The 43,266-nt window shown below is 40.9% G+C and carries 47 protein-coding genes and 1 pseudogene; 1 reads left to right on the top strand and 47 read right to left on the bottom strand.

From position 1 onward, the window contains the following. Positions 1-957: 957 nt before the first annotated feature. The 11 genes from KQI87_RS07880 to KQI87_RS07830 form a co-directional block, all read right to left on the bottom strand. Complete coding sequence (locus KQI87_RS07880) at positions 958-1,617, bottom strand: hypothetical protein (RefSeq protein ID WP_216459654.1); 660 nt, start codon at positions 1,615-1,617, stop codon at positions 958-960. A 196-nt stretch (positions 1,618-1,813) separates the two neighbouring features. Then, on the bottom strand, positions 1,814-3,790 hold the full coding sequence (locus KQI87_RS07875) for a diguanylate cyclase (protein ID WP_216459653.1): 1,977 nt from the start codon (positions 3,788-3,790) through the stop codon (positions 1,814-1,816). 133 nt (positions 3,791-3,923) lie between these two features. Continuing rightward, positions 3,924-4,067, bottom strand: coding sequence for a type II toxin-antitoxin system YoeB family toxin (locus KQI87_RS16985; protein WP_291803951.1), 144 nt, complete (start codon positions 4,065-4,067; stop codon positions 3,924-3,926). A gap of 215 nt (positions 4,068-4,282) precedes the next feature. Beyond that, entirely contained in the window at positions 4,283-5,404 is a 1,122-nt protein-coding gene (locus KQI87_RS07865; RefSeq protein ID WP_216459652.1) for an iron-containing alcohol dehydrogenase, read from the bottom strand. Positions 5,405-5,457: 53 nt separating this feature from the next. Further along, positions 5,458-5,856, bottom strand: coding sequence for a cytidylate kinase-like family protein (locus tag KQI87_RS07860; protein ID WP_216459651.1), 399 nt, complete (start codon positions 5,854-5,856; stop codon positions 5,458-5,460). 142 nt (positions 5,857-5,998) lie between these two features. Continuing rightward, the gene (locus KQI87_RS07855) at positions 5,999-7,372 is read right to left on the bottom strand and encodes an aspartate aminotransferase family protein (protein WP_216459650.1); all 1,374 of its coding nucleotides are present in this window, start codon (positions 7,370-7,372) and stop codon (positions 5,999-6,001) included. Positions 7,373-7,694: 322 nt separating this feature from the next. Next, entirely contained in the window at positions 7,695-8,894 is a 1,200-nt protein-coding gene (locus KQI87_RS07850; RefSeq protein ID WP_216459649.1) for a PucR family transcriptional regulator, read from the bottom strand. A gap of 115 nt (positions 8,895-9,009) precedes the next feature. Further along, positions 9,010-9,222, bottom strand: coding sequence for a response regulator (locus tag KQI87_RS07845; RefSeq protein ID WP_216459648.1), 213 nt, complete (start codon positions 9,220-9,222; stop codon positions 9,010-9,012). 82 nt (positions 9,223-9,304) lie between these two features. Further along, positions 9,305-9,520 (bottom strand): hypothetical protein, encoded by a 216-nt coding sequence (locus KQI87_RS07840; protein ID WP_216459647.1) that lies wholly within the window; start codon positions 9,518-9,520, stop codon positions 9,305-9,307. A gap of 127 nt (positions 9,521-9,647) precedes the next feature. Beyond that, positions 9,648-10,040 carry a prenylated flavin chaperone LpdD gene (locus KQI87_RS07835; RefSeq protein WP_216459646.1) on the bottom strand — a complete coding sequence of 131 codons (393 nt, stop codon included), beginning with the start codon at positions 10,038-10,040 and terminating at the stop codon, positions 9,648-9,650. A gap of 48 nt (positions 10,041-10,088) precedes the next feature. Continuing rightward, positions 10,089-10,658, bottom strand: a complete 570-nt coding sequence (locus tag KQI87_RS07830) for a UbiX family flavin prenyltransferase (protein ID WP_216459645.1) — start codon at positions 10,656-10,658, stop codon at positions 10,089-10,091. 354 nt (positions 10,659-11,012) lie between these two features. Here KQI87_RS07830 and KQI87_RS07825 point away from each other — a divergent pair, with 354 nt between their 5' ends. Continuing rightward, positions 11,013-11,897 carry a LysR family transcriptional regulator gene (locus KQI87_RS07825; protein ID WP_216459644.1) on the top strand — a complete coding sequence of 295 codons (885 nt, stop codon included), beginning with the start codon at positions 11,013-11,015 and terminating at the stop codon, positions 11,895-11,897. Between the two features lie 26 nt (positions 11,898-11,923). Here the strand turns inward: KQI87_RS07825 and KQI87_RS07820 are convergent, their stop codons facing one another. The 36 genes and pseudogenes from KQI87_RS07820 to dinB form a co-directional block, all read right to left on the bottom strand. Continuing rightward, positions 11,924-12,655, bottom strand: a complete 732-nt coding sequence (locus tag KQI87_RS07820; RefSeq protein WP_216459643.1) for a DUF554 domain-containing protein — start codon at positions 12,653-12,655, stop codon at positions 11,924-11,926. A gap of 281 nt (positions 12,656-12,936) precedes the next feature. Beyond that, complete coding sequence (locus tag KQI87_RS07815; RefSeq protein ID WP_216459642.1) at positions 12,937-14,415, bottom strand: UbiD family decarboxylase; 1,479 nt, start codon at positions 14,413-14,415, stop codon at positions 12,937-12,939. A 329-nt stretch (positions 14,416-14,744) separates the two neighbouring features. Then, a complete protein-coding gene (locus KQI87_RS07810) occupies positions 14,745-14,945 on the bottom strand; it encodes a hypothetical protein (RefSeq protein WP_216459641.1) in 201 nt (66 codons plus the stop codon). Positions 14,946-14,998: 53 nt separating this feature from the next. After that, positions 14,999-16,471 carry a sensor domain-containing diguanylate cyclase gene (locus KQI87_RS07805; protein ID WP_216459640.1) on the bottom strand — a complete coding sequence of 491 codons (1,473 nt, stop codon included), beginning with the start codon at positions 16,469-16,471 and terminating at the stop codon, positions 14,999-15,001. A gap of 367 nt (positions 16,472-16,838) precedes the next feature. After that, positions 16,839-18,134, bottom strand: coding sequence for an RIP metalloprotease RseP (gene rseP / locus KQI87_RS07800; protein WP_216459639.1), 1,296 nt, complete (start codon positions 18,132-18,134; stop codon positions 16,839-16,841). A gap of 1 nt (position 18,135) precedes the next feature. Continuing rightward, positions 18,136-19,278, bottom strand: coding sequence for a 1-deoxy-D-xylulose-5-phosphate reductoisomerase (gene dxr, locus KQI87_RS07795; protein ID WP_216459638.1), 1,143 nt, complete (start codon positions 19,276-19,278; stop codon positions 18,136-18,138). A 187-nt stretch (positions 19,279-19,465) separates the two neighbouring features. Further along, positions 19,466-20,260 carry a phosphatidate cytidylyltransferase gene (locus tag KQI87_RS07790; RefSeq protein ID WP_216459637.1) on the bottom strand — a complete coding sequence of 265 codons (795 nt, stop codon included), beginning with the start codon at positions 20,258-20,260 and terminating at the stop codon, positions 19,466-19,468. Positions 20,261-20,263: 3 nt separating this feature from the next. Next, positions 20,264-20,971, bottom strand: coding sequence for an isoprenyl transferase (locus KQI87_RS07785; protein ID WP_216459636.1), 708 nt, complete (start codon positions 20,969-20,971; stop codon positions 20,264-20,266). A gap of 211 nt (positions 20,972-21,182) precedes the next feature. Then, positions 21,183-21,734 (bottom strand): ribosome recycling factor, encoded by a 552-nt coding sequence (frr, locus tag KQI87_RS07780; protein WP_216459635.1) that lies wholly within the window; start codon positions 21,732-21,734, stop codon positions 21,183-21,185. Between the two features lie 112 nt (positions 21,735-21,846). Then, positions 21,847-22,542 carry a UMP kinase gene (pyrH, locus tag KQI87_RS07775; RefSeq protein ID WP_216459634.1) on the bottom strand — a complete coding sequence of 232 codons (696 nt, stop codon included), beginning with the start codon at positions 22,540-22,542 and terminating at the stop codon, positions 21,847-21,849. Positions 22,543-22,652: 110 nt separating this feature from the next. After that, positions 22,653-23,744, bottom strand: a complete 1,092-nt coding sequence (locus KQI87_RS07770; RefSeq protein WP_216459633.1) for a hypothetical protein — start codon at positions 23,742-23,744, stop codon at positions 22,653-22,655. A 130-nt stretch (positions 23,745-23,874) separates the two neighbouring features. Beyond that, entirely contained in the window at positions 23,875-24,072 is a 198-nt protein-coding gene (locus tag KQI87_RS07765; RefSeq protein WP_216459632.1) for an AraC family transcriptional regulator, read from the bottom strand. 190 nt (positions 24,073-24,262) lie between these two features. Continuing rightward, entirely contained in the window at positions 24,263-24,733 is a 471-nt protein-coding gene (locus tag KQI87_RS07760; protein WP_330655739.1) for a hypothetical protein, read from the bottom strand. Further along, positions 24,687-24,869, bottom strand: a complete 183-nt coding sequence (locus KQI87_RS07755; RefSeq protein ID WP_216459656.1) for a hypothetical protein — start codon at positions 24,867-24,869, stop codon at positions 24,687-24,689. Before KQI87_RS07755 ends, KQI87_RS07760 begins: the two co-directional genes overlap by 47 nt. 5 nt (positions 24,870-24,874) lie before the next feature. Then, positions 24,875-25,249: a hypothetical protein gene (locus tag KQI87_RS07750; RefSeq protein ID WP_216459631.1), complete on the bottom strand. Its 375-nt coding sequence runs from the start codon at positions 25,247-25,249 to the stop codon at positions 24,875-24,877. 100 nt (positions 25,250-25,349) lie between these two features. Continuing rightward, a complete protein-coding gene (locus tag KQI87_RS07745; RefSeq protein ID WP_216459630.1) occupies positions 25,350-25,940 on the bottom strand; it encodes a cytidylate kinase-like family protein in 591 nt (196 codons plus the stop codon). Between the two features lie 174 nt (positions 25,941-26,114). Next, positions 26,115-26,585 (bottom strand): SsrA-binding protein SmpB, encoded by a 471-nt coding sequence (gene smpB / locus KQI87_RS07740; protein WP_025580321.1) that lies wholly within the window; start codon positions 26,583-26,585, stop codon positions 26,115-26,117. A 127-nt stretch (positions 26,586-26,712) separates the two neighbouring features. Continuing rightward, a complete protein-coding gene (gene rnr / locus KQI87_RS07735) occupies positions 26,713-29,061 on the bottom strand; it encodes a ribonuclease R (protein WP_216459629.1) in 2,349 nt (782 codons plus the stop codon). Positions 29,062-29,361: 300 nt separating this feature from the next. Further along, a complete protein-coding gene (gene secG, locus KQI87_RS07730; protein WP_216459628.1) occupies positions 29,362-29,598 on the bottom strand; it encodes a preprotein translocase subunit SecG in 237 nt (78 codons plus the stop codon). A 75-nt stretch (positions 29,599-29,673) separates the two neighbouring features. Further along, positions 29,674-30,549: pseudogene (gene eno, locus KQI87_RS07725) on the bottom strand (phosphopyruvate hydratase); the annotation flags it as partial. A 31-nt stretch (positions 30,550-30,580) separates the two neighbouring features. Further along, on the bottom strand, positions 30,581-32,188 hold the full coding sequence (locus KQI87_RS07720) for a recombinase family protein (protein ID WP_118142744.1): 1,608 nt from the start codon (positions 32,186-32,188) through the stop codon (positions 30,581-30,583). Continuing rightward, a complete protein-coding gene (locus KQI87_RS07715) occupies positions 32,167-33,897 on the bottom strand; it encodes a recombinase family protein (RefSeq protein WP_216459626.1) in 1,731 nt (576 codons plus the stop codon). Before KQI87_RS07715 ends, KQI87_RS07720 begins: the two co-directional genes overlap by 22 nt. Further along, on the bottom strand, positions 33,897-35,534 hold the full coding sequence (locus tag KQI87_RS07710) for a recombinase family protein (RefSeq protein WP_119221743.1): 1,638 nt from the start codon (positions 35,532-35,534) through the stop codon (positions 33,897-33,899). Before KQI87_RS07710 ends, KQI87_RS07715 begins: the two co-directional genes overlap by 1 nt. A 138-nt stretch (positions 35,535-35,672) precedes the next feature. After that, positions 35,673-35,939 carry a DUF6870 family protein gene (locus tag KQI87_RS07705; RefSeq protein WP_119221745.1) on the bottom strand — a complete coding sequence of 89 codons (267 nt, stop codon included), beginning with the start codon at positions 35,937-35,939 and terminating at the stop codon, positions 35,673-35,675. Positions 35,940-35,995: 56 nt separating this feature from the next. Further along, entirely contained in the window at positions 35,996-36,361 is a 366-nt protein-coding gene (locus KQI87_RS07700) for a type II toxin-antitoxin system PemK/MazF family toxin (protein ID WP_216459625.1), read from the bottom strand. A gap of 153 nt (positions 36,362-36,514) precedes the next feature. Beyond that, entirely contained in the window at positions 36,515-36,697 is a 183-nt protein-coding gene (locus KQI87_RS07695) for a hypothetical protein (protein WP_055057332.1), read from the bottom strand. A gap of 244 nt (positions 36,698-36,941) precedes the next feature. Next, complete coding sequence (locus tag KQI87_RS07690) at positions 36,942-37,415, bottom strand: sigma factor-like helix-turn-helix DNA-binding protein (RefSeq protein WP_216459624.1); 474 nt, start codon at positions 37,413-37,415, stop codon at positions 36,942-36,944. 326 nt (positions 37,416-37,741) lie between these two features. Next, a complete protein-coding gene (locus tag KQI87_RS07685; protein ID WP_216459623.1) occupies positions 37,742-38,173 on the bottom strand; it encodes a hypothetical protein in 432 nt (143 codons plus the stop codon). Positions 38,174-38,180: 7 nt separating this feature from the next. Continuing rightward, positions 38,181-38,393, bottom strand: coding sequence for a sporulation initiation factor Spo0A C-terminal domain-containing protein (locus KQI87_RS07680; RefSeq protein WP_117649047.1), 213 nt, complete (start codon positions 38,391-38,393; stop codon positions 38,181-38,183). A gap of 155 nt (positions 38,394-38,548) precedes the next feature. Beyond that, positions 38,549-38,863, bottom strand: coding sequence for a helix-turn-helix domain-containing protein (locus tag KQI87_RS07675; RefSeq protein ID WP_216459622.1), 315 nt, complete (start codon positions 38,861-38,863; stop codon positions 38,549-38,551). A 189-nt stretch (positions 38,864-39,052) separates the two neighbouring features. After that, positions 39,053-39,892 (bottom strand): PD-(D/E)XK nuclease family transposase, encoded by an 840-nt coding sequence (locus KQI87_RS07670; protein ID WP_216459621.1) that lies wholly within the window; start codon positions 39,890-39,892, stop codon positions 39,053-39,055. A gap of 103 nt (positions 39,893-39,995) precedes the next feature. Continuing rightward, on the bottom strand, positions 39,996-40,367 hold the full coding sequence (locus tag KQI87_RS07665; RefSeq protein WP_216459620.1) for a hypothetical protein: 372 nt from the start codon (positions 40,365-40,367) through the stop codon (positions 39,996-39,998). 9 nt (positions 40,368-40,376) lie between these two features. Further along, the gene (locus tag KQI87_RS07660; RefSeq protein WP_216459619.1) at positions 40,377-40,949 is read right to left on the bottom strand and encodes a hypothetical protein; all 573 of its coding nucleotides are present in this window, start codon (positions 40,947-40,949) and stop codon (positions 40,377-40,379) included. Between the two features lie 250 nt (positions 40,950-41,199). Beyond that, positions 41,200-41,439 (bottom strand): hypothetical protein, encoded by a 240-nt coding sequence (locus KQI87_RS07655; RefSeq protein ID WP_005344271.1) that lies wholly within the window; start codon positions 41,437-41,439, stop codon positions 41,200-41,202. Between the two features lie 12 nt (positions 41,440-41,451). After that, positions 41,452-41,664, bottom strand: coding sequence for a DNA-binding protein (locus tag KQI87_RS07650; RefSeq protein ID WP_024720752.1), 213 nt, complete (start codon positions 41,662-41,664; stop codon positions 41,452-41,454). 14 nt (positions 41,665-41,678) lie between these two features. Continuing rightward, entirely contained in the window at positions 41,679-42,926 is a 1,248-nt protein-coding gene (gene dinB / locus KQI87_RS07645; protein WP_216459618.1) for a DNA polymerase IV, read from the bottom strand. Positions 42,927-43,266: the final 340 nt, after the last annotated feature.

Here is a 43,266-nt window from a genome sequence, read left to right as displayed (position 1 = left end):
AAAAAGCTTCTTTTTAAAATAGAGCCAGCATTCATCAATAGGCTTATTTAAGTGCGGCAATTTTTATGAATCTTCTGGTTTCCAACAAAACAGCAACTGTTTTCTGTCATAAACCGATTAATTTTGTAGTTTGCATTAGAGGATATTCACTAATATGCCCCTAAGTTGACGCTAGGTTGACCACATTGGGGTGCGACCCCAACCGACGACCCCGCCAGACCTGTTCAGTATTAATACCAGTCCCGGCAGAGGGTTCTCCCTTAACTGCCTCTATCAGTTAACTCATGCCAGGTTTTACTATTCCAATTTGTTCTAAAACATGTTATACTTAAAAAGCTGTCGAACCTCCAGCAGAAAGGAGGTGGACTCCATGGAAGAAATTCTCACCACATTTCTTGTCTCTGTTATAGCAGGCGTAGTTAGCTACTACATATGCAAATGGCTGGACAGCAGACGATAGACAGCAACAGTCTAAACGGAATAGCTCACCGTAACGAGCAAGAAAGCCCCCAGAGCTGGCACTCTGAGGGCTTTTGTTTTGCTTCAAGGAATCTCACCACATTCCTTAGCTACTGTTAGTATATGCGCAATGTGCCAAAAAGTCAACTCAAAAATAGTGGGTGAAAAAGCCGCAGGCTGGATGGGTGCCAGTCTGTGACTTAGTTGAATTTTATACTTTCTTTAGAAAACTTTTTAAACAAATTTCGTTTCTTTATTTTCCCGACAGAGGGTGCGACCCCAACCGGTCCATATCCTGCAAGATTGTTTCAAGAATCAACTTGTCGGCACAATAGAGCGTGTCTCTTCAGATATGTAATTTCAGTGTAACAAATGGCAAGTGGGATGTCAACGGAAGAATGGTATGCAAAAAGCCATCTGATATGATCCTTTCCGGCTGTCTGCCAGTTTCGCTATCAGATGGCTTACATTATTTATTCTGCAAAGTATCTATTCTTATTATTTAAACACAATTTCTACTGCTTCTGCTGCTTTTGTTTTTTTGTTTGTGAATACGGCTTTCAGAATATAATTACCCTTTCCGCCAGCAGCCTGAAAACTCTTGAGCACATCATAACCAATCTGATTTCCGGCTTTATCATAGGCCATTATACCATCATAAGTCCAGCCTTTTTTTGCCACAACCTTGATTGCATTACTTTTCTGAGAATATTTATTATAGCTTAAAGAAATACGATCCGTCTTGTTAAACTTGCTTCCGGAAATTTTAGTACTTCCGATTTTTATGGAAGAAACAGGATTCTGATACTTCAAGATAGTAAATGCATGTTTTGCAGTCTCAGTTTGTGAATTGGATGTTTTATCTTTTGATTTAATTGTAACAATTGTTTTTCCAGGCTTTGAAGGATAAAAATAATACCAGTCATAACCATCAGAACGTCTTGTTTTCTTAACTTTCCCAAGGTTCTTTGACATTGTACATTTTACTGTTGTCTTTGTTGGATGGTATGAACCAAGGATATATCCCTTCTGGGCATGGATCTGTGCATAAACATTTCTGCTGGAATTTACTCCTTCCTCTGCAAATGTCGGAACAGCTGCCAGAACCATTATCAGCACTGTGACTACTGCCAAAAATTGTTTTAAATGCTTTTTCACAAATCTTATCCTCCTTTGAAATACTGTATTGTTTCTGTGTTGCAAAGTGAAAGAGACTGTCGCTGCTATATTTATCTTCCATAGATATAACGTAGTACCTTTCTATTTTCAGTATAGCACTGCCTGGCATAAAATCAACATATTTTTCCAAAAATTCGGCTGAAGTCTTCCATCTCCCATTCGGGGAGGATTTTTATCAGTTTCTCTCTTCCAGATATTCCAGACATTCATTCACACCTTTAATACCAAGTTCCTTGCGTACTTTATCCTGAATTTCCACCAGACATTCCAAAAGAAGAGGATTAAACATTCCGCATTCTCCATTCAGGATCATCTCCATTGCCTTTTCATGAGAATATGCTTTCTTATATACCCTGTCGCTTACCAGGGCATCATACACATCTGCCAGTGAGACCACCTGGGCAGATATAGGGATTTCTTCTCCCTTCAGGCCATCCGGATATCCTTTTCCATCATAACGTTCATGATGCCAGCGGCATATTTCATAGGCATATTTCATCATCTCTTCATCATGATACATTTCCAGACTGTCAAGCATCCGGGCACCTATGATCGTGTGCTGTTTCATAGCTTCAAATTCTTCCTTTGTAAGCCTACCGGGTTTGTTCAGAATTTTTTCATCAATTCCAATCTTACCGATATCATGAAGTGCGGAGGCTGTGGCGATCATATGCTGCTGAGACCAGGAAAAATCGTAATTCTCTGATTTTCGCGTCAGTTTCTCCAGCAAAAGCTGAGTCAGAATATTAATATGCAACACATGAAGTCCGCTTTCACCATTTCGGAACTCTACAATCTGACTGAGAATCCCGGTCATCATACGGTTGTTTTTCTCTTTTTCATAAATCTGATCTGTTACCAGATGGATCAGACGCCTTTGCTTGGCATAAAGCTTGATCATATTGATAACTCTCTGATATACCACCTTGGTATCAAATGGTCTGCTTATATAATCCGAAGCCCCCAGTTCATAGGCACGACGGATATAACTCTCTGATTCTTCACTGGAAATCATGATCACCGGTATATCCTCGATCCATTTATCTCTGTTCATATAGGCGAGTACTTCAAATCCATCCATTTTGGGCATAATAATATCCAACAGGACCAATGAGATTTCAGTTCCATGCTGCTCCAGTATCTTCAGAGCCTCTTCTCCGTCACAGGCCTCCAGTATCCGGTATTCCTTTCCCAGAATTTCCTTAAGTATCTCACGGTTCATTTCAGAATCATCAACGACCAGAAGCTGGGGCAGGTTCCTTTTTTCCATCTTGTCTGTATTTTGCTTCTGCTCCCACCGGGTTACTACTATATTTTTATGTCCCTTGGCCATATACATAAGTCTGTCTGCTTTGGTGATTGCTTCCTCCAATCTGCCATGGGTAAACATAGCTCCACCAATGCTCACTGAAAGCTTCAGACGATTAAAACCCGGAATATGCGTCGCATGGATCTTCTCCTGGATCATACGGAGCTTCTGTGAAAAGATTTCTTTCTCAATTCCGGGCAGGATCAGCAGAAATTCATCTCCTCCATAGCGCACCAGAATATCCGTACGACGGATATAATGCCGAATTACATTCACTACGGTTGTCAGTACCAGGTCTCCTCCATCATGACCATAAGTGTCATTGAACAATTTGAAATCATCCAGATCGATAACTGCAACTCCGGCATTCAAAGACATATTTTTGACTTTTTCCTCAAAATATCTGCGGTTATACGCCCCTGTCAGCACATCCTTATACAGCTTTTCGCTATATACAGTCAGCTTTTCCGTCAGTTTTTCATATCCTTTCTCATCAGTCAGCGTGTTCTCGTCCAGCTTTTTCAGCATTTCCATTACATAGGGCTCATCATCAATCTCCAGATACCTTGCAAACACCTGATACATATCAGAATCGAGAAATTCAATTTTGGATGTCTGTTTCTTTTCCTCCAGTGCTTTAAGGGAAATGCAATTCTCACATCTTTTATCTTTATTCCAGAAAGCATAACACTGGCAAAGATTTATTCTTCCTGCAAGCTTACTTTCCATTTCGTCAGTCTGCAGATCACTCCCTTTCAGGAGACGGACTACATCAAAAATCTCCCGAAGCACCTCCATTTTATTCTCTGCTTCCTGCATCGTCATTTGTTTCCACTCAATCATTATTCCCAGCCTCTCACGGACAACAGCTTTTTTGAAATATAAATTTGTATTATTATACCACTTACTCATCATGCAGTACAACAATAATATTTTTTCTTTATCTTCTGATGTGCGCCCCTATGTGTTGCAGCCCTTATTTATCGCTGTAATGCCCTTTGCATTGGATTACAATAATTGTTTCATCTGTTATTTCGTAAACCAAACGGTCTTTGAGGTTAATTCGTCTACTCCATTTCTGCCATTGCCTCCAACTCTCGTATAATAAGTTTCCCGAAATCTTCGAACTGCAGATTTCTTTTTCATTATAGTCATTCTGACATTTGTTATCAAAAACAATTGAATTTTCACCACTATATATCCTTACACAAAATCATCCCTCAAATGCCCCTTTCAAGCATTTGAGGGATAAACCGCATTTTTTAATATTATAATAATACACCGCCCTTGCATTACGTACTAATTACCGGGTAATGCAACAACCTCTCCATTATTTTAATACGCCGCCTTATAAATCTCCAGCACCTGTTCTTCAGACAGCTGTATGTAATTGTTCTTCAGCAGTCTCTGCTGGGTTTTGATCACATCTCCTGCGAAAACCGGCAGGTCGCTTTCTTTTACACCAAAATTGCGAAGTGGTTCTTTTTTAAGAACCTTATCCATCAATTCATATAATGCTGTCAGTGCCTCACTTTGTGTCACTCCAAGGCACTCTGCAATGATATCTTCCAGATCATTGATCCGGCCTGTCGGCTGGATCTGTTTGTATTTTTCCATTACGTCTTTGAACATCAGCTGATTGGACTGTCCATGTGGAATGTGGTATACGGAACCAAGAGGATAAGCGCATGCATGAACTGCTGCACATCCGGCATAACCGAATCCAAGTCCAGCCCAGTTGGACGCTTTCAGGAAATCTGCCGCACAAGTTTTCCATGCATCGCCGCCACCAGCTTCCACTGATTTCTTCCAACACTGAATAATCGTTTTCAACGCCTCTGTGGAAAAAATCCTTGAGATGCTGCATCCGTTCGGGCTTAAGAAAGATTCCACACTGTGTACCATAGCATCAATGGAAGAAGTTGAAAATATTTTATATGGAAGAGAATCCAGCATGTTTGTGATCATAACCGCCTTATCTGCAAGCATCGCATTGGATGCCAGTCCCATCTTGACTCCTTTGCTCACACGGTTGATCACGGAAATATTGGTAACTTCACTTCCTGTTCCACAGGTTGTCGGAATGATCACTAGAGGATGTACTTTTTTCAGCTTATCTACATTATCATAAAGGTCATCTACCTTATCTTCTTTTCCGGCAACTGCAACAACTTTCGCAATATCTACTACTGTACCGCCACCGATTGCAATGATACGGTTAAATTCTTTCTTCCTCAGTGCATCCAGAATAGCATCTACCATTCCGTCTGTCGGTTCACCTTTTCCATATTTCTCACGGAAAAGTGTCTGCACACTCAGCGAAAGAGGTGCCACATATTTGTCATAAGTATGTTCTCCGCAGAGAACCAGATCCTGCGGTCCCAAATCTGCCTGTGCCGCGTACTGTTCAAATGTATCATATTCTTCTATTTCTGTTTTAATGGTAAATCCTTTCATCAGCTCTTAAGCCCCTTTCTCTAACTTTTCCTCTGTCAGTCCAAATCTGCGTTCTACCAGTTCCTCGATAAACTGAGCCGTTGCATCCCAGCCCAACAGACTGCTGTTAAGCAGGATATCACGGGTATGTCTGTCGCCACATTTCTTGCCTGTAATATACAATAGTCTGCAACCATTCTGGCAATCTCAGGACCACCACTTCCATATTCACAGCCCACTGTGATAACAAAATGTCTGTCCGGATATTTTGCATTCGGAAGTACTGCCGGTGCCTCGTCCACATCTTTCGTCTCATCTACAATAAAGATATCACGACCAAATTCTGCACCGTATTTTCTCTTGGAATAGAAATAGAAAAATACACCAAGTGCCAGCCAGATTCCTACTACGATCCATTCCTGCCATACAAGTGCTGCGGAAAATGATGCCGGAATAATATATAAAAGTGTCATAAATCCGGCCATTACTTTGTCAAACTTTCGTCTTCCTTTTGATGCAATTAAATGGAATCGGGCAAGTCCTGTGCTTAAGTTAGAAATAACAGTAAATATTCCGCAAGGACCTGCCCGTATTACAATATCAATTTATCAGTTTTTATCCCTCAATTGCCTCTTTTAATGCAGCTTCAAAAATTTCAAGACCTTTTTCCATCTGCTCATCTGTCATTGTGAGCGGTGCAAGAAAACGGATAACGTTGCTTGCTGTTCCACAGCTCTCAAGAAGAAGTCCCTTCTGGATTGCATTCTGGATCAGTTTTCCTGCGATTTCTGTAGCAGGCTCTTTTGTATCTCTGTCTTTGACAAGTTCCAGACCAATCATCGCGCCAAGTCCTCTGACGTCACCGATCACCGGATATTTTGCCTGAAGTTCTTTGTATCGTGCTGTGACAACTTCACCAATATGTCTTGCTTTTCCAGCATAATCGTCACGTTTCATAATGTCCATAACTGCCAGTGCTGAAGCACAGGCAACCGGGTTACCACAGAAAGTACCGCCGATGGTTCCCGCAGGTGCTGCATCCATGATCTCTGCTCTTGCTGTGATCGCAGAAATCGGAAGACCTGCGCCAAGAGATTTGGCTGTTGTAATGATATCCGGTGCTGCACCGGCTTCTGCCCAGTACTCAGATGCATAATATTTACCGGTTCTGCAGTTACCACACTGAACTTCATCTGCGATCATCAGAATTCCGTTCTCATCACAAATCTTACGGACTGCTTTAACCCACTCGATCGGTGCCGGGATAAATCCTCCCTCACCCTGGAACGGCTCTACGATCATGCAGGCGATTTCACTTGCAGGTGCACCTTCATCGAAGATTCTATTCAGTTCATCTATATAGTACTGAATTGCCTCAGCCTCTGTATATCCCTTCGGTGCTCTGTATACATATGGATACGGTGCACGGTAAATACCCGCCGGGAAAGGTCCCATACCGACTGCATATACTTTCTTGGCTGTCAGCGCCATTGTCAGGTTTGTTCTTCCGTGGAAAGCACCTGTAAAACAGATCACTCCACTTCTCTTTGTAAATGCTTTGGCAATCTTGATCGCGTTCTCATCACACTCTGCACCGGAGTTTGCAAAATAAGTTTTCTTTACCTCTCCTTTGCATGGCATGATTTCATTTAATCTCTCTGCAAGTGTTACATATCCGTCATGTACATACACATTAAAAATAGTATGGAAATATTTCTCTGTCTGTTTCTTTACTGCTTCAATAACTTCCGGGTGGGAATATCCGATATTCAGAACACCAACACCTCCGACCCAGTCAAGGAATTTGTTTCCGTCAAGATCCTCAAACATTGCACCTGCACCCTGTTTGATACAAATTGGATAAGCTTTGCCGCAAAGTGCTTTCGGGATTGCCGCATCTCTCCTGTCAAGAAGTTCTTTTGATTTCGGTCCTGGAACCTGCGCTGTTATGATCTCCGGTAATGCTGTTGATAATTCTGCTGTTGTCATAATAATTGTCCTCCTTTATCTCTTCGCCTCATCCGACGTAAAAAAGGCGCCAGATACTTTTTAATATCTGACGCCTTTGTCGTTTCTTAATTGGTTGTTTTGTTTTTTAATTTAGCTAGATTATAGCACCTTCCCGGATGAAATCAATGTGCGCGGAGGACTATCTTTTTTGTGCACGGTGCACAAATGTTACCTTTTATACAACAGTAGTTTCCAGATCCACCCAGCTTTTCATATCTTCGTTCCACTATGAATAATGTTAAACATACATCTCTTTCTCACTGCATTCTCATAAAAGCATTTTATATAATATGTGAAAGCACTATCTATTTCGGTACTTTCTAATCAGAAACGCAAGTTTCAGTTCCAGACATTTATCCATATCTTCAAAATCACAATTCAGCAGCTCCCCGATTTTCTTCAATCTGTAATTCAGCGTATTTCGATGAACAAACATAGCCTCTGCCGTTCTCTTGGCATTACAGTTATTTATAAGATAATTCTCCAACGTCTCACAGAGACTTCCTGCATTCATCTCATCATATCTGACCAGTTTTCCAAGCTGCGCTTCCACATATTCATCCAGAACTCTGGTATCATCCACATGGGAGATCAGAGTATAAATCCCCTGATCTTTATAGAAGAAAATCCTCTCCTGCATATTTGCAGCAGACGCTGCCCTGATTGCTGCTGATGCCTCATTTCTGCTGCGTTTTACCTCATCCAGATATGCTGTACTGTTTCCAACTCCGACACAGAATCTTGTTCCCTGTTCTCGCTGTACACGTTCAATGATCCGGCTAAAAATGTCCCGTATCTGCTCATCATCAAGATGTGCCACCGGAATAAGCACCAGAATTGAACCAGCCTGCGGGAGCACCAGAATATCTTCTTTTGTATAAAAGGAAAACTCCGTACTGATCATACGTTTTATATTCTGCCCCAATGTCAGAGAATCCTCATTCTCCCAGTCACCCTTCGCACTGTCAAACGCAAACTCTGCAACACAGAAGCTTCCCTCAAGGTTAATATTCAGATATCTGGCCTGTGCCATCACGCGCTCTCTGCTCAGATGCTCGGCATCCAGAATCGAAGAAAAAAGCTGCTCAGCTGCATTGCGGTCATTTTCCTCCAACACAAGCCTTCTGCACATGATCTGTGAAAGATCTATCAACGGAAATTTCTCCGGAAGTTCAAAGAGTGGCAATTCTTTTTTCTCACAATATTTCAGTAATTCCTCTGAAATCTGCCCTTCATTGATTCCAAGAGCCGCTATCCCATACTCCCACATCTGTCTGATCAGGGTCATGAGTTTCGCACTGTCATCCGTAACACCCCTGTTTGTCAGGATCACAAATTCTCCGCCATGGATATAATTCTCAATCTTATATTCACTTTTAATACACTGCAGGCAGTCCGCAAAATAAATCCAGCGCACCAGATGCCAGAGCCCTTTTTCCCCGGCTTTCAGTTTCAGAACATCTTCCAGTTCCGCTATCTGCATCATATCTGTACAGTTCATTGTTCTTTCATCCTTTATATTTGTCATTCACAGTAATACATGTTACTTCTAATTCTCTCTGTAAATCAGACGGCTTTATTATATCATACAAATATCATCTTACATGTAGGCTATATCATAACGTTCTGATCACTCGTTCCAGCACTGCAAGTTCCATCGGTTTTGAAATATGCGCATTCACCCCCGCATCCATGCTTCTCTGAATATCATCTGAGAAAGCATTCGCAGTCATGGCTATGATCGGAATATTTTTACAGACAGGATTCTCTGCTGTGCGGATTGCTCTGGCAGCTTCGTAACCGTTCATAACTGGCATCTGGATATCCATCAGGATTGCATCATCCTCTCCTCCACAGTTCCTGCAAAGTCTTTTGTATCATATCGTTTTCTTTCTATATTATATAGTCTCTTTATCCTTCCAGCACATCCTGAATCGCTTCTGCAGCATCTTCAAGCGCATCCAGTGCCTCGATCAATGTGTCTACTTTTCTGCTGTCAGACTTCTCTTCTTCGTATTCATCAATCAGTGCAGTGAACTGGTTTTTTAGTTCTTCCAGGTTTTCATAGATTTCATTTAATTTCTCTTCACGTTCTATTGCTGATGTAAGTTTTACGATTTTTGACATTTGGATACCTCCAGTTTTTTATTAGCACTGTCTATATTTTTACCACAGACTGCCATATCTGAAAAAATTATATCATTATTATAGGTGCATGTCTATGTTCTCTAACTATATAAAAATCCTCTCAGTATTATACACTGAGAGGGCGTGTTCTTTTCTGTAATTCTGTTTTACAGTCCGCAAGCAATTTATCTAATATCCGAATCACTTCCATTAACTGTTCTTTCTTTAAATCATCGTAATGCACCCCTGCCAGCACTGATACCGGCTGTCTCGTGATTTCCCAAATCTGTGACGCCCACTGTCTGGTGATGATATCTTCTTTGTGGCCTGGCAGTGTGATTGTCTGTAAAGCGCCCTGTCCATCTACCACCGTTACAGAACCTACGTGTGAACGATGTCCGCCGAAAATTCTTATTTCATATCCATAGTCCAACTGCTGGCAGTATACCGCAATGTCACAGTTCATATATTCTACATGAAGCTCTATTGTGTTCTGCGCAGAATTCAATCCTTTTTCCATAGTATATTTTTATATCTTCCTTTCCATACTTATACATCAGCTTTTAACTCACTCTTCCATCCATCTGTGAAATTCTTGTCCTTCCAAGTCGAACTGGTCAAGGATTTTCCCTACAATATGGCGGTTACAGTCTTCTATTGTCTTCGGATGATTATAATAACTGAGTACTGGCGGAATGATCACTGCACCAAGCTGACTGGCCTCGTACATATTTCTGAGATGTACTGTTCCAAGCGGTGCTTCCCGGGTTACCAATACCAGCTTGCGGCGTTCTTTCAGAGTTACGTCTGCCGCACGCAAAACAAGGTTATCACTGTAGCCGCTGACGATTCCTGCCAGTGTTTTCATACTGCATGGAATCACGATCATTCCCATTGTGCGATAACTTCCACTTGCAGGACCAGCACCAATATTATGATTATCATGTACCTCGTCTGCAAGCGCATATAACTGCTCTAAGGTATAATCTGTCTCCTGTTCCAGAGTCATTTCTGCGCCCTTCGTTACGATCAGATGTGTCTCTATGATTTCTTTATACTGTTGTAACTGCTTCAGCAATTCTATTGTAAGGGGTGCTCCTGAAGCCCCGCTCATTCCAATCACAAGTCTCTTTTTCATTTTATTCCTTTTCCTGATAAATTTTTTTCTTCTTTATTCTTAGTCAAATTCAGTCAATTTTCATATTCATTACAGGTATCTTCATCTGAATTCATCCACATTATACCCTCTGCCTCACTGTACCGCAATTCTTCTTTCTCCATCACCTATTCCAGTCAGGAATCAATTATGGTAAAATGAAGCCAGTCTTGATATCATTTATCCTGCCAAACCAGGTACATCCCTTTGTCTATCATAGAACAGCAAATAAAGTACCTGTAGCAAAAAAATATCCAAATCCGAACTGTTCAGTACCTTACAGAATAATGAACTGCTGAATAGTCACCAAATTTCCAAAAAAGGAGCGCCTCCATTATGGACATTCAACAGATCCAGTACTTCCTCGAAGTCGTCCGCAGTGGCAATTTTTCCACTGCTGCCGAGAATTTATATACAACCCAGTCCTCTGTTTCCAAGAATATCAAATCTCTGGAAAAGGAATTAAATATCCAGCTCTTTGACCGGAGCAAGCGCCAGATTCAGCTTACAGAAGCCGGAAAGTTGGTGTTAAAAGATGCACGTTCTATTGTACAGAGCTATGAAAAACTTATCCATACAGTTTCCAGTTACCAGCTTCAGAAAGAAGATACCTTAACCATCGCGAGCATCCCGGTTATGGCACAGTATGATATCACCGGACTGCTGGCAGATTTTCAGACTGCACATCCAAATATCAAACTGCAGATTGAGGAATCTGAAACTACCCATATCTGCTCCCGGCTCAAAAACCACGAATGTGATTTCATTTTTACCAGAAAAGAATATCTGGACGCCTCCTGTCAAAGTCTTGATTTCTATGACGACCGTCTGGCCGCAGTCGTCCCCCTGAGTCATCCTTTCAGTAAAAAGAAGCAGCTCTCCGTCTCTGAATTAAGAAACGAAAATCTGCTTCTGCTGAGCAAATCGACTCTACATTATGATAAAATCACAGAAATCTGCAGACAAAGAGGTTTTGAACCACGCGTAGTTTATACCGGCACCCACATGGACAATATTCTTGACCTGGTAAGCAAAAATCACGGCATTTCTCTGCTGATGCAGCATGCTGTGGAATATCTCCACCATCCAGGTGTAGCAATCATTCCTCTGAAAGAAGATTTCATCAGTGCTATCACCCTTGCCTGCAATGACTATCGACAACTTTCTCCTGCTGGAAAATTGTTCTGGGATTATGCCAAAAGCAAAATTACTGCTGACTGATAATCAGATACAAAATCTTTATTTTTTTATGACACTAACGGAAGCACATAATTTACCCAGAACCATGACATCGGCATGATCAGCACCATCGCCGGTATCATGTCCGCAGTCGGAAAGTTCTTCAGTTTCACCATACGGAAACCAGTTGCGAGCATCAGGAAACCACCACAGGCTTTAAAGTCATTGATCATGCCCGGTGTAGTTAATGGGAAAATCGCTGTTGCCGCAAAGAACAGGATCAGGAAAATGATTACCTGTGGAATGGCAATCATACATACTACCATTCCCAGACTGCATGCAAAAATAGCTGCTGTAAATAAATCCAGAATAGATTTGGAGATCAGTACAGAATGATCTCCGCTCATTCCAGATACGATAGAACCATAGATCCCGGTTCCACTGGCACAGAATAATACAATGATCGTTACCAGTGTATTCATGAACTCATCCTCAGAAAGCTCTGAATTAGAATTTTTGATAAATTTGCTGATCGCACGCTGCATGACACCTGCACCGGCATTAATTTTCTCTCCAAGATGAATCGCAAGTCCGATTCCTGTACCGATCACAATGGAAAAAATAACTGCGGGCATATTTTCCATCAGACCGATGGTACTGATTCCCATTCCCATAGAACATACACCAAATACCAGGGTAATGTCCGCCTTGAATTTCGGACTTAACTTGTGTCCCACAAGTGCACCCAGGATTCCGCCGATGACTACGGATAACGCATTGATAATTACTCCAATTGGCATAACTTTTTTTCTCTCTCCTTTACCTGAGTTCAGGCAGGTGCCGTAATTTTGACATCTGCCTGAACTTTTTTCTTTATTGTTCAAATATCATTTCTGATACGCCGAAACCTGTTATAATTTCTTCTGTTCTTCGCTTCCTGAACGTTCAAAAGTTCTTTTCTTCCACATCTGCGATGAATTATTATAACACTAATTTTTCGCAGGCTGCTCTATCTAAATAGTACCTTATGCGCACAGTGAATCATTATAACTCATTTTCAGAAAAATAGTAATATTAATTTTTAGAACATATCCGGAAGCCAGTGCTTCGGATCTACATCCATGAACTGTGCTCTCTGGAAGCGGTCTTTCTGATCAAACGGTACGGTACAGTCAAAGATTGCTTTGCACGCAACACCGCGCTCACGGATTCCCGGATGGTAAGCAGGATTGTTGGATGGATCCAGCGGATGACACTGTACACCCGGAATCGTGATCAGGTCAACATCTGCCTGGAATCTGGTTGTCATTGCCCACATCACATCATTGATATCAAAGATATCGACATCTTCATCCACCAGAATTACATGTTTCAGCTCTGCAAATGCTGAGAATGCAAGCAGCGCTGCCTGACGCTGGCGGCCTTCGTCTGACGGCATGGTCTTCTTAAACTGCATGATGGTCACATATTTTCCACCGCCAAAAGAAGCATTATATACATTCAGGCATTTGCCCGGAAGCGCTTTGTCAACCATTGCAAGGATACTTGCTTCTGTAGGGATACCTGCCATGGAAACATGTTCTTCACTTGGTCCGATACAGGTCTGCATGATCGGGTTCTTTCTTGTGGTGATGGCTTTTACCTTGATGATCGGAAGTTCCGGATTAGCAGGTCCGCAGTAGCCAGGGAATTCCGGCATTGCTTTTCCTGTGTTGGAGTTCTGGTCTTCACGGACACGAACGTTCGGCAGGATTTCTCCCTCAATAACGTATTCCGCATTGGCAATCGCACGCTCATTGATGGTGAGACACTGTACCAGTTCTACCGGTTTCTTACGGATCGCGCCTGCTGCCTGTAATTCATCATATCCAAGTGGTGTTGTCGGTGGCTCAAAGCAGGATGCAATTTCAATCGCAGGGTCTACACCAATGCTGACAGAGATCGGAAGCGGTTCTCCTGCTGCTTCTGCCAGTTCACGGAAATATCCGATATGACGTGCACCCGGCATCAGGAAAATAGAGATTTCATCTTTGGACTGTAAACACATTCTGTGGATCGTCACATCAGACTCTCCTGTTTTCGGGTTGGATGCATAGCACATTCCAAGTGTGATGTATGGGCCTGCATCTTCCGGTGTGTTGGTTGGAGCCGGGAGAAGTTTGCGGATATCAAACCCTTCTTCTGTTGCCAGATGAACTACTTCCTGGCATTTCGCCTGCTCATTCGGAATTACTACCGGTTTTACCGGATGCTCTACGCTGTTCTTTAACAGAAATCCCAACTTCTTAGGATCTTCTCCCAGCAAATATCCAACTCTCTTTCTGCTGGATAACACACCGATGACTACTCTGGCACCTTCGTGGCCTTTTACATTGTTAAAGACCATTGCAGGACCTTCCTGTGTCGGACGCTCTACTGTTCCGCCGGCACCTACATGTCTGTATACGCCTGATAATTCTGCATTCGGATCTACTTCCACATTTGTCTCCACAAGCTGTCCCGGAATAGACTCCAGCAGCTCAAGAGCAGAATGCAGGTCATTGACTTCCACGTTTTTCATGATACTTATTCCTCCCTGTGGTTTTCTTATCTAAATCAGGCCGCTCGCCAATGTCTCTGCCTGATATTTTCCAATAGATAACATACCATTTCCAGACAGGAAACTGCAATTCAAAAAGCAGGAGAACTTATTCCTGAATGGAATAGATTCTCCTGCCAGATATTTACTGTTATAAGTCATCTGCTATATTCGTCAATAAATATCGCTCTGCCAGTTCAAGTATTTTTTCTGCTGTTTCTATCTGTTCTGCCGTTACTGTTTTTGATGCTATATAAAAAGTATCATAATCACTTATTTCAGTACAAAATCCTTCAATTCATCCCTCTTCCTCACATGCAGCTTATCAAAGTTGGACTCATCAAATAAATTTCCACAGTGTCGCTGCATTTCTGTGCTTCTCCTGAGAAATAATAAAGTTCTGCCAGTGCTACATCGTGGAATCCTCTGTCCTTGAAGTTTTCTACTTTTTCCTTTGCATGTCCTGGCTCAAATGCTGAATTTATCAGTGGTAATACTGTATTTTCATCCATTCACTACACTTCTTTCGTATTTCTGTTCGTTTTATTTTTCTGTATTCTTTTCTCTATTCTCTGTTTTCTTCTTCGTAAATATTATACCCGTCTCTGCCATTCTGTTTCGTCTTATATAATGCAGTATCTGCATTCTTATACAGATCAAGATATCCTGTTCCATGTTCCGGAGCAAATGCCATTCCGGCACTAATGGTAATATTCTTTCCATTCATTTCTGGGAATGATAATTCTTCAACCTTTTTTATCAGACTTTCGATTCTGGAAACAGCCACTTCTCTGCTGTCCGTTTTTCTCATAAATACTACAAATTCATCACCACCGATCCTGCCGACAATGTCTCCTTCACGAAAATGCTCATGAAGCACTTCGCCAAATTTGCGCAGGACTTTATCCCCTGTAATGTGTCCATATGTATCATTTACTTCCTTAAAATGATCCACATCCATGATCACAAAAGTTCCCGGTTCCTGTGGATGTTCCTGCAGAACATTATGGATCCGTTCTTCTGTATTTCTCTTATTGTACGCACTGGTCAGAGCATCTGTCTCGGCCGCCTGAATAAGCTGTTTATTCGTTGATCTGTTCTTAACAAATCCCCATAAGAACAAGATGCTTGCCATAACACCAAACCCGATTGTAAAAATCAGTTCATATCTTCGTACAAAGTTATAAGATTTCTGCGCTTCAGAAACAGGGATAACATAACAAATCATCCAGTCATTCAATCCCATATCTGTATAGGCCAGATAACGGTCTGAATTATAATCATTTCCAATTCTTATTTTCATCAGTCCATCGGCACCCACTGTAAAATCTTTTTTCACTTCTGTCAGGGACGAATCAAAAATAAGTGTCTGATCATCATAAAATTCAAAGAAGTTATCGCCATATTCAATCTCATGATAGGCAAAATCACCATCATACGCAATAATCTCACCATCACTGGTAGTAATCAGTGTATATCCTACATCTTCAAAGAAATCGTTAAACAGCATACGGCTTAATGCAGTTACGTTATAAGAACCACCCAGAACTCCTATCACTTTTCCGTTTTTCCAGACCGGTACGCCCAGAATTACACGGGTTTCTTTATCTACGCTGCTCTCCAGTGGATCGCTTAGTGTTTCTTTTCCCTCCATTCCTTCCTTAAAATATCTCCTCGAAGATACATTCTTCTCTGCTCCGTTATCATAATGAGCCGTACCATCTGCTTCAATCAGTGCTGTACGCTCTAAAGCAGTTTCCTCTTCAAGTGATATTAACATTTCCATATTTTCATCCGACACAAGTTCTTCGGATTTTCCAATCTCTTTTGCTATACCCCTCAGATATCCATAATGAATATCCAAAATTGCTTTAATATGTTCACTCTGTCTGGAAACATTCGTCTTAATTACTTTCTGCGAGTTACGCTCAATAGAATTCTGCATGCATACCAGAAATATGCCCAGACTTACTGCTACCGCACACACAAATATAAGAGCAGCAGCCACATACTCAGTGATTTCATTTTTCTTTCTCATAAACATCTCCTTTCACCCCACATTTTTCTGTTTGTCTTTTGTTGGGTTACATTATACACACACTTTCCCGAAACTGCGTTCAAAATACTTTCACTGTTAATCCTCTGTAACAGATTTGTGTAATACATATATCTGTCGCTTAAACCTTCAGGACAATTTTAATATATCAAATCGAACTGTGAAAATCCAGATAAATCGTCAAATTTTCGTCAAAAAAAGACAGACTCTCTATTTTCTTTCAAGATATCTGTCTTTTTAATCATATACATTACATTGGTTCTAAAGTGTGTTTAAAAAATGCTTTACGCAAGATATGCGTCACATTTTATGGGAGATTTTTTCAAACCCACACTGGTATGCCAGATGATCAGATCAGCTTAACAATATCATTATACATAACAAATACCATCAGCGCCATCAACAGCATCAGCCCTGCGAAATGGATGCCTCCCTCCACCTGTCTGTTAATCGGTTTTCTGCGGATTGCCTCTATGACAAGGAATACCAGCCGTCCACCGTCCAGTGCCGGAAACGGAAGGAGGTTCATAACTCCAAGGTTTGCAGAAAGAAGAACTGCCATGTTGAGCATATTCATCCACAGCATCATTGTTCCCTCACTCTTGCTTTCCTCATACGTAGTTCCGATTGCATCCACAACTCCGACCGGGCCACTCAGATCTTTCATTCCAAGCTTTCCGCTGACCAGTTCTTTCAGGCTTAGAATTGTTGTACGGACCATATATTTTACTTCTACGGCACCATATTTGACTATATCCGGCCCTTTTGCTTTTTCAGAATACATATTGTAGGTAAATCCTGATTCTGCCGTACGGTATTCTTTTGGTGTAACCGTAATATCATATTCCTGTCCGTCCCTGGAATAGGTAAGCTTTACAGACTTTTCTGTCAGCGGATTCTCCTGAATATATTTCTGGTAATCTGCTGCATTTGTAATCTTCACTCCATTAATGGATGTGATCACATCTCCCTGCTGAATCCCTGCTTCCTGCAACGGCATTCCATCCATTACAGATTCCACTATCATGGCAGAAGTATCATCCCCGTTGAAATTGCAGCCCAGAAGGTATCTCACATTTGTATCCGACTTATAGGAAATGTCCATCTTCTTTCCGTCACGCTTAACAGTCAGATTAATGGTATCTCCCTCTTTCAGCTGGTTCAGATAGGAATATACATAGAGATCTTTTCCCAGATCAATGTGATATCCCTGATAACCGGTAATAATATCTCCCTCTTTCAGTCCTGCCGCCTCAGCCGCAGAACCTTCCTTTACGGAAAGAACTCTGGATGGTTCATATCCTACAGCACCTACAATGATCACAGATAATACGAATGCCATGATAAAGTTAAATACCGGTCCTGCGGCAACTACGGAAATCCTGCCCCACACAGACGCACTGTTAAAGGTTCCCGGTTCATTCTCTATATCCGTATCCTCCCCCAGCATGGCGCAGGAACCGCCGATTGGAAGAAGTTTCAGTGAATATCTGGTGCCGCCTTTCTCGAAACTGAAAAGTCTTGGTCCCATTCCCAGAGAGAATTCTGTGACCACGATCTTGTTCAGCTTTGCAAAGAGAAAGTGTCCCAGTTCATGAAAGAGAATGATTGCACTGAATATGACAATTGCAATAATAATTTTCAATCTACCACCTGCTTTCGATCCATTGATAAGTTTCTTTCTCGATTTCCAGAATCTGATCCAGATCCGGATTCTTTACTACTGTATGTCTGCTCATAGACTGCCCGATAATCTCGTAAATATCCAGAAAACCAATTTTTCTCTGCAGGAATTTGCGAACTGCCAGTTCATTTGCCGCATTAAATACTGTCGGCATGCTGCCGCCTGCTCTGGAAGCTTCGGTTGCCATTGGAAGTCCCTTAAAAGTCTCTCTGTCCGGTTCTTCGAATGTAATCTGTTTCAGCATATGGAAGTCCAGTCTGTCACCCTTTAAGAATCTTCTGTCCGGATAGCATAATGCATACTGGATTGGAAGTCTCATGTCCGGAGTTCCAAGCTGTGCCATCACTGCTCCGTCCTCAAATTCTACCATAGAGTGGATGATACTCTGCGGCTGGACTACAACCTGAATATGATCCAGATCTACATCAAAGAGCCATCTGGCTTCCATGACTTCCAGACCTTTGTTTACAAGAGTTGCAGAATCTACTGTGATCTTCTGTCCCATTACCCAGTTCGGATGTTTCAGAGTATCCTCCAGAGTTACATTCTTCAGATCTGCTGTTTTCTTTCCGCGGAAAGGTCCGCCGGAAGCAGTGATCAGCAGTTTATGTACCTGCTCTCTCTTCTCTCCGTGAAGTGCCTGGAAAATGGCGCTGTGTTCGCTGTCTACCGGCAGGATCTGTACACCGAATTCCTTTGCCAGAGGCATGATCAAATGTCCGGCTGTTACCAGTGTTTCTTTATTTGCAAGGGCAATGTCTTTGCCTGCAAGAATTGCTTCCATGGTAGGTCTGATCCCAATCATTCCTACGATGGCTGTTACCAGAATATCGGATTCCTGCATTCTGGCAAGCTCGATGAGACCGCCCATCTGGCTTACAATCTTTACATCAAGGTCGCGGACTCTTGTTTCCAGATCTCTGGCTGCTTCTTCTTTCCAGACTGCAACCAGCTTCGGGTGAAATTCACGGATCTGCTTCTCCAGCATCTCTACGTTGCTTCCTGCTGCAAGGCCGACTACTTCCAGATCATCGTTTGCACGGACTACGTCGAGGGTCTGTGTTCCGATAGAGCCTGTGGAGCCTAAAATCGCTACTTTTTTCATATATACCTCGTTTCAACATTCAGTCAGTCTACATCTATCGACCAACTGTTAAATAATATCAACTATTATCACTATATGATGTCAGGAACATATCCTATTTTCTCTGACACAATATTTACATTTTAAAACAAATGGATAAAATCCATCCTCTTCAACATTTATCTAATTCAAGAGAATATTAAGCTAATCAAATCTCAATCATCAGAATAGAAAGAAAATAAATAACCGGCGCTGTGAAGATTACGCTGTCAAATCTGTCAAGGATTCCGCCATGGCCCGGAATTAATTTTCCGTAGTCTTTGATTCCCTGGTTTCTCTTGATCGCGGAGGCTGCCAGATCACCTACCATGGAGATCAGAGCACCTACTGCGCAGATCACTGCATATTCCAGCATTGGTCCCTGAGTTGCTGCTGCATAGATCACACCGAGAAGTGCTGCTCCCACTACACCGCCAACTGCTCCCTCTACTGATTTCTTAGGGCTCAGGATCGGTGCCATCTTATGTTTGCCGATAAGCATTCCCACACAGTATGCGCAGGTATCGCATCCCCAGGAACATAAGAAAATAAGCCATACATGGAACTTTCCGCCTGGCAGGCTTCTGGTCAGATAGATAAATGACAGCATCACTGCCACATAAACAATTCCAAACAGTGCAGGCATCACCTGTACTGCTTCATATTTCGGATAAGTGAATACATACACAAACATGATCAGTACCAGACCGAAAATGATCGCCAGTACGCCGTATTTCTCAAAATCAAGCAGCATTGCCAGATAATAAAGCACTGCCCCTGCATATCCTGCTGCTGCCAGCAGATTTAACTTGCCATCCTGCACCTTCATTACTTTATATAATTCACTCATTCCGATAAGTGAAACAGCAAGAAGTGTGAAAAACAGCACATAGCCGCCACTGATAATGGTGGCAAGTGCAATGATCACAAGCAGGATTCCGCTTAAGAGTCTTGTCTTAAACATCGATTACTCCTCCTTTACTCCCCCGTATCTTCTGTCTCTCTGATTGTATTTCTCAATGGCTTTGACCAGTTCTGCCTTGTTGAAATCCGGCCATGCTACGTCTGTGAAATAGAATTCTGTATAGGCAAGCTGCCATAACAGGAAGTTGGAAAGACGTAATTCTCCGCTTGTGCGGATCATCAGATCCGGATCCGGGATTCCTGCTGTGTCCAGATAATTCTCAAATACATGCTCATCAATTTCTTCCGGTTTCACTTTACCGTCAATTGCATCCTGTGCAAGTTTGCGGATACCTCTGACGATTTCATCCCTGCTGCCGTAATTTAATGCAATCTGGAAATAGATTTCATCGTATTTGCTGGAGTATTCTTCCAGACGTACAATGCTGTCCTGGATATCCTGATCAAAGGCAGAAATTTCACCGATCACGCGGACTCTCATTTTATTTTTGTCTGCCAGCTTGATGCATTTCTTAAGGTAACTGCGGAACAGTTTCATCAGTCCGTCTACTTCTTCTCTGGAACGTTTCCAGTTCTCTGTGGAAAAAGCGTATACAGTTACATACTTGACGCCCAGTTCTTTCATGTAATCGCAGACTGTTTCCAGGTTTGCGCATCCTTTTACATGACCGTAGCTTCTCGGCATTCCTTTTGCTTTCGCCCAGCGGCCATTGCCGTCCAGAATAATGGCTATATGATTTGGTACATTCATACTCTCTTGTTTCCTTTTCTTATTCTGTTATATTTTATTTATTGTTCACCAGCATCATCTCTCAGATATTCCTCCGGCAAAGTAAACAATATATTACTATTCACTCCGTGCCCGGTAATACCTTTTGCGATGCAAAGAATTTATGCTAGTCACATTACTTCATTCAGACAAAAAGAGAGCCCGCATCATGGAGCTCTCCTTTTCGTTTCCCTTATACGGTCATGATCTCTTTGCTCTTTGCATCCACTGCCGCATCAACTTCTTTGATGTATTTGTCTGTGCTCTTCTGGATCTTATCCTCAAGCTCTTTTACTTCGTCCTCAGATACATCCTGTTTTGCAAGTTTCTTGAATGCATCGTTTGCATCACGACGGATGTTGCGGACTGCAACTTTGGCAGCTTCGCCTTTTTTCTTAACGTCTTTTACCAGTTCTTTACGGCGTTCCTCTGTAAGTTCCGGGAATACAAGGCGGATTACTTTACCATCGTTGCTTGGGTTTAAACCAAGGTCAGAAACAAGGATTGCTTTCTCGATTCCTTTGATCAGGCTGGATTCCCATGGCTGGATCTGGATCATACGTGCTTCCGGAACAGTGATGTTTGCCACCTGCTGAAGTGGTGTCGGAGCTCCATAATAATCTACTGTAAGTTTGTCAAGGATATGCGGGTTTGCACGTCCTGCACGGATTGTAGCCAGTTCGCTGTCAAGGCTTGCCAGTGTCTTTTTCATTTTGTCTTCATATTTCTGAATTCTTTCATCCATTAGGTTAGTCTCCCTCTTTTATAGTTTTTGTTTCGTATATGAAATACCGGGGTTTCAAAAATCTCTCTTCGTACGCTCAGATTTTCTTGTCCCTCAATTTCTTTCTGTAAATTTATACAGTAACTTTAGTTCCGACAAATTTACCGTGAACTGCATTGATGATGCTGTCTTTCTCATCCAGTGCGAATACCAGCATCGGCATCTTCTGCTCCATGCACATGATAGACGCTGTCAGGTCCATAGCGGCCAGTTTCTTTGCAACTACTTCTTCGATGGAGATCTCATCATATTTTACTGCGTTCGGGTTTGTCTTAGGATCGCTGTCATAGATTCCGTCAACTGCCTTTGCAAGGAGGATTGCTTCTGCTTCAATCTCAACTGCACGAAGTACGGTAGCTGTATCTGTTGAGAAGTACGGATGTCCTGTACCGCCTGCAAAGAATACGATCTTGCCCTGTGCAAAGCTCTCTTCTACAGCATCTTTGGAATAAAGGCTTGTGAAAGCGCCGCATACAAATGGGGTAAAGATCTCTGTCTTTAATCCAAGGTATCTGCAGATGTCAGATACATAAATACAGTTCATAACTGTTGCAAGCATACCAATCTGGTCAGCTTTATTTCTATCGATGGTCTCGCTTGTACGTCCTCTCCAGAAATTACCTCCGCCGATCACGATACCGATCTGCAGACCCTCTTCTGCAATTGTCTTGATCTGCTTTGCAACTTCAATAACAGTTGCCTCATCAAATCCGGTTTTCTTCTCTCCGGCAAGGGCTTCACCGCTTAATTTTAATAATACACGCTTCATAAATAACTGTCTCCTAAAATTAAATTTATCGCAGATAACAGAAGTTGATGATACCTGTCTCAAAGAGGCAGACATCACTTCTCCTCTTCTGTTACATTGGTATTCTTATTTTACCATATTCCGGCAACAATTTCATTACCATTTTCATCAACTGTTGTAGAAACTGTGAAATTGCTGTAATAGTGGAATCCTGTCTTGCCTGTCTCAGGGTCATCCTCATAGCTGCTGCCCTGTGGAGAACCACATGCACTCTCAAGTGCGTCCAGAGACTGACCGATATACTGCTCTGCTGTAGAGATCATATCTCCACCGTCGCCCGGATCATCTGGATCGTCGGTATTACCACCGCCATTTCCGTCACCGTCCGGATCTGTATCAGAGCCGCCATTTCCATCGCTGTCCTGACCGCCTGTGCCGCCATTATTTCCGCTGTCACTGTTGTTATTATTGTCTGTAGAGTCTGTATTATCTGTAGAATCTGTATTACTGCTATCTGTAGAATCTGACTCAGAATCACTGCTGTCATCCAGTCCCAGACGTTTCTTTACTGCCGCAAGTGTGGATACTTCTTTTGTTGAAGTACCTGTCAGATATTTAGCATACGGAATGGCATCATCATCTGTGCCGTCCATGCATAATGTAATCTGTGAAATCGTTCCAAGAGGAATGTCACGGAAGAAGCATTCGTTCTTGTCTTCATCTGTATATGTGATACGGATATCATAAGAAGCCGTCATTTTGTTAGATGCTGTTGTCTGTGTATCTGATGTATCCGTTCCCGATGTCTGCGTACTTGTTGCCTGTGTATTTGCTGTCTGCATATAATACAGTGCTTTGTCCTTGTCTGTCAGAGTAAACATTCCATTGATCAGGTCGTCTCCCCATACGTCATCCTCGTCTGCATCATAATCCTCACTGTCTTCATCCACATGAGTACGGATATAGACTGACTGGATGTCATCTCCTGTATTATTTACAAATACAATCTTAGATGCTGTGGAAGTCTTCTCTCCCATTACATTCTTTATATCTTCATCTGATGTCTGCTGCATATCTACCATATCGACTGCCTTGGTTACTTCAGGAGTCGGGGTAGCTGTTGCCTCTACAGGCGTTTCTTCTGTTGTCTGTTTCTTACCACATCCGGCAGCTGCCACTGTCATTACCAGCAGACCTGCCAGTATTAAATAACGTTTTTTCATAATATATTCCCTCCTGCTATATGGAATATCTTTTTTCTTTTACATTGTCATTTTTTCAATTTCCTATTATTGCAGAGTATCGAAAACTTGTCAACCAAACCTCTACTGATTTCATACAATTTTAAGACTTTTAGAGTTTCGTATTTCTATATTCATTTGCAGAAATTCCCTCTGTCTTCTTAAATACTCTGGAAAAATGTGCCACGTCTGTAAATCCGACCATTTCTGCCACATCAGCGATCCTGCAGTGATACTGTTCCCATGGCAGAAGTCTTGACAGTCCTTCCACAATGATCGGTTCATCATCAATAATAACCACTTTATACATAAAAAATCCCCCGTTTTCCCATTTCTTATTATTGCACAAAAGAGAACACCCCCTGTAATCAGCGGATGCTCCTTTTTATGCAATACCTTATATTTCATTTTTTCGGATTTCTGTTTTTTCTGTCGATATCTGTTGCTATACGTTAGATACCAGCTCGCAATTACATCAGAAATCTTTTTATCAACTTTTATTAACCCTTAACTGCTCCGGCTGTCATTCCTTTTATGATATATTTCTGTAAGAAAATATATACGATAATGACCGGAATAACTACTAGTGAAACCGTAGATGCCATCAATCCGTAGTTGGTTCCTTCTTTGGATGTGAGCATCTGCATCAGTCGGGTGATCGCCCAGAACTTCTTATTTCTCAGGAAGAACATCTGTGTAAACAGATCATTATAACTCCAGAGGAATGAGAAGATCGCTACTGTTGCAAAGGATGCCATTCCTGCCAGCAGGATAACTGCCAGTGCCACGGTTCCGGAGATGATCATACTGTTTCTGTATGCCGTTGCGATCCCCAGTCTCTCAAACGCCATCTTGTAATTGGCTGTGGTAAAAAGATCTCCGACAGGAAGCGCAAAGGAATCTACCATGATCTTGTCTTTTACCTTAAAGGAGTTCAGCACAACCCATAAGATCGGATAAATGGTCGTCACTGCCCTTTACCATATGGCAGATATATGCTTTCTTATCTTTTACTGTGTATACAGCAGAACCTTTTTTCTCTGCTTCCGGTGCATCTTTCCAGATTTCTGCATTTCCCTGTGTGACGATGTTTTTTCCGTCCAGCACAATTTTTACATTTGCGTTGTCATAAAAGTGCAGCAGTGATTCAAAGCAGTTTTTCCATACTGCTTTGCCATATAGTACTGACCTTTGTTGTATACCGTGTCAAAGTTTACGCTGCCTTTACGAAATTCGTCATAATAACTGTACAATGTTTTGTCATATGTGGCCTGGCGTGAATCGCTGATGGCACTGTCAATCCGTTCGATACTGTTCTGATTATCCATTTCAAGCTGTGCTGCCATACGCTCCAGACCGGTCTTCTCCTGCCGGTCTGCCATGATATGCCCCACAAGTGCCAGCATCAATACAAATGGAAGCGCCCAGTATAACAGGATCATGCCTACCATCTTCCATTTGACTGATGTGTTTTTCCCTCTCTTCATAATTCCCCCATCATTTCATAAAACTTTTCTTAATATAGACAGAAAGGACTGCCATGCTACTCTGGCAGTCCTGTGTCATCTCTTTTTGGTCATATTTATTTTATTCTGCAAGTTTCATCAAAAGTTCTACACACTCTTCCTCTGACAAAACCGATGTATTCAGGCAGATATCGTAATTCTCCATCTTTCCCCATTCATGACCTGTATAAAAATCATAATAATCTCTTCTCTGGCGGTCTTTGTATGCGATCCTGTCAAGTGCCTCTCTCTGAGAAAGATTTTTATTCTTCTTGATCCGTTTAATACGGTCTTCCATATTAGATGCATAAATATACACGCGAAGCAGCTGGTTATCGTCTTTCAGAATCTGGTCTGCGCATCTTCCAACAAAAACACACGGACCTTCCTGTGCCAGACGTTTCACTGCTTCTTCCTGTGCATGAAACATCTTCTCAGGAATCGTCTGGCGTCTTTTATCTTGTGATTCTTCTGACATCATTACTCCGATCGCATAGAGAAGACTGGTCTTGCCTTTAAATTCGTCAATAACCTCCTGGCTGATCCCATGTCTCTCTGCTGCTTTCAGCAAAAGTTTACTGTCGTAAAAGGGAACTCCCATCTTCTCTGAAAGCAAAGCTGCAATGTGTCTTCCACCGCTTCCATACTGTCTGCTGATCGTGATTGTTTTCATAGGGGCACCACTCCTTTCAGCTCATCTGCCTGAAAATGAATTGTTATTTTTTTATCTAGCCATATTATAAAAATTTTCGAATATTTTTGCAATATCCATTAGAATTTTCATAACATTTCACAATTCTAATCTAAAGGATTTGGTAATATTGCTAGAGCATGTACAAAACACGCTCTAGTACAGGTTCTTAACCTTGAAGTCGCGCTCTGCTTCTCTTCTCTGATCTTTCTTCGCGATATCCTGTCTCTTGTCGTAGAGTTTCTTGCCTCGGGCCATGCCGATCTCTACTTTTACAAGACTGTCTTTGAAGTAAACTTTCAGAGGTACTAAAGTTAAACCTTTTTCTTTGAGCTTTGCTTCAATCTTATTGATCTCGTATCTGTGAAGCAAAAGCTTACGGATTCTCAGCGGATCCTTGTTGAAAATATTACCTTTTTCATAAGGGCTGATATGCATTCCGTAGATGTAAACCTCTCCGTTCTCTACACGGATAAAGGATTCTTTGATGCTGCATTTGCCCATACGCAGGGATTTTACTTCTGTTCCTGCAAGGGCAATGCCGGCTTCATAAGTATCTTCTATAAAATAGTCATGAAATGCCTTTTTATTATTGGCAATCAGCTTCATTCCTTTTTTCTTTGCCATAATATCCTCCAAGCCATTTTTATACAGTTATAACATATTTTTGCTATAAATTACAGATTGTCCGGCAAATAAAATGATTTATCGGATTTCCGTTAGATTTACATGTAAATACATGCAAATTTGTTGCTTAATTTTCTTCCTCATTATCCCAGACATTGGAAACCAGTTCAAAGTCTACAGTTTTGAGCATTTTATCTGCATCTGCCACACGGACACGGACTTTATCTCCAAGCTTGTAGACTTTCTTTGTCATCTCACCGCGAAGTTCATAGGTTTCCTGGTCAAAAATATAGTAGTCATCACGCAGAGTGTTGACATGTACCAGACCTTCTACTGTGTTTGGAAGTTCCACATAGAGTCCCCATCCGGTAACACCTGAAATAATTCCCTCGAACTCTTCGCCCAGATGATAGGACATATATTCTGCTTTCTTCAGCTTGTCTGATTCACGCTCCGCCTCATCTGCCCGGCGTTCACACACACTGGACTGTCTCGCAACTTCATCCAGAATTTCCGCATAGTGTTCTGTTCTTCCCTCACGCATCAGTCTGCCTCGTAAGTTATCCTTGATGATCCTGTGGATCTGCAGGTCAGGGTAACGTCTGATCGGAGATGTGAAATGGCAGTAATATTTTGCTGCCAATCCGAAGTGACCACTGCATTCTGTGGTGTATTTCGCCTGTTTCATGGAACGCAATACCAGACGGCTGATCATTGCTTCATTCGGAAGTCCTTCGATGCTTTCAATAATCTGCTGGATTTCTTTTGGAGTGATCTCTTCTTTTGCTTTCTGGATCTTTACTCCCTGATTATGAAGCAATGTCAGAAGACTCTCCACTTTCTCAGGATCCGGATTATCGTGGGTTCTGTATACAAACGGAATCTCTTCTGTGCAGTATTCCTGTGCTACAGTCTCGTTTGCCATCAGCATGAAATCCTCGATGATCTTAGTTGCCACATTTGCTTCATATGGCTTTACGTCGATGGCTTTTCCTGCTGCATTCAGAATGATCTTGCTCTCCGGGAAATCAAAGTCAATAGATCCTCTGTGATGACGGCTGTTTCTTAAGATTCCAGACAGTTCTTTCATCATAAAGAACATCGGTATCAGTTCCTCATAGCGTTTCTTTGCGTCTTCATCTGTGTCTTCAAGAATGTTCTTTACATCAGTATAACACATACGCTCATTTACGTTAATCACTGTTTCTGCGATCTGGTGCGAAACTACCTTACCTTTTTCGTTGATGTCCATCAGACAGCTTAATGCCAGGCGGTCTTCTCCCTGATTCAGGGAACAGATTCCATTGGAAAGACGTTCCGGAAGCATTGGTACAACACGGTCTGCCAGATAAACACTGGTTCCACGTTTCAATGCTTCTTTGTCCAGGGCACTGTTATACTGTACATAGTTGCTTACATCTGCGATATGAACTCCAAGATGGTAAATGTCTCCTTCTTTTGTCAATGAGATCGCATCATCCAGATCTTTGGCATCTTCGCCGTCAATGGTGACCGTCTGCAGATGTCTCAGATCCAGTCTGCCGTCTCTGTCTGCATCCAGCACATGATCCGGGACACGCTGTGCCTGCTTCATTACTTTCTCCGGGAATTCGCTCGGAATTCCGAAACTCTTGACGATTGCCAGAATGTCTGTGCCCGGTGTGCGGATATTTCCAAGGTTCTCCTTGATTTTTCCCTCAGGATTCTTATTCTTGGAGCCGTAATCCGTGATCACTGCGATTACTTTATCTCCATTTTTGATTCCTGCTGCTTCTTTACGTGGGATAAAAATGTCTTTAGAGAATTTCGGGTTGTCACTGATCACGAAACCGAAGTCACGGTTTAACTGGTAAGTACCTACGATTTCCGGCATGCCACGTTCCAGAACTTTGACTACTACGCCTTCTTTGCGCTTGCCTTCTTTCTGTCCGTCACGGATAATGATACGTACTTTGTCCTGATGCATAGCTGTGCCAGTATCAGACTCAGGGATAAAGATGTCCTCTTCCTGTCCTTCGATTTCTACGAAACCGAAGCCTTTCGGATGACCGATGAAAGTTCCCTCTGCCTGAATTCCCTCAAGGTACTCTTCCTTATAACTGTCTTCCTCCCGGAAATCTCTGTCGCGATTTCTTCCGCGGCTTTTCTCTTTGGCCTTGTCTCTGTTCTTATCTTTCAGTTTGTCTTTTTTCTTTTTGCCATGGTCTGCGCCATATTCTTCTCTTCGGTCATCATAGTAACGGTCGTCTTTTTTCTTCTTCCATTTTCCTTTGACCTTTTCGTATCTGCCTTTGTTGTCTACGGATACTTTTCCCTCATAGCAAAGTTCATCCAGAACATCGTAGAGGTCTCGCTTCTCTTCTTTGGAAAGTCTCAGAAGTGTAGAGATCTCGCGGAGTCTCATTGGTTTATAAATGGGATCCCCCAGCAGTTCCAGGATAAACTTCTTTCTTCGTTCTATATCTTTTTTCTTCATGTTGCTCCTTTAATTCATAACTTATAAAATATCAGGTGAATAAATGTATTCCCATTCCCTCGTAGCTTGAATCAGACGGATAAAATCATCCACATTTGCGTCTCACTCATAGCCAATCTAAAAGTGCAGTTGTTCTCTTTTTCATTCGAGACAATGTTCAATATCATTAATGTCAGGATAAAAAGGTATGGAATCCGATATCATATCATTTATTATATCAGAAAAGTGATTCAAAATGTTTTTATATGACATAAAAAACACCCTTGTACGTGACAAGAGTGTTTCCAGTTTCATTCTAAATTAACCCAGCATATTTAACGCTACAGAAATTACGAAAAATAAAACTCCCATAATAGTAGTAGCCTTAACAAGTCCGCCCTCCATGGAACGACCCTTGTTCTTACCCCAGTATGTCTCTGCTGCTCCGGCAATGGCACCAAGTCCCTGCTGCTTACCTTCCTGCATAAGAACTACGACTGTAAGGGCGATGCAATCTATTATGAAAATGATACTCAGAATAATCTTAACAATCTGCACTTCGTTACACCTCCTAATCAACTGAGTTTCATTGTAACATAGCCGGAATGGGATTTCAACTACATTTCGGAGTTTTTAACAGGTTTTTTCGGCCTCTTTAAAAGGATTTTCATACACTTCCAGCTCTCCAAGCGCCTCATGAATGCGCAGAAGCTGGTTGTATTTGGCGTTTCGGTCTGAGCGGCAGGGGGCTCCGGTTTTAATCTGGCCAGCGCCTGTGGCTACTGCGAGGTCTGCGATAAAGGAGTCTTCGGATTCGCCTGATCTGTGGGAAATTACGGCTCTGTATCCGGATTTCTGGGCCATTTCTACGGCATCCAGTGCTTCTGAGAGAGTTCCGATCTGGTTTACTTTTACCAGGATTGCATTGGCTGCCTGCAGTCTGATTCCGCAGGCGAGACGCTTAATGTTGGTTACAAACAGATCGTCACCCACAAGCTGGATCCTTTTTCCAAGTCGCTCTGTCATCTGCTTCCATCCCTCCCAGTCGTCTTCTTCGAGACCGTCTTCGATGGAAACGATCGGGAATTTCTCGATCAATTTCTCATAATAATCAATCATCTCTCCTGCATCTCTGAGGACTTCTTCGCCTTTCATCTTTCCCTCACCCGGAAAAACGTATACGCCTCTTTCTTCATCATACAGTTCACTGGCTGCGGCATCAATAGCAATGCAGATGTCTTTCTCCGATTCATAGCCTGCTTTTTTTACTGCTTCTATGATCAGTTCCAGAACACTTTCCGAATCAGGAAGGTCTGGTGCAAAGCCGCCTTCGTCGCCTACTGCAGTTGACAGATTTCTGTGCTTCAGGATGATTTTGAGGAACTGATACACTTCTGCGCACATACGGATAGCATGTTCCATGTTTTTTGCACCAACAGGCATGATCATGAACTCCTGCAGGTCTACAGTATTATCTGCATGGCGTCCCCCTTGTGTCAAGCTAATGACACAAAATTTTTGTAATTTGTCCATCATCACTTCAACTGCAGATTTTCTGCACCTGCTCTACATACTTCACCAGCTCATCAGCAAAATTCCATTCAATTTCTATTCGCTTATCATTATATACCTTGATACCACGAATAAAAGTTACTGCTATCTCTCTGGTTAATTGCTTATTTCCTTCGATCAGGTCTGTCAGGCACTGTCTGCCATCGGGCGGAAGTTCAAATAAACGTTCAGCCGCTTCACTCTGTTCTGTCTCCATTTGCGCTATCGCTAAGGTTTCTTTCTCAATTTGTTTATCCAGCTTGTCATTTTTTCTGGTGAACTCTTCTTCTGAGATTTCTTCCATTGCATATCGCATATATAGTTCAGTCTTCTGGTGCTTGTATCTGCTAATACTGTCTTTGGCATCCCGAATCTTTTTTGCAGCTCCATTCACTTTTGATTTTAATTCTGCTTTCTGTAATTCGAGTACCGGTTCAGCATCATCACTGATCTTTGCAAACAGCTTAATTGCCCTGAAAATCATCTCATTGAACTCGTCATCATATAAATTGTCTGTTACACAATCTTGATTTGCCGCATTAAATTTCCTTGGGCACTTAAAGTGCGGATTGCATCTGGTTACATGCTGTAGATTCTGACCGCATCCCCCACATTTTACCAATCCTTTCAGCGGATAATTATTATTGTGGGTTTTGCTCCTCTTTCTGGAATTTAATTCCAACTTTTCCTGTACAGCATCAAACACCTCTTTAGAAACAATCGCTTCATGCGTACCCTCAACCACAATCCAGTCTTCTTCTTTTGTTTTCAAATGCTTATTACTTCCTACCGAAGCAACTTTCCACTTGCCGCCAATCGTAGTTCCCGTATACGTTTCTGTCATCAGTATCAGTCTTACAGTTACCGGATACCAGATATATTTTTCTGTTGTTTTCTTCACACCAGTTTTCAGAACTTCTCTTTTATATTGACCTGGACTCATAATTTTCTGCTCATTCAGGTAACGTGCCAGCTGAGTAATATTCATTCCATCAAGATATTTCTGAAATATCATCTTCACAACAGGCGCTGTCTCCGGATTAATCACGAGGCTGGTCACATCTTCATCAGGCTTCAAATATCCATACGGTGCTCTCGCTCCCATATATTTTCCAGCTTTCTGACGCTGTATCAAAGTTCTTTTTACTTTAACGGAAGTATCAATGCTATGATGTTCGTTAATAATATTTCTGAAACCAACATCTATTCCCGGCATACCAGATTCATATTTCATACTATCAACATTATCATTGATCGCTATGAATCTCACATTCATAAATGGAAAAATTTGTTCCAGATATGTGTCAACCTCTATATGATTCCTGCCGAATCGAGAAAGGTCTTTCACTATAATTGTGCTGACTTTTCCATCTCTTACTAATTCCATCATACTTTGGAATCCTGGGCGATCGAAATTCGTTCCACTATAGCCATCATCTTTGAATTCTAACACTTCCGTATTTTTGAACTCATTTTTACTGGCTATGTATTGCCCAATCACAATTCTCTGATTGGTAATACTATTGGATTCATCCAGCATATCCTCATCTTCCAGCGACAATCTTAAATACTTTACTATGCACTTACCATCTGACATCTGATCACCCCCTCCTCTAAAATTTCTGATAACGCCTGTATTTCATCTTGAAATTTAAATTCGATCTCTATACGTTTGTCTTCATATAAAGAGATTTTCTTTATATAAGAACGGACAACATCTTTTGTAAGGAATTCCAAATTCTTTCCTTTACTGAATTCAGCAAGCCACGAGAAGTTCTTTTTACACAATTTTTCTGTAATTTTTCTACTCTTCTCAATTTCTTTCTGTCTTGTAACCAGGTCTTTTTCGACCACGGTTATTCTTTCTGTCATACGATTATATGCATCCGTATCAATCTCGCCCGAAACATATTGCTCATATAATTCAAATCGTCTTGCTTCGTTCCTTTTATTGAGCTGAACAATCTTACTCTGTTCCCTGTTCAAATATTTTTGGAATGTTTCAAAATATTCATCATTAAAGCGTTTCAGTTGCGTTTTTAATTCACATACTGTTTTTAGCTGCATGATGAGTGCCCGATACACCAGTTCATCAATTACTTCTTCTTTCCAGCGATTACAGTTATATTTTTCCTTGGAAATTTTTGCATAATTACCACAAATGAAATAGTAATTGTAATACAAAACACCATTCTTTTCGCTGTAATAGTATCTCCGAACCATATTAGCGCCACAGTCACCACAGTATATCAATCCAACATACTTATTATCCTGTTTTCCATGAGTCTGCATATTCGATAAATCTTTTTTGGGCAATGCTTTCTCCTGCTTTAATTTGATTACATTTTGTACTTTTTCAAATAATTCAGCACTCACTATAGCCTTATGGGTATTCACATGTTCAATCCATTCTTCTTTATCCAACATTACATTTTTTTCTTTTGTAAGAAGTGAGGTTCTTGTTTTATGTGAATAAATATTTCCCAAATAGTGCCTATTTTCCGCAATCTGTTTAATTACAGATGATTGCCAATGCATATCCGTTTCGTCAATTCTATCCAAGAATAACTTCCCAGTTCTTGCGTATACCCTTGGCGAAGCCAGCAGCATGGTATTAAACTCTCTCGAAATTTTCAAATATGACTGCCCTGCAGCAAGTTTTTCAAATATTTCTACTACATACGGTGCAGTTAAAGGATCGGGAACAGTAGTAGATTTTCCTTTTTCATCTCTAGCTCTCTTATACCCATAAGGAGCATCTCCACCACAATATTCACCTGACTCCATCTTAATTTTCATAGCACTTGTCATCTTTACTGATGCATCTTTTGCGTACATATCATTTGCAAGATTCGATATCATGATTCCCAGCATCTGATTGTCACATTCTGGACTGATACTGTCATAGTTATCATTGACTGATATAAAGCGCACCTGCATAAATGGAAATATTTTTTCCAGGTATTTTGATACTTCTTCCAAATCTCGACCAAATCGTGATAAATCCTTTACTATGACCGTATTTATTTCTTTTGTTTTGATGTCACAAAGCATTCTCACAAAGTCATCTCGATCAAATTTCGTACCTGATATACCGTCATCCTTATAAAACTTTACAACTTCAATATCCGGATGAGATTCTGCGTAAGAAAGAGCGATCAGTTTCTGTGTCTCCAGTGATTCTCTCTTCTCACCATTGATATCTACAGATATTCTGGTATAAATACCGGCTTTCCAGATTTTCTGCGGTGATGCCTGTACGAATGCTTCAGCCTGTTTCATCTGGCGATTTCTTGTTCTTGCCATTATACAGCCACCTCCTGTTTTGTTTTTCCAATCTGTTCTGCCAATCTTGCAGCTGTTACCAACTCATCTTGGAATCGGTAAACAATCTCTATTTTTCTTCCTTCAAATACATTTATTTTTTCCACATACTGAAGAAGCATATCTCTGTCAAGATCTCCCAGCGACGGTTTCTCAAGAAATGTATTCACCCATTCTTCGCACAGCAGTTTATTTTCAAGGAGATCTTCCATATACTCTTCCTGCTTTTCAATATTGCTTTCCAGACTTTTAATTTCTGTCTGATACCGTTCTCTAAGCAAAGCGTAATCATCCCTAGAAATAACTCCTGACGCAAGATTTCCCGATAATGAATGTAACAACTTATAATATTTATTGACTTTGTTTCGTAATTCAAGTATCTGGTCATCATGCTGTATCAACGTCTGTGTATCCAAAGAATTTTCTTTCAAATACTCCACTGCATTTCGTATGGCATCCGTCATCTTACTGTACATTTTCAAAGAATCCATCACCAGCTGAATCAGCACATCTTCTCTGATGCTATGTCGGGAACATTGATCCTTCTTTTTATTGTAAGAAGAACAGATATAAAAAACTGTCTTTTCTCCTTTATAACTGTTAGTTCGCCGGATCAGATTACTTCCACAGTCTCCACAGGATAATAACCCACCAAACAAATAAAGTCTGTTTTCTCCGGGTGCTATCCTGGTATCCTTCGCAAGCAACATCTGAACTGTTTCATATTCTTCTTTTGTAACGATACCTTCATGATGATTTTCAAAAATCACCCATTCTTCCTTTGGTAATGCCCTCTGCACCTTAACTTTATAGTTAATTCTTTGGGATTTTCCCTGTTGAAGCACTCCATAGTAGATTGGATTCTTTAAGATACGGATAATTGCTACTGCTGACCACCTGGATGTCAGATGTGTCTGAAATGACGATTTGAAGTTTACTCCGGTCGCACGTTTGTAATCAGCCGGTGCAAGAACTCCCAGTTCATTCAGTTTATCTGCAATCAGCTGATTGCTCATGCCCTCCATCTTCCAGGTGAAAATATCTCTTACATGCTTTGCAGCAACCGGATCAATTTCTATCTGACTTTTATCAGCATTACATTTTCTATACCCATATGACACATAATTTCCAACATATTCTCCAATATTCCGTTTTGCGCTTAAATGACTTCGTACCTTTTGGGAATTCTGTCTGCAATATGTGTCATTGACAAAAGATTTTACCGGTAATACAAGATGTGTATCGGTAATGTTTGCTGTTTCAGAATCATAATTATCATTGATTGCTATAAATCGTACTCCCAGTTGTGGAAATACTTTTTGAATATACCGATCAACATCTATATGCTCCCTACCAAATCGGGATAAATCTTTTACAATGATACAGTTGATTTCCTTATTTTCAATTGCTTTGAGCATTGCCTGAAAACCAGGTCGATTAAAATCTGTACCTGAAAAACCATCATCTTTAAATGTCTCAACAATAGTAATATCAGACGTCGATTTCATATAGTTATCAATCAAAATTGACTGATTTACAATAGATTCACTTTCAGCCTTATCTCCGTCCTCAATACTGAGACGAAGGTACTTGGCTGCTATCCAGATATTTTTTTGCATAAAAAACACTCCTATCCAAAGATTCTGCCAAAACAGAACCCTTAAATAGAAGTGCTCTATTCAAATTTAGTCCTGTTAGCATTATAGCACACTTCGTCTTCTGTGTGAATATGAAATTTTGTTGTTCCAGTTATTCCCTTATGCCAATCCAGCTTTCTTTGCTACAAGCTGTTTTGTACAGTCTATATAGGAAAGGGAAGCAGCTGTATTAAAAACACTTTTTACGACATAGCCCATATCTTCATATACATACGGGTTATCAGAGTGATTAAGCAGCACTTCCATCTTATTGCTTTTCCTGCTATCCAGCTCTGAAATCAAATCCTTGTACTTTGGCAAACTATCTCGGTCAATCTCTTTGATATCAACCGTTTTCAACGCTTCTAATCTTTCAACTGCTGTCATGGACATCGCCTCCTTTTCCTATAGTTACCATTATCGAAAATAAATATTCGTAACTGCTATGTAGTCTTCTCTTCCATTCCCATCTGAATCCGTACTGCTTTCAGTACCCGATCCAGGCTCCACTTGTTCACTCTTCCACATTTCTCAATAATACATTTCGTAGAAATGCTCATAACCTGTTCAGCCAGTGCCAAACTTCCTTTTCGGATTCCCGTCATATCATATTTACTGATAAATACATGTGTTGGCAAATACCGTTTCTTATATATTCTTGATGTCAGCGGAATTACCGTTATGACTGAACTGTATGTATTGGCTTTATTATTGCTCACTACGATCACCGGTCTTACACCACCCTGAACAGATGTTGCAGGAAACATACCGAGATCTGCCCATAAAATATCTCCTCTGCGGATTGTCATTTGTCCTCTCTCCAATCTATTATTTTTATTTGTAAAGCATCCATAGCGCTATATTGGCTCCACAGGAATACGGCAGAGTTTCTTTCCCATAAGGAAAGCTCTGCCGCATAACCTCTATAGCCAATTTGATTATTAAACAGTGCTCGCTCGATTCTATTTATCCTCGATACCCCGAATCGTTACTCCCGCATATGCAGGAAGGGAATAATAACCTGCCCGAATGCATACTCCGGACCACAACCCGAAAACTCTCGTTTCCAGGCTCCAGCAGTTCATAGGTTTACCAGTTACAGACTTCTCAGGATCTGCAAGTGTATCGCATCTCATACATATCATCGCATCACCAGCCTGCCAGCTGGCTTCGGTCAGTGCTTTTTCGCAGCATTACAGACTGAACTAAAAATCTTGGTTTTGGCTTATAATCCTATAGCGGCATCTTCCTCGTGCTCTCTGCATGAAATGTCACGTCAGTTATTATTGGATATTCTGTTATCATGGTTCATTTTAGGAAGTCCTTTAACTTCCTCTAATTACTAAAGTCAAATGACTTTGGCAGATGCAAAAGATTTTGAAAAATTTTTTAAAAAAATTTATTCATATACATTTCACGCATCTTATTAAGAGTGGATTTCAGCTTGTATGACAGCATCTGTCTGGAAATCCCCATAATATCCGCCATCTGTGTCTGTGTCTTGTTTTCAAAGAAAATGCCATAAATAATCATGCGTTCCTCTGAGTTCAGCTGATTGATCACTTTGTGAATATTCTGCTGTTCCATTTTTGTCAGTACATAGTGCTCTACATCACAGTTCAGATCTGGAAAATCCTCAATCATGAAGCCTTCTCCATCAATGGACTGACCGCTGTAAGGTACTTCTCTCAGCATCTTATCCACAACCTCACCCAGTTCATTCTTAATCTCAACTTTTTTTGCCTTGCTGCTTCTGTAAAAATTATTCATCGCATACGCAACTTCTTTTGTAATCTCGATCATTTCTCCATCAATATTTGCGTAATACTTTCCTTCATAAAAATATGGATGTTCAATATACATATCCGTTCCTCCTGAATTTGAAATCTTGTTGCTCGTTTCAAATCCAGAAGGCGGACCTCTGTTTAGGATCATGCCTGCTCCGCCTTTATCCTGCCGGGATACGCCCGCAGTTATTGACTGAGAAATTCAGGCACGAAAAAAAGCCCCAGTAGTTTTTTCTTAACTACTGAGGCTTTCGTCTCTTTATTGTATTCAGTTATCTATGCCTTCTTTCATCAGCATAATCATTGTATCAGGATAAAGTTCACAAAGTATCCGCAATATGTTCCCATAAGTTCATATCATTATTGGAATCGTACATATTTCAGTATAAAAAGTTCACCGTGTTATTCTTCTACTTCTTTTCCATCTATATATAGTTGAAATTTATCAGGATTATTGACTACATCATAGTCCTTTCCGTATTCTACAGGTCTATATTCGGCTGTCATTACCGATTCCCCATCTTCAATATCCTCTTTCCATAAATAGATGTTCATATCAAGACTCGTCGCATATCCCCTGTCTGTGGAGAATTTTGTCGAATAAAAAGAATCATCCTTGTACATCTGCAAAAGTTCTCTTGCAAACACTTCTCTATCCTCAATATTTTCTCGGTTAGCGACCACAATTAAATGTTCATCCCGATTTACGGAAAATGTTCCTACCACATCCGGTTCACCTTCCTTATGACTTGATTCAGGTTTCCCATAAATACTTCCTGCAGCAATTATCAAGATGACTGCTCCTGAGATCACTGCAATTGTCTTTTTCTTCATATTTTCATTAATTTCCTTTTAATTGTTTTACTGCGTAATTGATTACTTCTTCCGGTGTAGGTCTGTCTCCTTTAAGATTTACCTTCTTCCATTCTGCCTGTACAGCCGGATCTGGATCATCAAATCCAGCATCAATCGCTATCTGCATTTCCCGACGCACCTCTTCTGGTGTCGTATTGTACTTTTCAGCAATTTTCTCATAAATAGTTTTTTCTCTCATTTACCCGCCCTCCGGTTCCAAAGAATTATTTATAGTTCTTTAGAACTACTATATCATGATTCTCACTATGAAAAAAGATATTTTCACAAACGAATCCATAAAAAAGAATAAAAAAAAGAAGAGCTTAATGCTCTTCGATTTCAATGCCTATTTCATTAGTCTACCAAAGCTCTGATCGCATTTAAAATTCTTTTCTGCTCGTCCTTTGGCAATTTTTCTATCATATCAGACAATTCATTAGTAACACCTGTCACAGAATGTGTCACAACATCTATCAGTAGCGCATCAGCCGATACATCAAGTGCATTGGCAATTGCTACAAAGGTATCCAACTTTGTTACTTTCAGTCCTCTTTCTATCACACTGACATGTGTTGTACTTAAATTTACCAGCGCCGCCAGTTCTTCCTGTGTAAGATTTTTAGCTTCTCTTGCTGCTTTGATTCGCTGACCAACCGCTTTTAAATCCATCGTAGCACCTCCTTCAGAACGATAATTCGGTCTAAAATTAGTATACTGATGGATAATTGAAAGATACAGAATCCGCAAATCAAGTTATAGTTCTATAGAACTAGTTTTCGTTTTTTTTACATACAACACACAAAAAAGCCACCAGAAGAATTAGTATCCCCTGGTAGCTCCATTAAAATTTATCATTTGTTAATGTGCAACACTCATGCTCTCATCAATCCATTTCTGCACCATTTGAACACTCACATTAAGATAGTGGGCTATTTTATCAACTTTCATTCCATCCGCAGCCATGGATAATGCTGAGGCTTTTGCTTTTTTCAGCTCACCACTTTCAATACCTTCACTATAAATCTGTTCCATCTCACGGCACATGAATTCCACCCCTTTCTGTGTTTCCTTCAATTCGTATACTCTGTCAGCAAGTATCTTACTGTGCATATCTTCTGCATTCTTACAGTGAAGATCATGCATCAGTCTGCCTAATTCTGTATCTTCTTGTTTCTTAGAATTTACATAGATAATATGAGCTTCATCCTTAAAATTCTCACTGACTTCTTCGATTTTCCTGTCTATATGATAAATCGGAAGTCCGTATCCAAGTGCATCGTCTCTGGTGATAAAAATCACGTAGCTTTCCGGAAGGTCATCAAAATCCTGCCCTGGATTTAATGTGTTCATATCCATCAGACCACTATGATACCTTGCTCTTTTTGGAGATGCCCCTTCGTTGTCTTGTTGAATTTCTACATCCATCTGCTTGCCTTCAGAATCTCTGGCAACACAGTCCAGAATAGCTGAACGCCCCTGCAAATTCTTATAGTCTTTCTGCAAAACTTGATCAATCACTTTCAGATCCTTTTTATTCATAATTACCTGCAGAACATATTCTGCACATTCCCGTTTCTTGAATACATTCCGCATAAACACATCGCTCATGATGGTAAGGTCTTTTAAGATACCCTTGTATCTTTCGTAACGTGTTTCCAATTCTTCTGTTTTCACGATTTCTTCTTTCGCCACGTCCATTCTCGCCTCCATTCTTTGCTATGTCAGGATAGGTTCCTAAATGTCTCCTATCCCAATTTCATCTTAACATCAAAATCAGCTTTTCACAAGCCACTATTTTATCCTACACCACTTGAAGACAATAATTTCCAATCAGCTTCGTCCAACTACTATATTTATTCTTTTCACACACCTTTCGGCAAATTTCATTTTCCATCAGTACACAGAACATCTTATCATAATCAAATGCCCAAACAGCACCATTCACATGGTTTTTCACTGCTTTCTGATCTATCTGCTTTAAGCGTGTGACCATTTTTTCAATTTCTCCATTTCCCAAGTTACCTATATTTTTGCAGATAAACCGAAAGAAATTCAACGTTGCATATTCGTCATGCCAATGGAATTCTTCTGGATTGTTTTTAATTTTACTTGCTCGCTGCTGTTCTTTGATTATCTGATCAGCTACACCTTTCATCGAATCTTCGTATCTCATATTACTCACCTACTCTTCCTCAACGCCCAGTGACGGTTTAAATCTTTTATCCTTTGCCTGCGGTACCACGATCTCATAAAAATAAAATCCTAAATACCCAAGTGCCAGCTTCTTCATTTTATAAAAAGAAGTCCTGCCTATTCCTAACTCCTGCTGTACTTCCACATCTGTCTTATTATAATGACTGCAAAAACAGGAATGAAGGATTTCACTGAGCATCACACCATTCGGTGCATAGAACTTCACCAAAGTCATTCCCCGATAGATCATGTCCGACAATCCATAAATAATCATCAGATTATTCATCTCCCGGTGCATCTTTGGCACATTCAGCTGGTTGTTGTAAATGCTCAGATAACTCAATGCATATGCCATATCTTCATTGATTTTCTCCTGGCATTCCATATCCAGTTCTTCTAACACAATCTGGTTTTCCAAAATCAATTTCTGATAGCTTGTCATCAGTTCTTTAATATCAGTATAATGTCTTTCGATTGTAACTTCCAGATAATCCTGTGCATGACTTGCCATCTGGAAGGTAATTTCTTTCATTGATTTAATTGCATAATCTCTGTCTGTCATCAGTTTCAAAATCTCCTTATCATCATCACACTAACTGGCGGTCTTTCAGACCAGTTCGCTTTCCCCATGATTTTGATGGGAAGCAATTACTTACTACAACTTGCAGAAGCGGATATCCAAAAGGCATTGTGGGAGCTGCCTTTGCTGACCGGAATCCATCTTCTTATGTAAAACCTACAGGAATATAAAGGGAAAGTGACTATCCCTGCCGGTTAATAATCCAAATAATATCGTCTATACCAATCTCTCCTTATGCTGTTTTTCTCTCCATAAACCATTTATCCACTTCGTAAAACAAGTGGCTTTCCTGCCCCTGTATCATACAGGTGTACATCATTCCTACACCGCCTGCCTTTCTGCTGGCGCATCGCTCGATTTTCAAAATTCTGTCAATGCTATACTTTCTTCCATCCTCCCATGTAAAAAATATGGGAACCAGCTGTCCATCTTTCCGAAACTCTGCTACTACATCTACATATACTTTGTTCATGCCGACACCTCACTATAAAATCTCAATTGCTCTTGGCGATGCCGGGATTCTGCGGATATATCCATTTAACTCCAACTGTTTGATTCTGGAAAAAGCAGATGATGTTGATTTCACCCCGATCAATTTCCCAAATTCCCGTATTGTCGGTGGATATCCATGTTCATTGGTATATCGTAAAATACACTGATAACTTTCTTCCTGTTTTCTGGTTAATGCTTTTTTCAAATCTATCCCTCCAATTACCCATGGAAATAACTATGTGGATGGATCGTGTGCGTACCAGCGTCTAAGTGGGATAAGACTTTATCCTGATACATTGCCGCTCGCTGTATACTGAAATAACCAAACCGTCGTCTGATCTCATCTACAGTACGATCCAGCTTCTCTAACTTTTCCTTTTTCTCCTGATTTCCAAATAACTCCAACTGCACGGGAATATCATCTAACACAAGATCCGCAGCTCGGATTCCCAGGCTTCTAATGGGATGTTCCCATTTGTAATTATCTTTAAATAGCTGAAATGCTGCAGTTACAATCTCGTTTGTAATATTCGTTGGCTGTCGTAAATGTATCTGTCTGGAAAAACTATACAATCGATTATCTCGAACTGTAATTTCTACTGTTTTGCATTTAAATCCATGTTTCCGCAATCGTGCAGCTACACTTTCTGCCAATGCTATTTGAATGATCCAGACATCCAGATCATTTTCCAGATCTCTCGGTGTTGTAGTGCTATTACCTATCGACTTTACTGGTGCTTCATATCCTTCCTTGCAAACCGGATCTTCATCCCAGCCATTTGCGAAAGCCCATAATACATTTCCTATTTTTCCAAAATGACTCTCTAACAACTTTTCATCTGATTCCGCAAGTTGCCCGATTGTCCGGATTCCAAGTTTTTGCAATTTCTTATTTGTCTGTCTTCCGACATAAAGCAAATCTGACGCTGGAAGCTGCCATATCCTGTCTTTATAATTTTCTCGATTAAACTCTGTGATTGCATCCGGCTTTTTATAATCTGAACCAAGTTTCGCATAAATCTTATTCCAGGAAATTCCAATACTTACCGTTACACCCAGTTCGTATTTAATCCGATGGCTGATTTCTCTTGCAATCGTCATTCCGCTTCCTTTCAGATTTCTGCTGTCCGATACATCCAGCCAGGCTTCATCAATTCCATATGGCTCGATCTTGTCCGTATACTCCGAATAGATTTCTCTTGCCATCTTTGAAAATCTCAAATACAAATCCATCCGTGGTGGTACAAATATGATTTCCGGACAAATCTGTTTTGCCTGCCATAATGCCATTCCGGTCTTTACACCTTTTTGCTTTGCAATATAATTTGCTGTCAGCACAATCCCATGTCTGGCTTCCGGATCGCCACCGACTGCCAGCGGCATTCCGGCAAATTCCGGATGATGCAGCATTTCTACACTGGCATAAAAACAGTTCATATCACTATGCAGGATCACACGCTCACTCAAACTTTTCACCTCCCAGCTGTTTCCTTCAACATGATGTCTTATCAATTTTTGTATGTTTAGTATATATCGACATTCCGGAGATAGTCAAGTAACATCTTGGTTGTATTTTCTCCATTTTGGAGATTATTGTTGATTTTATTTCTAACATACGGTATAATGCATATAGAAAATTCAAATAGAAATGAGGCGAACAAATGCGTAATTTCGGGGAAATATTAGCAAAAAATAGAAAAAAGAAAGGATACTCTCAATCAGATCTGGTAGACCTGCTTTCTCAGGAAGGTATTCAGGTCACTACAAAAGCAATCTCCAAATGGGAGACCAATGCACGAGAACCAGC

Origin of the sequence: Blautia sp. MSJ-9 (genome assembly GCF_018919065.1) — a bacterium.
In the GTDB taxonomy this organism is placed as follows: Bacteria; Bacillota; Clostridia; order Lachnospirales; family Lachnospiraceae; genus Blautia_A.
Note: the sequence above shows the minus strand (reverse complement) of the source record. Positions and strands in the feature narration are given on the sequence as shown.

Coding starts and splice junctions, on each gene's coding strand:
- KQI87_RS07875 (WP_216459653.1), bottom strand. CDS start 3,790: ATGATTGAGTGGAAACAAATGACGATGCAGGAAGCAGAGAATAAAATG.
- KQI87_RS07865 (WP_216459652.1), bottom strand. CDS start 5,404: ATGAAAGGATTTACCATTAAAACAGAAATAGAAGAATATGATACATTT.
- KQI87_RS07860 (WP_216459651.1), bottom strand. CDS start 5,856: ATGACACTTTTATATATTATTCCGGCATCATTTTCCGCAGCACTTGTA.
- KQI87_RS07855 (WP_216459650.1), bottom strand. CDS start 7,372: ATGACAACAGCAGAATTATCAACAGCATTACCGGAGATCATAACAGCG.
- KQI87_RS07850 (WP_216459649.1), bottom strand. CDS start 8,894: ATGAACTGTACAGATATGATGCAGATAGCGGAACTGGAAGATGTTCTG.
- KQI87_RS07845 (WP_216459648.1), bottom strand. CDS start 9,222: ATGGATATCCAGATGCCAGTTATGAACGGTTACGAAGCTGCCAGAGCA.
- KQI87_RS07840 (WP_216459647.1), bottom strand. CDS start 9,520: ATGTCAAAAATCGTAAAACTTACATCAGCAATAGAACGTGAAGAGAAA.
- KQI87_RS07835 (WP_216459646.1), bottom strand. CDS start 10,040: ATGGAAAAAGGATTGAATTCTGCGCAGAACACAATAGAGCTTCATGTA.
- KQI87_RS07830 (WP_216459645.1), bottom strand. CDS start 10,658: ATGAAAAAGAGACTTGTGATTGGAATGAGCGGGGCTTCAGGAGCACCC.
- KQI87_RS07825 (WP_216459644.1), top strand. CDS start 11,013: ATGGACATTCAACAGATCCAGTACTTCCTCGAAGTCGTCCGCAGTGGC.
- KQI87_RS07820 (WP_216459643.1), bottom strand. CDS start 12,655: ATGCCAATTGGAGTAATTATCAATGCGTTATCCGTAGTCATCGGCGGA.
- KQI87_RS07815 (WP_216459642.1), bottom strand. CDS start 14,415: ATGAAAAACGTGGAAGTCAATGACCTGCATTCTGCTCTTGAGCTGCTG.
- KQI87_RS07810 (WP_216459641.1), bottom strand. CDS start 14,945: ATGGATGAAAATACAGTATTACCACTGATAAATTCAGCATTTGAGCCA.
- KQI87_RS07805 (WP_216459640.1), bottom strand. CDS start 16,471: ATGAGAAAGAAAAATGAAATCACTGAGTATGTGGCTGCTGCTCTTATA.
- dxr (WP_216459638.1), bottom strand. CDS start 19,278: ATGAAAAAAGTAGCGATTTTAGGCTCCACAGGCTCTATCGGAACACAG.
- KQI87_RS07790 (WP_216459637.1), bottom strand. CDS start 20,260: ATGTTTAAGACAAGACTCTTAAGCGGAATCCTGCTTGTGATCATTGCA.
- KQI87_RS07785 (WP_216459636.1), bottom strand. CDS start 20,971: ATGAATGTACCAAATCATATAGCCATTATTCTGGACGGCAATGGCCGC.
- frr (WP_216459635.1), bottom strand. CDS start 21,734: ATGGATGAAAGAATTCAGAAATATGAAGACAAAATGAAAAAGACACTG.
- pyrH (WP_216459634.1), bottom strand. CDS start 22,542: ATGAAGCGTGTATTATTAAAATTAAGCGGTGAAGCCCTTGCCGGAGAG.
- KQI87_RS07770 (WP_216459633.1), bottom strand. CDS start 23,744: ATGAAAAAACGTTATTTAATACTGGCAGGTCTGCTGGTAATGACAGTG.
- KQI87_RS07765 (WP_216459632.1), bottom strand. CDS start 24,072: ATGTATAAAGTGGTTATTATTGATGATGAACCGATCATTGTGGAAGGA.
- KQI87_RS07750 (WP_216459631.1), bottom strand. CDS start 25,249: ATGAAGAGAGGGAAAAACACATCAGTCAAATGGAAGATGGTAGGCATG.
- KQI87_RS07745 (WP_216459630.1), bottom strand. CDS start 25,940: ATGAAAACAATCACGATCAGCAGACAGTATGGAAGCGGTGGAAGACAC.
- smpB (WP_025580321.1), bottom strand. CDS start 26,585: ATGGCAAAGAAAAAAGGAATGAAGCTGATTGCCAATAATAAAAAGGCA.
- rnr (WP_216459629.1), bottom strand. CDS start 29,061: ATGAAGAAAAAAGATATAGAACGAAGAAAGAAGTTTATCCTGGAACTG.
- KQI87_RS07720 (WP_118142744.1), bottom strand. CDS start 32,188: ATGTCAGATGGTAAGTGCATAGTAAAGTATTTAAGATTGTCGCTGGAA.
- KQI87_RS07715 (WP_216459626.1), bottom strand. CDS start 33,897: ATGGCAAGAACAAGAAATCGCCAGATGAAACAGGCTGAAGCATTCGTA.
- KQI87_RS07710 (WP_119221743.1), bottom strand. CDS start 35,534: ATGCAAAAAAATATCTGGATAGCAGCCAAGTACCTTCGTCTCAGTATT.
- KQI87_RS07705 (WP_119221745.1), bottom strand. CDS start 35,939: ATGACAGCAGTTGAAAGATTAGAAGCGTTGAAAACGGTTGATATCAAA.
- KQI87_RS07700 (WP_216459625.1), bottom strand. CDS start 36,361: ATGACAATCCGCAGAGGAGATATTTTATGGGCAGATCTCGGTATGTTT.
- KQI87_RS07695 (WP_055057332.1), bottom strand. CDS start 36,697: ATGATATGTATGAGATGCGATACACTTGCAGATCCTGAGAAGTCTGTA.
- KQI87_RS07690 (WP_216459624.1), bottom strand. CDS start 37,415: ATGTATATTGAACATCCATATTTTTATGAAGGAAAGTATTACGCAAAT.
- KQI87_RS07685 (WP_216459623.1), bottom strand. CDS start 38,173: ATGAAGAAAAAGACAATTGCAGTGATCTCAGGAGCAGTCATCTTGATA.
- KQI87_RS07680 (WP_117649047.1), bottom strand. CDS start 38,393: ATGAGAGAAAAAACTATTTATGAGAAAATTGCTGAAAAGTACAATACG.
- KQI87_RS07675 (WP_216459622.1), bottom strand. CDS start 38,863: ATGGATTTAAAAGCGGTTGGTCAGCGAATCAAAGCAGCAAGAGAAGCT.
- KQI87_RS07670 (WP_216459621.1), bottom strand. CDS start 39,892: ATGGACGTGGCGAAAGAAGAAATCGTGAAAACAGAAGAATTGGAAACA.
- KQI87_RS07665 (WP_216459620.1), bottom strand. CDS start 40,367: ATGAGATACGAAGATTCGATGAAAGGTGTAGCTGATCAGATAATCAAA.
- KQI87_RS07660 (WP_216459619.1), bottom strand. CDS start 40,949: ATGACAGACAGAGATTATGCAATTAAATCAATGAAAGAAATTACCTTC.
- KQI87_RS07655 (WP_005344271.1), bottom strand. CDS start 41,439: ATGAACAAAGTATATGTAGATGTAGTAGCAGAGTTTCGGAAAGATGGA.